This window comes from Flavobacterium shii (assembly GCF_025847235.1).
GTDB classification, from domain to species: Bacteria; Bacteroidota; Bacteroidia; order Flavobacteriales; family Flavobacteriaceae; genus Flavobacterium; species Flavobacterium shii.
Genome location: NZ_JAOZEW010000012.1, coordinates 115,344 through 168,796, shown reverse-complemented (window position 1 = coordinate 168,796; position 53,453 = coordinate 115,344). Strand labels below are relative to the sequence as shown.

At 32.8% G+C, this 53,453-nt stretch carries 48 protein-coding genes (1 of these 48 only partly in view); 30 read left to right on the top strand and 18 right to left on the bottom strand.

The annotated features are described in order from the left end of the window. From OIU83_RS12815 to OIU83_RS12765, 11 genes are all read left to right on the top strand, one after another. Window positions 1–1,898 (top strand): T9SS type B sorting domain-containing protein (locus OIU83_RS12815; protein WP_264206650.1); only part of this gene is annotated, 1,898 nt, incomplete at its 5' end. Between the two features lie 63 nt (window positions 1,899–1,961). Continuing rightward, on the top strand, window positions 1,962–2,867 hold the full coding sequence (locus OIU83_RS12810) for a PorP/SprF family type IX secretion system membrane protein (RefSeq protein WP_264206649.1): 906 nt from the start codon (window positions 1,962–1,964) through the stop codon (window positions 2,865–2,867). A gap of 12 nt (window positions 2,868–2,879) precedes the next feature. Then, the gene (locus OIU83_RS12805; protein WP_264206648.1) at window positions 2,880–4,820 is read left to right on the top strand and encodes an OmpA family protein; all 1,941 of its coding nucleotides are present in this window, start codon (window positions 2,880–2,882) and stop codon (window positions 4,818–4,820) included. A gap of 258 nt (window positions 4,821–5,078) precedes the next feature. Beyond that, entirely contained in the window at window positions 5,079–5,504 is a 426-nt protein-coding gene (locus OIU83_RS12800; protein WP_264206647.1) for a CBS domain-containing protein, read from the top strand. A gap of 158 nt (window positions 5,505–5,662) precedes the next feature. Then, entirely contained in the window at window positions 5,663–7,954 is a 2,292-nt protein-coding gene (locus tag OIU83_RS12795) for an NADP-dependent malic enzyme (RefSeq protein ID WP_264206646.1), read from the top strand. Between the two features lie 78 nt (window positions 7,955–8,032). Further along, window positions 8,033–8,614, top strand: a complete 582-nt coding sequence (ruvA, locus tag OIU83_RS12790) for a Holliday junction branch migration protein RuvA (protein WP_264206645.1) — start codon at window positions 8,033–8,035, stop codon at window positions 8,612–8,614. A 25-nt stretch (window positions 8,615–8,639) separates the two neighbouring features. After that, window positions 8,640–15,791 (top strand): T9SS outer membrane translocon Sov/SprA, encoded by a 7,152-nt coding sequence (sov, locus tag OIU83_RS12785; protein ID WP_264206644.1) that lies wholly within the window; start codon window positions 8,640–8,642, stop codon window positions 15,789–15,791. Window positions 15,792–15,878: 87 nt separating this feature from the next. Beyond that, a complete protein-coding gene (gene gcvH, locus OIU83_RS12780; protein ID WP_264206643.1) occupies window positions 15,879–16,259 on the top strand; it encodes a glycine cleavage system protein GcvH in 381 nt (126 codons plus the stop codon). Further along, entirely contained in the window at window positions 16,252–16,638 is a 387-nt protein-coding gene (locus OIU83_RS12775) for a VanZ family protein (RefSeq protein ID WP_264206642.1), read from the top strand. Before gcvH ends, OIU83_RS12775 begins: the two co-directional genes overlap by 8 nt. A 158-nt stretch (window positions 16,639–16,796) precedes the next feature. Then, window positions 16,797–17,540, top strand: a complete 744-nt coding sequence (gene deoC / locus OIU83_RS12770; RefSeq protein WP_264206641.1) for a deoxyribose-phosphate aldolase — start codon at window positions 16,797–16,799, stop codon at window positions 17,538–17,540. A gap of 19 nt (window positions 17,541–17,559) precedes the next feature. Beyond that, entirely contained in the window at window positions 17,560–19,683 is a 2,124-nt protein-coding gene (locus OIU83_RS12765) for a gliding motility protein RemB (protein WP_264206654.1), read from the top strand. Here OIU83_RS12765 and OIU83_RS12760 read toward each other — a convergent pair. Continuing rightward, the gene (locus OIU83_RS12760) at window positions 19,661–19,804 is read right to left on the bottom strand and encodes a hypothetical protein (RefSeq protein WP_264206640.1); all 144 of its coding nucleotides are present in this window, start codon (window positions 19,802–19,804) and stop codon (window positions 19,661–19,663) included. The genes OIU83_RS12765 and OIU83_RS12760 overlap by 23 nt on opposite strands. A 36-nt stretch (window positions 19,805–19,840) precedes the next feature. On the opposite strand from OIU83_RS12760, the gene cyoE reads away from it, so the two are divergent. From cyoE to OIU83_RS12720, 8 genes are all read left to right on the top strand, one after another. Beyond that, entirely contained in the window at window positions 19,841–20,743 is a 903-nt protein-coding gene (gene cyoE, locus OIU83_RS12755; protein WP_264206639.1) for a heme o synthase, read from the top strand. A gap of 2 nt (window positions 20,744–20,745) precedes the next feature. Then, window positions 20,746–21,333, top strand: coding sequence for a cytochrome c oxidase subunit 3 (locus OIU83_RS12750; protein WP_264206638.1), 588 nt, complete (start codon window positions 20,746–20,748; stop codon window positions 21,331–21,333). 42 nt (window positions 21,334–21,375) lie between these two features. Beyond that, on the top strand, window positions 21,376–22,356 hold the full coding sequence (locus tag OIU83_RS12745; protein WP_264206637.1) for a cytochrome c oxidase subunit 3: 981 nt from the start codon (window positions 21,376–21,378) through the stop codon (window positions 22,354–22,356). 18 nt (window positions 22,357–22,374) lie between these two features. Beyond that, entirely contained in the window at window positions 22,375–22,725 is a 351-nt protein-coding gene (locus OIU83_RS12740) for a cytochrome C oxidase subunit IV family protein (RefSeq protein WP_264206636.1), read from the top strand. Window positions 22,726–22,801: 76 nt separating this feature from the next. After that, complete coding sequence (locus OIU83_RS12735; RefSeq protein ID WP_264206635.1) at window positions 22,802–23,443, top strand: hypothetical protein; 642 nt, start codon at window positions 22,802–22,804, stop codon at window positions 23,441–23,443. 11 nt (window positions 23,444–23,454) lie between these two features. Further along, a complete protein-coding gene (locus tag OIU83_RS12730) occupies window positions 23,455–24,144 on the top strand; it encodes an SCO family protein (protein ID WP_264206634.1) in 690 nt (229 codons plus the stop codon). A gap of 1 nt (window position 24,145) precedes the next feature. Then, window positions 24,146–24,685, top strand: coding sequence for a DUF420 domain-containing protein (locus tag OIU83_RS12725; RefSeq protein ID WP_264206633.1), 540 nt, complete (start codon window positions 24,146–24,148; stop codon window positions 24,683–24,685). Then, window positions 24,678–24,968, top strand: coding sequence for a hypothetical protein (locus OIU83_RS12720; protein ID WP_264206632.1), 291 nt, complete (start codon window positions 24,678–24,680; stop codon window positions 24,966–24,968). Before OIU83_RS12725 ends, OIU83_RS12720 begins: the two co-directional genes overlap by 8 nt. Window positions 24,969–24,977: 9 nt before the next feature. On the opposite strand, the gene OIU83_RS12715 is transcribed toward OIU83_RS12720, so the two are convergent. After that, a complete protein-coding gene (locus OIU83_RS12715) occupies window positions 24,978–26,387 on the bottom strand; it encodes a DUF4403 family protein (RefSeq protein WP_264206631.1) in 1,410 nt (469 codons plus the stop codon). Between the two features lie 169 nt (window positions 26,388–26,556). Here OIU83_RS12715 and OIU83_RS12710 point away from each other — a divergent pair, with 169 nt between their 5' ends. The 7 genes from OIU83_RS12710 to tsaB all read left to right on the top strand — a co-directional run bounded on the left by OIU83_RS12710 (window position 26,557) and on the right by tsaB (window position 34,486). Then, on the top strand, window positions 26,557–27,258 hold the full coding sequence (locus OIU83_RS12710; protein ID WP_264206630.1) for an ABC transporter ATP-binding protein: 702 nt from the start codon (window positions 26,557–26,559) through the stop codon (window positions 27,256–27,258). After that, window positions 27,251–28,495 carry an ABC transporter permease gene (locus OIU83_RS12705; protein ID WP_264206629.1) on the top strand — a complete coding sequence of 415 codons (1,245 nt, stop codon included), beginning with the start codon at window positions 27,251–27,253 and terminating at the stop codon, window positions 28,493–28,495. The genes OIU83_RS12710 and OIU83_RS12705 overlap by 8 nt, the downstream gene beginning before the upstream one ends. 2 nt (window positions 28,496–28,497) lie before the next feature. Continuing rightward, window positions 28,498–29,769: an ABC transporter permease gene (locus tag OIU83_RS12700; RefSeq protein ID WP_264206628.1), complete on the top strand. Its 1,272-nt coding sequence runs from the start codon at window positions 28,498–28,500 to the stop codon at window positions 29,767–29,769. 40 nt (window positions 29,770–29,809) lie between these two features. Then, window positions 29,810–30,925 carry an efflux RND transporter periplasmic adaptor subunit gene (locus OIU83_RS12695; protein WP_264206627.1) on the top strand — a complete coding sequence of 372 codons (1,116 nt, stop codon included), beginning with the start codon at window positions 29,810–29,812 and terminating at the stop codon, window positions 30,923–30,925. 83 nt (window positions 30,926–31,008) lie between these two features. Further along, entirely contained in the window at window positions 31,009–32,445 is a 1,437-nt protein-coding gene (locus OIU83_RS12690) for a TolC family protein (protein WP_264206626.1), read from the top strand. Between the two features lie 6 nt (window positions 32,446–32,451). After that, window positions 32,452–33,738 carry an efflux RND transporter periplasmic adaptor subunit gene (locus OIU83_RS12685; RefSeq protein ID WP_264206625.1) on the top strand — a complete coding sequence of 429 codons (1,287 nt, stop codon included), beginning with the start codon at window positions 32,452–32,454 and terminating at the stop codon, window positions 33,736–33,738. 73 nt (window positions 33,739–33,811) lie between these two features. Beyond that, window positions 33,812–34,486 carry a tRNA (adenosine(37)-N6)-threonylcarbamoyltransferase complex dimerization subunit type 1 TsaB gene (gene tsaB, locus OIU83_RS12680; protein ID WP_264206624.1) on the top strand — a complete coding sequence of 225 codons (675 nt, stop codon included), beginning with the start codon at window positions 33,812–33,814 and terminating at the stop codon, window positions 34,484–34,486. 8 nt (window positions 34,487–34,494) lie between these two features. On the opposite strand, the gene OIU83_RS12675 is transcribed toward tsaB, so the two are convergent. The 3 genes from OIU83_RS12675 to OIU83_RS12665 all read right to left on the bottom strand — a co-directional run bounded on the left by OIU83_RS12675 (window position 34,495) and on the right by OIU83_RS12665 (window position 36,908). Then, complete coding sequence (locus OIU83_RS12675; RefSeq protein ID WP_264206623.1) at window positions 34,495–35,307, bottom strand: mechanosensitive ion channel family protein; 813 nt, start codon at window positions 35,305–35,307, stop codon at window positions 34,495–34,497. Between the two features lie 97 nt (window positions 35,308–35,404). Beyond that, window positions 35,405–35,842: an apolipoprotein A1/A4/E family protein gene (locus tag OIU83_RS12670; protein ID WP_264206622.1), complete on the bottom strand. Its 438-nt coding sequence runs from the start codon at window positions 35,840–35,842 to the stop codon at window positions 35,405–35,407. 166 nt (window positions 35,843–36,008) lie between these two features. Beyond that, window positions 36,009–36,908 carry a NifU family protein gene (locus OIU83_RS12665; RefSeq protein WP_264206621.1) on the bottom strand — a complete coding sequence of 300 codons (900 nt, stop codon included), beginning with the start codon at window positions 36,906–36,908 and terminating at the stop codon, window positions 36,009–36,011. A gap of 163 nt (window positions 36,909–37,071) precedes the next feature. On the opposite strand from OIU83_RS12665, the gene OIU83_RS12660 reads away from it, so the two are divergent. Both OIU83_RS12660 and OIU83_RS12655 read left to right on the top strand, forming a co-directional pair. Continuing rightward, entirely contained in the window at window positions 37,072–38,058 is a 987-nt protein-coding gene (locus OIU83_RS12660) for a PorP/SprF family type IX secretion system membrane protein (RefSeq protein WP_264206620.1), read from the top strand. Window positions 38,059–38,088: 30 nt separating this feature from the next. Then, the gene (locus tag OIU83_RS12655; RefSeq protein WP_264206619.1) at window positions 38,089–38,610 is read left to right on the top strand and encodes a gamma carbonic anhydrase family protein; all 522 of its coding nucleotides are present in this window, start codon (window positions 38,089–38,091) and stop codon (window positions 38,608–38,610) included. On the opposite strand, the gene OIU83_RS12650 is transcribed toward OIU83_RS12655, so the two are convergent. The 5 genes from OIU83_RS12650 to OIU83_RS12630 all read right to left on the bottom strand — a co-directional run bounded on the left by OIU83_RS12650 (window position 38,611) and on the right by OIU83_RS12630 (window position 42,785). Further along, window positions 38,611–39,324 carry a LytR/AlgR family response regulator transcription factor gene (locus OIU83_RS12650; protein WP_264206618.1) on the bottom strand — a complete coding sequence of 238 codons (714 nt, stop codon included), beginning with the start codon at window positions 39,322–39,324 and terminating at the stop codon, window positions 38,611–38,613. A 130-nt stretch (window positions 39,325–39,454) separates the two neighbouring features. Further along, window positions 39,455–40,585, bottom strand: a complete 1,131-nt coding sequence (locus OIU83_RS12645; RefSeq protein ID WP_264206617.1) for a sensor histidine kinase — start codon at window positions 40,583–40,585, stop codon at window positions 39,455–39,457. After that, window positions 40,586–40,945, bottom strand: a complete 360-nt coding sequence (locus OIU83_RS12640; protein ID WP_264206616.1) for a DUF4907 domain-containing protein — start codon at window positions 40,943–40,945, stop codon at window positions 40,586–40,588. It lies immediately after the preceding gene. Continuing rightward, window positions 40,929–41,924, bottom strand: coding sequence for a Kelch repeat-containing protein (locus OIU83_RS12635; protein ID WP_264206615.1), 996 nt, complete (start codon window positions 41,922–41,924; stop codon window positions 40,929–40,931). The genes OIU83_RS12640 and OIU83_RS12635 overlap by 17 nt, the downstream gene beginning before the upstream one ends. A gap of 15 nt (window positions 41,925–41,939) precedes the next feature. Continuing rightward, entirely contained in the window at window positions 41,940–42,785 is an 846-nt protein-coding gene (locus tag OIU83_RS12630; protein ID WP_264206614.1) for a DUF6268 family outer membrane beta-barrel protein, read from the bottom strand. A 229-nt stretch (window positions 42,786–43,014) separates the two neighbouring features. Between OIU83_RS12630 and OIU83_RS12625 the strand changes: the two genes are divergently transcribed. After that, window positions 43,015–44,340 (top strand): DUF4270 domain-containing protein, encoded by a 1,326-nt coding sequence (locus OIU83_RS12625; protein WP_264206613.1) that lies wholly within the window; start codon window positions 43,015–43,017, stop codon window positions 44,338–44,340. Then, on the top strand, window positions 44,341–45,576 hold the full coding sequence (locus OIU83_RS12620; protein ID WP_264206612.1) for an aromatic hydrocarbon degradation protein: 1,236 nt from the start codon (window positions 44,341–44,343) through the stop codon (window positions 45,574–45,576). 3 nt (window positions 45,577–45,579) lie between these two features. Here OIU83_RS12620 and murI read toward each other — a convergent pair whose 3' ends face one another. The 8 genes from murI to OIU83_RS12580 all read right to left on the bottom strand — a co-directional run. Beyond that, the gene (gene murI, locus OIU83_RS12615) at window positions 45,580–46,356 is read right to left on the bottom strand and encodes a glutamate racemase (protein WP_264206611.1); all 777 of its coding nucleotides are present in this window, start codon (window positions 46,354–46,356) and stop codon (window positions 45,580–45,582) included. 148 nt (window positions 46,357–46,504) lie between these two features. Further along, window positions 46,505–47,002: an OmpH family outer membrane protein gene (locus OIU83_RS12610; RefSeq protein ID WP_264206610.1), complete on the bottom strand. Its 498-nt coding sequence runs from the start codon at window positions 47,000–47,002 to the stop codon at window positions 46,505–46,507. Between the two features lie 19 nt (window positions 47,003–47,021). Continuing rightward, window positions 47,022–48,044, bottom strand: a complete 1,023-nt coding sequence (locus tag OIU83_RS12605) for an OmpH family outer membrane protein (RefSeq protein ID WP_264206609.1) — start codon at window positions 48,042–48,044, stop codon at window positions 47,022–47,024. Between the two features lie 36 nt (window positions 48,045–48,080). Next, on the bottom strand, window positions 48,081–50,825 hold the full coding sequence (locus tag OIU83_RS12600; protein ID WP_264206608.1) for a BamA/OMP85 family outer membrane protein: 2,745 nt from the start codon (window positions 50,823–50,825) through the stop codon (window positions 48,081–48,083). Continuing rightward, the gene (locus tag OIU83_RS12595) at window positions 50,758–51,495 is read right to left on the bottom strand and encodes an isoprenyl transferase (RefSeq protein WP_264206653.1); all 738 of its coding nucleotides are present in this window, start codon (window positions 51,493–51,495) and stop codon (window positions 50,758–50,760) included. The genes OIU83_RS12600 and OIU83_RS12595 overlap by 68 nt, the downstream gene beginning before the upstream one ends. A gap of 4 nt (window positions 51,496–51,499) precedes the next feature. Next, on the bottom strand, window positions 51,500–52,183 hold the full coding sequence (porG, locus tag OIU83_RS12590) for a type IX secretion system protein PorG (protein ID WP_264206607.1): 684 nt from the start codon (window positions 52,181–52,183) through the stop codon (window positions 51,500–51,502). A gap of 172 nt (window positions 52,184–52,355) precedes the next feature. Beyond that, the gene (locus tag OIU83_RS12585; protein ID WP_264206606.1) at window positions 52,356–53,240 is read right to left on the bottom strand and encodes an NAD kinase; all 885 of its coding nucleotides are present in this window, start codon (window positions 53,238–53,240) and stop codon (window positions 52,356–52,358) included. Between the two features lie 77 nt (window positions 53,241–53,317). Then, window positions 53,318–53,453, bottom strand: partial view of a CBS domain-containing protein gene (locus OIU83_RS12580; protein ID WP_264206605.1) — the 3' end only. 524 nt of this gene lie beyond the right edge of the window; the window shows 136 of its 660 coding nt (coding positions 525–660); the start codon falls outside the window, past its right edge; it ends in the stop codon at window positions 53,318–53,320.

The window sequence follows — 53,453 nt, the reverse complement described above, 5'->3', positions numbered from 1 at the left end:
GAGGAAGTGGAACAGCAGCGCCAAAAACTACTCCAGCAACTCCGGTTGTAACAGTAACTCAACCAACATGTGCGCTTCCTCTAGGAAGTATTGAACTGAGCGGTTTACCATCAGGAAATTGGACGATAAATCCTGGAAATATTACAGGAAATACACCGACTAAAACTATAACGGGATTAATGCCAGGAAACACTTATAGTTTTACCGTAACGAATGATACAGGATGTACTTCGGTATCATCTACGAATGTTACCATGTGGAATGTTATTTGTGCAAATACAGAAACTACCACTTCTATCAATGGATACACAGGAGGGAAAACAGAAGCATTGACTGCGAATGATAAATTAAGCGGAATTGATGTAGTAATTGGAAATAATTCAGGAGAAGTAATATTAACTCCGGTAAATGTGCCGGCAGGATTAACATTAAACCCTGATGGAACTGTAACAGTAGCACCAAATACTCCTGCAGGGAATTATAATGTAGAATATCGTATTTGTGAAGCCGCAAATCAAGCAAATTGTGCCCAAGTAATAAGTATAGTTCCAGTTATAGCGCCTTCATTAACTATCGATGTTAATAGCTATTGTTCAAATGATGTTCCTTATGTTTCTTATAATGTAAAAGCAGATAATTTCACACCAACAGGGTTACTTACAGTGAGTTGGGTTGATAATACAAACAAAGTTATTACGACGCTAACTAACTTACCTCTTAGCGGTAAATTATTATGGCCAGGAACAACAATAGATGTTAATGGAAATGGTCTTAATTGGCCAGGTTGGCTTTTTGTAAATGGGCAATGGGTAGAAACCAAAGATGGATCTGCATCGATTAAATCTGGAGTTAAAATAATATTCTCATTAGATGCTGATGTATCGAAGAATGTTGACTATCCAACAGGATGTAGAATAAAACCTAGGTTTAATATCGAGGCTGATGATGATGATGTTGTTTTTGCTGATGGCATTAACGGATCGTTAGAGGTGATTAATGTTTTAGAAAATGACAAATTAAATGGAGCTATAATTAAAAATCCAGCAGATGTTATTTTGAAAGGCTTAACAGTTCCATCGGGAATTACATTAAATGCAGATGGTACAGTAGATGTAGCACCAAATACACGTGGAGGGAATTATGTTCTTACTTATCAAATTTGTGAAGCTGCAAATACATCTAATTGTATTACAGCAAAAGTTACAATTTTTGTAGAAGTTCCTTCGATTACCATTATCAAGACAGCCGTGCTTAATGATGAAAATAAAGATAGTTATGCTAATGTAGGAGAGACAATAACATATAGTTTTAAAATCACCAATACAGGAAATACACCTCTTTTAAATGTTATGGTTTCAGATCCTTTGCCGAATCTTATCCTAACAGGAACGCCAATATCTTTAAATGTAAATGAAACGGATGAAAACTCGTTTGAAGGAACGTATGTAATCACTCAAAAAGACATTAATGCAGGGAAGATAAGTAATCTTGCAACCGTATTTGGTACAAGTACAAATGGAATTAAAGTTGATGATCAATCAGAAAATATAAGTAAACTGGATGACAATCCAACCGTTTCTCCAATCGAAGACTGCGTTATAAAAATCTTCAATGCGATGTCACCAAACGGAGACAATAAAAATGAACGCTTCTATATTCAAGGATTAGAATGTTACCCGGACAATACAGTTGAAATCTACAACCGTTGGGGAGTTTTGGTATTCGAACGCGAACATTACAATAACGAAGAACGCGCTTTTAGAGGACTATCCGAAGGCCGTACAACAGTTAAGCAATCTGATGGTCTACCGGTAGGAACGTATTATTATGTTCTAAAATACAAAGGCAGCCAGTCCAAAGCGCATCAGGAAGCAGGATACTTATACATCAGCAAATAATAGTTAAAACAAATTGAAATGGCTTAACCCTAAAAAGCTAAGCCATTATAAAAAGAAAAATAAATGAGAAAATTAGTTTTAGTTTTTATGTTTTTTCCCGCAGTGGGATTTGCACAACAAGATGCGCAGTTCACACAATACATGTACAATACCATCAATATAAACCCTGCTTATGCCGGATCCAGAGGAGCCATGAGCATCTTCGGATTATACCGTACCCAATGGGTAGGACTCGATGGAGCACCCGAAACCAGTAGTTTCTCCCTAAATACACCACTTAATAACAGCAATCTGGGATTAGGAGTTTCATTGGTAAACGATAAAATAGGACCAACAAACGAGAACACCTTTTCAGCCGATTTATCCTATAGCGTTCCAACATCTGAGACCTTTAAGTTATCTTTTGGAATCAAGGCAACAGCCAATTTGTTTAATCTGGATGTAAATAAACTGAATCCCGAACACCAAGGCGATCCACAATTTCAAGACCTGAACAGTAAGTTCTCACCCAATATTGGAGCTGGAGTCTATTGGCATTCCGATAAAGCCTACATCGGATTATCAGTTCCTAATTTTATCGAAACCAACAGATACAGCAATAATGACGTAGCGATATTCAAAGACAAAATAAACTACTATTTAATAGCTGGATATGTATTTGATTTAGATCCCTACATCAAATTCAAACCAGCGGTACTTACCAAAATGGTCGAAGGATCCCCATTACAAGTCGACCTATCGGCAAACTTCATGTTCAATGACAAATTTGTAGCCGGAGTAGCCTACAGATGGAGTGCAGCACTAAGCGCCATGGTAGGATTTCAGGTAAGTGATGGATTATACATAGGATATGGATACGATCGCGAAACAACTCGATTGAACAATTACAATTCCGGTTCACATGAGATTTTCCTGCGATTCGAATTCTTCAATAATTATAGTCGAATAACCTCACCAAGATTCTTCTAAAACCCTCGAAAGATGAAAATTAAACATATAGTTTCCACCGTTTTTTTAATGCTAATTGCATTAAGAGGAAATGCGCAAAGTGCAAGCCAGAACAAAGCCGATAAAGACTATACCAAATATGCTTATATCGATGCCATTGCAACCTATGAAAGAGTAGCCGAAAAAGGATACAAAGACCAAAAAATGTTCCAAAGACTAGGCAACGCCTACTACTTTAATGGCGAACTAACCAAAGCCGCCAAATGGTATGATGCGCTATTTGAAATGAATCCAGAGCAAGAGTCCGAATATTATTATCGCTATGCACAAACCCTAAAAGCTACAGGAAATTATGTCAAAGCAGATAAAACCCTCGAAGCCTTCAATAAAAAAATAAACACCGATAAGAGAGGGATATTATTTGAAAACAATAAAAATTACCTTGAGCAAATAAAAGCCAATTCAGGACGATATGAAATAGCAGATGCTGGAATCAACTCCACCCAAACAGATTACGGAAGCGCCTATTACGACAACAAAATTGTCTTTGCATCTGCAAGAGATACAGGAGGTGTAGCCAAAAAAACATTCAAATGGACCAATAAATCCTTCACCAACCTATACACAGCGGAGATAAAAGCTGATGGAACACTAGGACAGCCAGAAAGATTTGAAAAGAACATCAATTCCAAATTCAATGAATCGACCCCTGTTTTCACAAAAGATGGGAAAACAATGTACTTTACAAGAAATAACTACCTAGAAGGAAAAAGAGGAAGAGACGATCAAAAAATTACCTTGCTAAAACTCTATAAAGCAGAATACATAAAAGACAAATGGAGTAATGTAACCGAATTACCATTTAATAGCAACCAATACAGCACCGCACATCCAGCACTAAGCACCGATGAAAAGAAACTGTATTTTGCATCCGATATGCCAGGAACCGTTGGACAATCGGATTTGTATAGCGTAACAATAAACAGCGACGGAACCTTTGGAAAACCAGAAAATCTAGGAGCAGCAATAAATACCGAAGGAAGAGAAACTTTTCCATTTATATCAGCAGATAACGAACTGTATTTTGCCAGCGACGGACGACCAGGATTAGGCGGACTAGATGTATTTGTTACCAGAATCAACAGCGATGGTACATTTACAGAAGTACAAAACGTAGGAGCACCCATAAACAGCAAACAAGACGACTTTGCATTTATCATCGATAGTAAAGCCCGAAACGGATTCTTCAGCTCCAACAGAGAAGGAGGAAACGGAAACGACGATATCTACAAGTTTATCGAAACAAGAAAACTAAATTGTGAGCAACTATTAAAGGGTATAATAGTTGATTTAGAAACCAATAAAATACTGGACAACGCCAAAGTAACCTTGCTCAATGAACAATTTAAAACAATAGGCGAAGTAACAACTACAGCAGACGGAGCATACAGCTTCAAGGTAGATTGCAACAAAACCTACCATATAAGAGCGGCCAAAGATGATTATGAAACTAAGGAAATTCCAGTTACAATAAAGGGGCAAACTGGCAAAACTACTCAGGAAATTTCATTGGAAAAACGAATCAAACCAATAGGAGTAGGCACAGATTTGGCCAAAACACTTAATATCCCGATTATTTATTTTGATTTGGATAGATCCATCATCCGCAAAGATGCCGCTTTCGAACTAGAGAAAATTTTAGCAGTAATGCAACAATATCCAACGATGAAAATCGATGTACGTTCGCATACCGATAGCCGACAAACAGTCAAATATAACATCGCTTTATCCGACAGGAGAGCCAAGTCGACTATACGATGGTTAATAAAAAACGGCATCGCTGCAAATAGATTAGTAGGAAAAGGATATGGGGAGAGTCAACTGGTAAACAAATGTTCCGATGGTGTACCATGTACCGAAGCGGAACATCAGTTAAACCGCAGAAGTGAATTTATTATAGTTTCAATGGATTAATATTCAGTACATTCAAATAAATTAAATACCATGCACACAGAAATGCCCTTTCTAAAATTTTAGAAAGGGCATTTTTTATGAGATATTGATGGCTTTTTATTTTGAATGATATTAAATAAAGGTATTGCAAAAATGAAAGATGTTCTTTATTTTAAGGGTTTTTATGACAAATCAAATGATTGTTTGCGTTAAAAATAAAATATTATGTTATTTGTAACTTGTTTTTTTCTAAATTTATAGTTCTTAAAAATATCAGATATGACTGTAAATCAAATATTAAGCACGAAAGGAAAAGAAGTTTATTCGGTACTTTCATCGACCACAGTTTACGAAGCCTTAAAAGTAATGGGCGATAAAAACATTGGTGCCATCTTAGTTATAGATGGGGCAGAATTAAAAGGTATATTATCTGAAAGAGATTATGCACGAAAAATTGTTTTGAAAGATAAATCTTCAAAAGAGACTTATGTTCATGAAATCATGGAAAGCAATGTAATTACGGTAAGTTTATCGGATAATTTGGACTCATGTATGGAATTAATGAGTAGTAAAAGAATCAGACACTTGCCTGTTTTAGATAATGACACTGTAGTAGGAATTATTTCTATTAGTGATGTTGTAAAATCAATAATAGAAATTCAAAAAGATACGATCCATCATTTAAACTCTTATATATCACAGTAAAATGATACTGTAAATGAATAGTGAAAAATAGCCTGATTAATTTCAGGTTATTTTTTTTTGATTAAAATCAAAATGATTTTTAAATAAAAGAAGAGTAAAAAGCTTCCTTTTTAAACCAAGACTTATATCTTTGTAAGCTAGAATAAAATCTAAAAACAATGAATAAAGATAGTAAAAGAAGCGAGGCATTATTGTACCATTCAAAGCCTACTCCAGGTAAAATTCAAGTAGTTCCAACCAAAAAATATGCAACCCAAAGAGATTTGTCTTTGGCGTATTCACCAGGTGTTGCGGAGCCGTGTTTAGAAATTGCAAGAGATGTAAACGAAGTATATAAATACACTGCAAAAGGTAATCTTGTTGCTGTAATCACTAATGGAACCGCGGTTTTAGGTTTAGGAGATATTGGTCCTGAAGCATCAAAACCGGTAATGGAAGGGAAAGGATTATTGTTTAAAATATTTTCTGATATTGATGTTTTTGACATTGAAATTGGAACAAAAGATATTGAAGAGTTCATCCAAACAGTAAAGAATATAGCTCCAACATTTGGAGGTATTAATTTAGAAGATATTAAGGCACCAGAGTCTTTCGAAATAGAAAGAAGATTGGTAGAAGAACTTAATATTCCGGTAATGCATGATGATCAACACGGAACTGCAATTATTTCTTCTGCAGCTTTAATAAACGCATTAGAGTTAGCAGACAAAAAAGCCGAAGATGTAAAAATGGTAGTTTCAGGAGCAGGATCTGCTGCTTTGGCTTGTGCCGATTTATATGTTTTATTAGGTGTGAAAATAGAGAACATATTAATGTATAACAGTAAAGGGCTTTTGACAAAAAATAACCCTGCATTGTCTGTTTTACAACAAAAATATGCTAAAGATATTGAGCCAATTGGTCTTGAAGAAGCTTTAAAAGGAGCAGATATCTTCCTAGGATTATCATCTGGAGATATTATGACAGCCGATATGTTACTTGGAATGGCTGATAATCCTATCGTTTTTGCAATGGCAAATCCAGATCCGGAGATCAATTATAACTTAGCCGTTTCAACTCGTAAAGATGTTATTATGGCTACTGGTCGTTCGGATTATCCAAACCAGGTTAACAACGTATTAGGTTTTCCTTATATTTTTAGAGGTGCTTTGGATGTAAGAGCTACCAAAATTAATGAGGCAATGAAAATGGCAGCTGTTAGAGCACTAGCTTCATTGGCAAAAGAATCAGTTCCAGAGCAAGTGAATGTTGCTTATGGAGCTACTAAATTAGGATTCGGAAGAGAATATATAATTCCAAAACCATTTGACCCGAGATTAATTACTGTAGTTGCACCGGCAGTAGCCAAAGCAGCAATGGATTCGGGAGTTGCTTTAAATCCTATAACGGATTGGGAAAAGTATGAAGAAGAACTTTTGGATCGTTTAGGAAATGATAATAAAATGGTTCGTTTGATTACAAACAGAGCAAAAATGGATCCGAAAAGAATCGTTTTTGCCGAAGCAGATCATTTAAATGTATTAAAAGCGGCTCAGATTGTGTATGAAGAAGGTATTGGTTTTCCAATTTTACTTGGAAATAAAGAAATCATTCTAGAGCTTAAAGCTGAATTAGGTTTTGATGCAGATATTGAGATTATTGATCCTAAAACTAAAGATCAGGAAGAAAGAAGAAATCAATTTGCTTCGTCTTATTGGTCAGCAAGAGAAAGACGTGGGATTTCTTTACTAGACGCTCAAAAGTTAATGCGTGAAAGAAACTATTTTGCTGCAATGATGGTTAATGAAGGAGAAGCAGATGCATTAGTAACCGGACATTCGAGAAGTTATCCATCGGTTGTAAAACCAATGTTGCAACTTATAGAAAAAGCACCAGGAGCATCACTTGTAGCTACAGCAAATATGATGATGACAAATCGTGGACCAATGTTCTTATCGGATACTGCGATTAACATAAACCCATCTGCAGATGATTTAGCAAAAATTGCTGTAATGACTGCAAAAACTGCAAAAATGTTTGGTGTAGAACCAGTAATTGCAATGGTTTCTTATTCTAATTTTGGTTCTTCTACAAATCCGGGAGCTTCTAAAGTAAGAGAAGCAGTAGCTTATTTACATAAAAATCACCCTGAGTTAATTATTGATGGAGAAATTCAAGCCGATTTTGCTTTGAATCCGGAAATGCTTCAGGAGAAATTTCCTTTTTCTAAATTAGCAGGAAAGAAAGTAAATACACTTATTTTTCCTAATTTAGAATCGGCAAACATTACTTATAAATTATTGAAAGAGTTGAATAAAGTAGATTCAATAGGTCCAATTATGTTAGGAATGGGGAAACCAGTTCATATTTTTCAATTAGGAGCAAGTGTAGAAGAAATGGTAAATATGGCAGCTATCGCTGTTATTGATGCTCAGGAAAAAGAAATTAAAAAGAATAATTCGGCAAAATAAGGATGTGTAAATAATATAGTTTAAATTGTCGTCTTTTTACTTCAAATTTTACTATATTTGGCGCTTTAACATTATATTATGATTGCACATTTGCAAGGGAAATTAGTAGAAAAAACACCTACCGAAGTTGTTATCGATTGTGGCGGTGTTGGATATCATGTAAATATATCCTTGCATACCTATTCATTAATACCCAAAAGTGATTTTATAAAATTGTATACGCATCTTCAAATAAAAGAAGATGCGCATACATTATTTGGTTTTATAGAAAAATCTGAAAGAGAAATTTTCAGAATGTTATTATCAGTTTCAGGTATAGGAGCTAATATTGCCAGAACAATGTTATCTTCATTAGAGCCTAAACAAATTATTACTGCAATAGCATCAGGAGATGTTGGTGTAATTCAATCAATAAAGGGTATTGGAAACAAAACTGCACAACGTGTAATCCTTGATTTGAAAGAAAAAATTGTTAAATTGTACGATTTAGATGAAGTTTCCATGATTCAGAACAATACAAATCGAGATGAAGCGTTATCTGCTTTAGAAGTTTTGGGATTTGTTAGGAAAGCATCTGAAAAAGTGGTTGAAAAGATTGTAAAAGAAGACCCGGAAGCATCAGTAGAATCAATAATTAAGAAAGCTTTAAAAAGTTTATAATAACGTACATAACAAACACTAATATATGCATAAAATTTGTATTTTTTTGCTGGTTTTATTTTGTGGGTATGTATCTAAAGCACAGGTAAAACAGGAGGCTCAAGATACGACTAAAGCAGGATACTCTGTTGGTAAAATACAAATAAAAGATCCTCAAAGCATACTTTCCGCTTATACTTATGATCCCGTTACAGATCGTTATATCTACACTAATACAGTAAGCGGTTTTTCAATTAACTATCCCATTATTTTAACTCCCAAAGAGTATGAAGATTTAATATTAAAAGAGTCCAGAAGAGATTATTTTAGAAAAAAATCAGATGCTATTGATGGTAAAAAAGAAGGAAGTGAATTAGCCAAGAAAGACTTACTACCAAGATATTATATTAAATCAGGACTTTTCGAATCAATTTTCGGAAGTAATACTATTGACGTAAAACCAACTGGTTCTGTCGAGATAGATTTAGGTGCCCGATATACAAAACAAGACAATCCATCTTTCTCTCCTAGAAACAGATCAAATCTTTCTTTTGATTTTGATCAGCGTATAAGTATGAGCCTACAAGGAAAAGTAGGAACACGATTAAACGTAAATGCAAATTATGATACACAATCTACATTTGCTTTTCAAAATTTAATAAAGTTAGAATATACCCCATCAGAAGACGATATCATTCAAAAAATTGAAGTTGGTAACGTAAGTATGCCGCTTAATAGTTCTTTAATAAGAGGAGCTCAAAGTTTATTTGGAGTAAAAGCACAGTTACAGTTTGGGAAAACTACAATTACAGGTGTTTTTTCCGAACAGAAATCTCAGACCAAAAGTGTAGTAGCCGAAGGTGGAGGAACAGTCCAGAATTTTGACTTATATGCTTTGAACTATGATAATGACAGGCACTTCTTTTTATCTCAATATTTTAGAAATAAATATGATTCTTCTTTAAAGAATTATCCTTTTATAGATAGCCGTGTTCAAATAACAAGGTTAGAAGTTTGGGTTACCAATAAACAAAATCGTGTTAGTACAACAAATAATAATCTAAGAAATATTATTGCACTTCAGGATTTAGGGGAGGGGCAATTTTCGGGGGTTCCAGATAGTCAAATTGTAGTTTTAAATCCTTCGGCAGGTATGTTTCTTAATCCGGCTAATTCGCCTGCGGACAATAGTAATAATAAGTATGACCCAAAATTAATTTCAACAGGGACAGGTTATTTAAATAGTCAGATTCGTGAAATTGTTACTGCAAATCAAGGATTTACTGGTGTTACAGTAAGTGAAGGGCAAGATTATTCGAAATTAGAAAACGCAAGAAAATTAAATGCAAACGAGTATACTTTTAATGCTCAATTAGGATATGTGTCATTACAACAACGGTTGGCAAATGATGAAGTTTTGGCAGTTGCATATCAATATACAATTGGAGACAAAGTGTATCAGGTTGGAGAATTTGGAAATGACGGTGTAGATCCTACTATTGTTACGGGTGATAGTCCATCGAATCAAGCAATTATTACTCAGAGTTTGATTTTGAAAATGCTTAAAAGCAATTTGACTAATGTTAAAAATCCAGTTTGGAATTTGATGATGAAAAATATATATCAAATTCCTGGAGCATATCAAATAAAGCAAGAAGATTTTAGATTCAATATCTTATATACAGACCCGTCTCCCATAAATTACATCACACCGGTAAATGATGCTAATCCATTTCCTCCAAATCCAACACCAGATAATAAAGTAGCCGAAACGCCTTTATTAAAAGTGTTTAATTTGGATAAATTAAACTATAATAATGATCCGCAAACGGGAGGTGATGGTTTTTTTGACTTCTTACCGGGATTAACAATCGATGCTCAAAATGGTAGAATTATATTTACCACCAAAGAGCCTTTTGGGCAATTATTATTTTCTAAATTATCAAATAGTACAAGCGAGGATTATCTTAATACAAGTACTTATAATGCAAATCAAAGTAAGTATGTATTCCGTAATATGTATGCCAATACACAAGCAGGAGCTTTACAGGATAGTGATAAAAATAAATTCTTATTAAGAGGTAAATACAAATCTACAGGTGGAGATGGAATCCCTATTGGAGCTTTTAATGTTCCACAAGGTTCTGTTAAAGTTACTGCGGGAGGACGTATTTTGGTCGAAGGGATTGATTATAGTGTAAATTATCAATTAGGAAGAGTTCAGATTTTAGACCCTTCGCTTCAGGCTTCAAATACTCCTATTGAAATTTCATTAGAAAATAATTCTATTTTCGGACAACAAACCCGAAGATTTATGGGAGTAGATGTGCAGCATAAAATTTCTGAGAATTTTACTGTTGGTGGTACTTTTTTACAAATGACAGAGAAACCATTTACACAAAAATCTAGTTACGGACAGGAATCTGTAAATAATGTGATTTATGGTTTTAATACAAATTTTTCTTCCGAAGTTCCTTTCTTTACCCGATTGGTAAATAAATTACCATTTATGGATACCGATGTTCCTTCTAATATTTCGGTAAGAGCCGAAGTAGCTTTCTTGAAACCAGGAACTCCAAAAGCAGATAATTTTGAAGGAGAATCAACTATTTATGTAGATGATTTTGAAGGATCGCAATCAACAATCGATATGCGATCTGCATATGCCTGGAGTTTGGCATCAACACCAGATGATAATGCTTCAAGTAAATATAATTTTAATGCAAAAGCAAATGATCTAAGTTATGGCTTTAAAAGAGCAAAACTGGCATGGTATACAATAGATCCAATTTTTTATTCTTCTAAGCCATCTGGAATAACGAATGATGATTTGTCATTAAATTCAACAAGAAGAATTTATAGTGAAGAGTTATATCCATTAACAGATATTGCACAAGGACAATCGCAGGTTGTAAATACATTAGATTTAACGTATTATCCGTCTGATCGTGGACCTTATAATAATAATTTGAATTATGCTGCAAACCCAAAAGAGAATTTTGGAGGGATAATGCGAGCGCTGAGTTCAACCGATTTTGAACAAGGAAACGTAGAGTATATTCAGTTTTGGGTATTGGACCCCTATATTGGAGCAGGAGAAACAGATCAATCTAATACAGGTAAAATTTATTTTAACTTAGGGGAGATTTCAGAAGATATTTTAAAAGATGGAAGAAAACAGTATGAAAATGGTTTAGGACCAGGTCAGATTCTTGTGAATCCACAGCCTATGTGGGGAGATGTTCCGGCATCACAATCTTTAATTTATGCATTCGATAATAATACCGCCAACCGAGCAAATCAGGATGTTGGTTTGGATGGGTTGCCAAATTCAAAAGAGGGAGCGATATATAATAATTTTGCTTCTGAGGCAGATCCCGCTGCGGATGATTACAGGTATTATTTAAATGCCACAGGTGGAGTATTGGACCGTTATAAAAATTATAATGGAGTCGAAGGGAATTCTGCTGTAGATATAAATGATGCTAACAGAGCTTCAACAACACTTCCGGATGTTGAGGATATCAATAGGGATAACACCATGAATACCATCAATGCATATTATGAATATAGCGTTGATGTTAGACCAAATATGGCAGTGGGGCAAAATTTTATTACCGATATAAAAAATACTCAGGTAACAATGGCAAATGGTTCAGTTACCGATGCCAGATGGATTCAGTTTAAAATTCCAGTTGCACAACCTCAAAATACTATTGGGAATATATCCGATTTTAGATCAATCCGTTTCATGAGAATGTTTATGACAGGATTTGGTAATAATGTTACCGTTCGTTTTGGAGCATTGGATTTAGTAAGAGGAGAATGGAGAAGATATACAAGTACATTGGATCCAACGGATGTTAATGTAGAAGATGATAATACAACTTTTGATGTTTCGGCAGTAAATATTGAAGAGAACAGCACCAGGTGTCCTGTAAATTATGTATCTCCTCCTGGAGTTGCACGTGAGCAATTGTATAATAATAATACAATTATCAATCAAAATGAGCAAGCATTGGCATTACGAGTTTCCGGAGATGGTTTGCAACCAAAAGACTCTAGAGCTGTATTTAAAAATGTAAGTGTTGATATGCGTCAATACAATAGGTTAAAAATGTTTTTACATGCAGAATCATTGCCAAATGAGACTGTGTTGCAAAACGGTCAAATGGTAGGTTTTATCCGTTTTGGAAATGACTTTACCCAGAATTTCTATCAAATTGAAATTCCTTTAAAAGTAACAATTCCAACATCTACAACAGGAACAAATTGCTCTCCTTTAAGTGCCGAAGTAGTTTGGCCAGAAGATAATAATATTGATTTGGCATTGTCATTATTGACACAAATGAAGATTCAGGCAATGAGCATCGATCCTAATACACTTCCGCTTGACGGGATTTATTATCCGGATGATGATGTGACCAAGTCGGGTGGTGATGGAGATAGTAAATTGAGACTGGGGATTAAAGGAAATCCTAATTTTGGATTGGTTCGAAATTTAATGGTTGGTGTAAAAAATAGCGAAACACATCAGGACATTAAAGGAGAAGTTTGGTTTAACGAATTGCGTTTGGCTGAGATGGATAATAAAGGTGGTATGGCAGCTGTGTTGAATCTGGATACTAATTTTGCCGATTTTGCTACTGTATCTGCCACAGGTAGAAAAAGTACCATCGGATTTGGTTCATTAGAGCAAGGTCCAAATGAAAGAAGCCGTGAAGATATTCAGCAATATAATATTGTTACTAACATGAATTTAGGGAAGTTAATGCCTCATAAATGGGGAATTAATTTACCATTTAATTATGCTGTCGGGGAAGAAACGATAACGCCAGAGTATGATCCGTTTAATCAGGATATTAAACTGCAACAGTTATTGGATGTTACTACTGATGCTGATGCAAAAGCTAATATTAAAAATCGCGCTATTGATTATACAAAGCGTAGAAGTATTAACTTTATTGGAGTTAGAAAAGACAGAGCAGCAGACCAGAAACAACATGTATATGATCCTGAAAATTTCACTTTTTCACAATCCTATAACGAAGTAGAACGTCATGATTATGAAATTGAAAGTTACGTAGATCAACAATCTAGTACAACTGTAAATTATGCTTATAGTTTTCAGCCAAAAACAGTTGAGCCATTTAAGAAAAGTAAATTTTTTAAGAAAAGTGATTATTGGAAATTATTAAGTGATTTTAATTTTAATTATTTACCTTCTAATATATCGTTTAATACAAATATTATAAGACAATATAATCGTCAACAATTTAGACAAGTAGATGTTGAAGGTATTGGATTGGATCCAATGTATAGACGAAATTTTGCGTTCAATTATCAATATGGATTTAATTTTAATCTGACTAAATCGTTGAAATTAAACTATACGGCTTCGTCTAATAATATCGTTAAAAATTATATGAATGCTGATAATGAGCCAATAGAGAGTTTTACTATATGGGATAGTTATTGGGATATTGGTACGCCAAATCAGCATATGCAACAATTGGTATTGAATTATGAAATACCATTATATAAAATTCCGGTATTAGGATTTTTAAAAGCTAATTATTCTTATACAGGAGATTATAGTTGGCAACGTACATCTGAGGCTTTGTCTAAATATGAAGATGCTAGCGGGAATACATATGATTTAGGAAATACAGTTCAAAATGCAAATTCAAATACTTTGACTGCAACAATGAATATGAACACACTTTATAAGTATTTAGGACTTAATAAAGGTGGTGCTAAAGCCCTTCCTAAAGCAAAACCAACAATTCCTAAGCCAGGTGAGAAAGTAGTAAATACAAATCAGCCATTGGTGATAAATAGTGCATTCCATGATGGTTTAATGGGAATGGTGACTAGTATAAAAAACATTCAGGTTAATTATACTGTTAATAGCGGAACTGTTTTGCCTGGATATACACCAAGTGTTGGGTTTTTGGGTTCATCGCGTCCTTCTTTAGGATTTATCTTTGGTAGTCAGGATGATGTTCGTTATGAAGCTGCAAAAAGTGGTTGGTTGACTAATTATCAGGAATTTAATCAGAGTTATTCGCAAGTAACCAATAAAATGTTTAAGGCAACAGCTAATATTGACCTATTGCCGGATTTGAAAATAGATTTGAGTGCAGATCGTGCTTATTCTTCCAATTACTCCGAGCAATATGATGTTGATGAAACGGGACTATATCATTCAAGGTCTCCTTATAGTTATGGTATTTTCTCTATTTCTACTATTTTGATAAAGACATCTTTTTCAACAAGTGATGAGAATTCATCATCGGCATTTGATGATTTTAGATCAAATCGTCTCATAGTTGCTAATCGATTGGCGACACAACAAGGAATTGACATTACTAATCCAGGTAATCTTGATACAGATGGATTTCCTAAAGGATATGGTAAAAATAATCAGGCAGTATTGCTTCCGGCATTCCTTGCCGCATATTCAGGAGGTGATGCGTCAAATGCGTCTTTAGGGCTTTTTAGAAGTTTTCCTCTTCCAAACTGGAGTATAAAATATAATGGATTGATGCGTTACAAATATTTCAAAGACAAGTTTAAGCGTTTTTCATTGCAGCATAATTATAGAGCATCCTATACGATTAATCAATATCGTTCGAATTTTGAATATGATAAAAACCCCGGAGGTTTAGACCCGAGTGGTAACTTTTTTAATGCAACAATCATGTCCAATGTCAATTTAGTGGAACAATTTAGTCCATTAATCCGAATGGATTTTGAATTGAAAAGTTCATTAAAAGTGCTTACGGAAATTAAAAAAGACAGAGCTTTATCAATGAGTTTTGATAATAATTTATTGACCGAAGTTAAAGGAATGGAATATATAGTGGGATTAGGATATCGTATTAAAGATGTGATTTTCTCATCTACACTTGCGGATAGCCCTACAGGAATTATAAAAAGTGATATCAATATAAAAGGAGATTTGTCATATAGAAATAATCAGACTTTGGTGCGTTATTTAGATTATGATAACAATCAACTTGCTGCGGGACAAAATATCTGGTCGGTGAAAATTACGGCTGATTACTCATTTAGTAAAAATCTGACAGCAATTTTCTATTATGATCATTCTTTCTCCAAAGCAGTTATTTCGACTTCGTATCCTTTGACAAATATTCGATCAGGATTTACAATTAGGTATAATTTCGGAAATTAAATTTTCGATTCTAAACAGAATTTGATTAGAAGATTATTACATTTGCCCTATTAAAATTAAATTATCAATTATCAATAAGTATTTATTATGAATATACCAGCAAATTTAAAGTACACAAAAGATCACGAATGGGTTAGTATCGAAGGCGATGTTGCAACAGTAGGAATTACACATTTCGCTCAAAAGGAATTAGGAGATATCGTATATGTTGAAGTGGAAACTTTAGATCAAACACTTGATAAGGATGAGGTTTTTGGAACAGTTGAAGCTGTAAAAACAGTTTCAGATTTATTTTTGCCTTTATCTGGCGAAATTATTGCTTTTAATGACAGTTTGGAAAGTTCTCCAGAAACTGTAAATTCAGATCCTTACGGTGCTGGATGGATGATTAAAATTAGAATTTCAAACACTGCAGAATTAGATTCGTTATTATCTGATGAAGCTTATAAAGGATTAATAGGTGCTTAAACAAATATTTTTTTTATGCTCGGCTTTATTGTGGACTGGGATTATTGTTTTTCTTTGTTTAACTGAGTCAAGTAATATTCCTGCTGTAAATATTCCAAACATAGATAAATTAGTTCATTTTTGTTTTTATTTTGGCTTCACACTTTTATGGTTTTTGTTTTTGAAAAAACAATTTAAAAGTAAAAACAATTACAAACCGTTGCTTGTTTCATTTGTTTTTTCAGTTTTTTTTGGAATTACAATAGAGATTTTACAAAGTGAATATACTTTGACAAGAAGTGCCGACATGATGGATTTTTTAGCAAATTCAATAGGAGCAACATCAGCAATAATTGCTGTGCTTTTATTTAAGAGATTAATCTCTAAAATAGTAAATTAAAAAATCCCACTTCGGTGGGATTTTTTGTTTTTTAGAACTACGGGACAAAGACTATTTTGATGCTTGGTTAAAAGTGGATGTTAATTCTAAGCATATCTCAATATAAAATGTATTTTTGCCTACTACAGGATTTAATACAATCATTTTATTATATACCCATGAATATTAGACAATATTTAGATTCGACATATTTAAAAACTGCGGATCAAGCCGGATTAAGTGAAGCTGAAAACACACATATAGTCGAAAAAGCAATTGAAGAGGCAATAGCCGAACAATTTAAATTGATAATGATTCGTCCCGATAAAGTTAGTTTGGCTAAAAAAAGGATTTCGGATGCTAAGTCTAATCTTTTGATAGGAACAGTAATTGATTTCCCGGAAGGAAAGTCTTCTTTGGAAGAAAAACTTGCCGAGGCAAAATTGGCTATAAATAATGGAGCAGATGACTTGGATTTCGTGTGTAACTATAAGGCTTTTAAAAATGGGGAAATTGATTTAGTAAAAAATGAAATTCTGGAATGTACGCGACTGGGATTGTCAAATAATAAAGTTGTAAAATGGATTATCGAAGTGGCTGCGCTCAATGATAAAGAAATTATACAGTTGTCGGCATTGATTAAAAATATAATTATTCAAAACTTTGAAGAGGAAGATTATAGTTCTGTATTTGTAAAATCATCTACGGGTTTTTATAAAACAGAAAATAATTTACCAAATGGGGCTACGATCTCTACAATAATTATGATGCTGGAAAATGCTTCGCCACTTCCTGTAAAAGCAGCTGGAGGGGTGCGGTCATATGATGAAGCAATTAAGATGGTTGAGTTAGGAGTTAAGCGCATAGGTACTTCGAACGCTAAAGCAATTGCGAATGGAGAAACTTCGGAAAATCAATATTAAATTTACAACCAAAACCATTATGAATAAGGGTTTCTTAACTTTTCTTATAACATTTTACTCATTGCTTGCAGTTTCTCAGGAAACAAATAAATTAACAATTCAACCAGGTTTTACTTCTGAAGAATTTCCAATTTTTCCAAATTGTGAAAATTTAAAAACAAAGGCATTGGAGAGTTGTTTTTATAATGAAACGCAGAATTTTATATATCAAAATTTTAAAATCCCATCAAATCTTAAGCAAAATAATTATAGAGGAGATGTAAAAGTGCTTTTTGAAGTTGATGGAAACGGAGCGTTCAAAGTTATTTATGTTAATGCTAATAATGATGAATTAGTACAAGAGACCAAGCGTGTTTTTGCATTGTTTCCCAAAGTTAAGCCTTCTACATATGATGGGAAACCAACTTATTCTAAATATACTATCGTAATTAATATACCGTTAAAAACCGCTAATCAGATTTCTGAAGAAGCAATAGCGGCGTCTAAAATTATACAACCAGATAAAAAGCCCTTGACAGAGTTAGATAGTATAGTTTATAAAAAGTACACAAATCCTGAGTTTGAAAGTCATTTGAATATTCCTTTTTCTCATAGTTATTATGCGCAATTTGATGGAGCATTAAATAGAGTGGGTACTAATAATCATACAGCTTCAAAACCATATACATATGCAGAGGTTTCGAAATATTATAATCTTAAAGCAGTAAATGAATCGCTTAAAAAGAATGTTTCGAGTTGGTGGGGGCGCAAGCTTTGGAACGAGAGTTTGGTCGAAATCGAAGGCGAAGATTATTGGTTTACATTAAATGCTATTATGGACTTGCAAGTAGGGAAAGATACAAAAAGCGATGTTTCTTATACTTATGTAAATACTCGTGCTCTAAATTTTAGAGGGGGATTGGGTAAAGAGCTTAATTTTACAGCAACCGTTTTTGAAAGCCAGGGAAGATTTGCAGATTATTATAATAATTATGCCGAATCTATAAAGCCGTCTGGAGGGAATCCGGCAATAATTCCGGGTATTGGAATTGCAAAGGATTTTAAAACAAATTCCTATGATTTTCCTTCTGCAGAAGCAAATTTAACATATACACCAAGTAAATTTTTTAATCTTCAATTAGGATACGGAAGAAACTTTATAGGAGATGGATACAGGTCTTTATTAGAGAGTGATGGGGCGAGCCCATATCCGTATTTTAAAATAAATACTACTTTTTGGAAAATTAAATATACCAATACTTATATGTGGCTCAAAGATGTTAGGCCAGATGTAACGGTTGATAAGACATATGCCAGTAAATTTATGGCAAATCATTATTTGAGTTGGAATGTTTCGAATCGATTGAATTTAGGTTTCTTTGAATCGGTAGTGTGGACAGATAGTAATAATAGAGGTTTTGATATGGCATTTGTTAATCCAATTATATTTTACAGATCAGTAGAGTTTACTTCTTCTTCCAGAAGTGGTAATGCTTTATTGGGGCTAACTGGTAAGTACAAATGGAATAACCAGATTAATTTATATGGTCAGTTTCTTTTGGATGAATTCTCGTTTGGAGAAGTTAAAAAAGGAGATAATAGTTGGAAAAATAAATTTGGTTATCAGTTAGGTGCGAAATATTATAATGCTTTTCATGTGCCTAATTTATTAATGCAATTGGAATATAATCATGTACGTCCTTATGTGTATTCTCATAGTGCTGCCATTACAAATTATGGTTCTAATAATCAAAGTATGGGGCATCAATGGGGAGGGAATTTTAGAGAATTTATCGCAATTGCCCGTTATCATAAAGGAAGATATTTTGCTGATGCAAAAATTACAATGGGAACCAGAGGTTTGGACTTTGACACTGCGGAAGATTCATTTAATTATGGCTCAAATATTTATAAAAGCTATGATGCTAACAGGCCTTATGATAGTGAAGTAAAAGTAGGGCAGGGGAATAAGACCTCAGTTTTTATTACAGACCTTCAAGCAGGATATTTGGTTAATCCAGCTACGAATTTAAAATTTTTCGGAAGTTTAGTTTATAGAAATTTTGATCCGACTAAAAATACACCGACTACTTTTAAACAAAGTACAACATGGTTTACTTTAGGATTGAGAGCAGATGTCTTTAATTGGTATTTTGATTATTAGAATATTTAGTAAGATTTTTTGCAGATGATTCCATTTTATGGTGATTTTGAGGGGTGTTTGGTGGTTTCATTTGAAAAAATGTAATTTTAGCATCCTGAATTCTGCAATCTAATTTGTACATTTGCACCAGTTTTAGAAAAACAAAAATAATAACGCATTGAACGCAACACAAAATACACTTTCGCTTAAATCTATTTTTAATGATTTCAAAGAAATCACAAAAGCAGGACTCGCTGTAAGTGTTTTGTTCTCGTCAATAGCCGGTTATTTGCTTGGTTTTGATAGTGAACACCCGTTTCAATGGTCAGTACTTTTGGTTTTGGCAATCGGAGGATATTGTATGGTAGGAGCTTCAAATGCTTTTAACCAAGTTATTGAGAAAGACCTTGATGCTTTAATGGACAGGACAAAGAATCGTCCGGTGCCTTCAGGTCGTATGTCACCCAGAGTGGCTTTAATTGTAGCATGTCTGCTTACAATTATTGGATTAGCTTTACTTTATACAATCAATCCAAAAACAGCAATGTTTGGTGCGATTTCTATATTCTTATATACAAGTGTTTATACGCCTTTAAAAACAGTGACGTCATTGTCGGTTTTTGTAGGTGCTTTTCCTGGAGCTATTCCATTTATGTTGGGATGGGTTGCTGCAACAGGAGATTTTGGTATTGAGGCAGGGACATTGTTTTTAATTCAGTTTTTTTGGCAATTCCCACATTTCTGGGCAATTGGATGGTTCTTGTATGAGGATTATGAAAAAGCAGGTTTTTTTATGTTGCCAACAGGGAAAAAAGATAAAGGAACTGCGTTACAAATTATTTTGTACACAATATGGCTTACTGTAGCTTCGCTTTTACCGGCATTAGGTTACACAGGTAAATTGTATATTACGCCAATAGCAGCAGCTCTAGTGTTCTTATTGGGTCTTTGGATGTTGTTTTATGCAGTTCGTTTGTATAAATTAAGAACTGCCAAAGCTGCACGAACATTAATGTTGGTAAGTGTTTCTTATATTACCTTGTTGCAGTTGATTTATATATTTGATAAATTTTTAAGATAGTTATGGAAATGACAATGACAGCAGATGAAAATAAAGCCAGGAGTGCTAAGTCATCTAAATTGATTTTATTGTTCGCAATGGTTAGTATGACCATGATGTTTGCCGGGCTTACGAGTGCTTTTGTAGTGAGTAAGTCAAGAACCGATTGGTTGAAGGACTTTCAGCTGCCTTCGGCATTTTATTATAGTACTTTGGTGATTATGGGATGTAGTGTTACTTTTTATTTAGCTAAAAAAGCTATTCAAAAAGATAATAGAAAAGCAACAACTAGTTTTCTTTTGACTACTTTAGCACTAGGGATTTTATTTGTGATTTTACAATTCGTAGGTTTTGGACAAATCGTTGCAGATGGGTTTTATTTTACTGGAGAAGGGAGTTCAATAACCACTACTTTTTTATATGTAGTGACGGTTACACACCTGTTTCATTTAGCTGGAGGCGTAATTTCTCTTTTAATTATAATTTATAATCATTTTAAACAAAAATACAATTCGACTCAAACTCTTGGAATAGAACTAGGTGCAATGTACTGGCACTTTCTCGATTTCTTGTGGGTTTATTTATTTTTATTTTTATATTTCTTTAAATAAGAAAAAAACGTAAATTTGGGAACTTTTTAACGAATATCTTTTATGGAAGCGACAGTTACTACTGCAAATAATGAAGAAAAAACTTGGGGAGGCGGCAATGAGCCATTAGGAGCAAGTTATGGTAAAATGATGATGTGGTTTTTTATCGTATCGGATGCCTTAACGTTCTCTGGATTTCTAGCAGCTTATGGTTTTTCTAGATTTAAATTTATCGAAACTTGGCCATTGGCTGATGAAGTGTTTACTCACTTCCCTTTTATGCATGGCGTTTCGGCCCCTATGTATTATGTCGCCTTAATGACATTTATTTTGATTTTTTCATCTGTAACAATGGTTTTGGCTGTTGATGCGGGTCATCAATTGAAAAAGAGCAAAGTTGCAATATACATGTTCTTAACTATTATTGGAGGTTTGATTTTCGTTGGATCACAAGCTTGGGAGTGGAAAAACTTCATCAAAGGAGAATACGGTGCTGTTGAAACAAAAGGAGGTAGTTTACTTCAGTTTGTGGATAAAGACGGTAAACGTGTTGCTCTTGCTGATTTTGCTGTGAAATTGCCAGACGGAAGAGAAGCTTTGACAAGAGATAAAGGGAAATGGTTTATGAGCGATGCAGAAACATTGCCTACATATTCTGTAGCCGAAGTTCAGGCTGGTTTTAAAGCACATCCTGAATTATTAGTAAGAACAGAAGTTTTGACTAAAGAAAAACAAAAAACTATCCTTTCTAGAGAAGAATCTGAATTAAGATTGAGTCAAGCGCACTACGTAGTAGAAGGTGCTAATCTAACTAGAAACGAATACGGAAGTAAATTGTTTGCTGATTTCTTCTTCTTTATTACAGGTTTTCACGGATTTCACGTGTTCTCTGGAGTTATCATCAATATTATTATTTTCTTTAATGTATTGTTAGGTACTTACGAAAAAAGAAAAAGCTACGAGATGGTAGAGAAAGTTGGTTTATACTGGCACTTTGTCGATTTAGTTTGGGTATTTGTATTCACAGTTTTCTACTTAGTTTAATTTTAGATTTATATCATTATGTCACACGAATATGTATCACATACAAAAAGAATCTGGTTTGTTTTTGCACTATTATCAGTTGTAACAACGGTAGAGGTTATCTTGGGTATTTATAAGCCAGGAATATTAGAGTTTAATCATTTTGTAGGTTTAAATTTGTTGAACTGGATATTTTACATCCTAACAATATTTAAAGCTTATTATATAGTATGGGCATTTATGCACATGGAAGGTGAGAAAAGCAGCCTTAGATGGTCTGTAGTTTCTCCTGTTGTTTTCCTAGTTTTATATTTATTGTTTATTCTTTTAACTGAAGGACATTATATTTATGGGGTTTTTAAAGATTCTACTATTAAATGGAATTTTTAACAACATATTAATTCAAAAAAAGGGTACGCATTGCGTACCTTTTTTTATTTTTGTACTTTAATTTTTCCCTTCTGTAATGAAAAAAAAAATAGTCCTTTTTATCCTCTTTGTTTTGCCAATCGTTGCATATCTTTTTTTTGCATCTGGTGTGAACAGTTTCACTAAGCTTCCAGTTATAACTCCTAAAATTGCCGACTTTGGAAACTGGCACTCCTTAAAAGGAGAAAAGGTTAGTTTAGATAATAAAATAACAATATTAGGTTTCTCGGGAACCGAAATTTTGAAGAACCGTGGTAATTATTTTAATCTAAACGAAAAAATTTACCAACGTTATCATGATTTCAAGGATTTACAATTTGTTGTAATTTGTCCATTGGGAACCGAAGAGGAGACTCGTAAAGTTGTAGAAGCATTGGCGGCATTTACTGATGTATCACAATGGCATTTTATTTTTGCATCACCAGCAGAAATTAGCGCATATTATGATCAATTACATTTAGTTGGAAAACTGGATAAAGACTTAGGGACTCCTAATGTTTTTATTGTTGATAAAGAGCGTAATTTAAGAGGGCGAAAAGATAAAGCCGACTATAAAGAAGGGTATAATACTTTTCATCCTGCAGATTTAAGTAATGAAATGCTTGATGACTTTAAAATTATTCTTTATGAATATCGTGCAGCTCTTAAAAAGAATCATAATGCAACCAAAGAACTTTAATTTTTAGTACCATGTTTAAAAACAAATCATATATTGGAATTTCATTTATAATATTAATTTTTGGTATTTATGCTATTCCTAAAATCATTGACAGAGTAAAAAACGACACAGTTGTAAAAGGAAGTCGATTAGATAATGTTAGCGCTAAAAATGCTAAGGATGATGGGAAATTAATAAAAATTGGTCCAGCTCCTAAGTTTGATTTAACGAATCAGGATAATGTTAAGATTACGAATGAAACTTATAAAGGAAAGGTTTATGTTTTGGAATTTTTCTTCACAACTTGTCCTTCGATTTGTCCAAAAATGAATCAGAGTATGTTGGAAATAGAGAAGAAGTTTTTTGGAAATCCTAATTTCGGAATTGTATCTATAACAATAGATCCTGCTCATGACACACCACAGGTTTTAAAAGATCATGCTAAATTATTAGGTGTTAAATCGTCCAACTGGAATTTTCTAACTGGAGATAGAGAGACCATTTTTGATTTGTCTAATAAAGGATTTAATTTATATGCAGGTGCAAATAGTAAGGTAAGTGGAGGTTTTGAACATTCTGGCTTGTTTGCTTTGATAGATAAAAATGGAGATATTCGTTGTCGTAAGGATGATTTTGGCAACCCAATTCTTTACTATGATGGATTAGACAAAAAAGGAGTTAGAGACATTCAGCAAGACATAAATATATTATTAGAAGAATAAGATGGAGGATAATTCATTAGAAAAAAAATACAATAAGTACATCGTACTAGTTTCAATAGTAATTCCAGTTGTAGTTGCTATTTTGTTTGGAGTTAAGCTTAAAGATTTTGGTTATAATGTTCAGCCGCTTTCTTTCTTACCGCCTATTTATGCAACAATAAATGGTATTACAGCTTTGGTTTTAATAGTTGCTGTAATGGCTATTAAAAAAGGAAATCGAAAGCTTCATGAGCGATTGATGACTACGGCAATTGCGCTTTCATTAGCTTTCTTAGTAATGTATATTGCGTATCATATGACATCAGATTCTACTAAGTTTGGGGGAGAAGGAGTTATTAGATATGTATATTTCTTTATTTTAATAACCCATATTTTGTTATCTATTGCGATTGTTCCATTGGTTTTAATAACTTATGTTCGTGCAATTGCTAAAACATTTGACAAGCATAGAAAAATTGCAAGAATTACATATCCACTTTGGTTATACGTAGCTATTACTGGAGTGATTGTTTATTTAATGATTTCCCCTTATTATGTATAGAATAGAATATAGAATAAAGAATAAAGAAAATAAAATGAGTAGAACAGGAAAATCTTTTTTGGCAAAACATCTCTATTTTCTTTTCTTTATTTTCTTTTCTCTGGGTGCAAATGCACAATGCGCAATGTGTCGTGCAGCTCTTGGTGGGGATGAAAATACGAAACAAGCGCAAGCAGTAAATGATGGAATTGTTTACCTTATGGTAGTTCCATATTTACTGGTTGCTGTAATTGGTTATTTAATCTATAGAATGTACCAGTCAAAAAAGAAGAAAGTAAGCTAGAGTTTAATTCTATTTTAATCCGTTTACCGAAACATTCACAGTTCCATTAACTTTTATAAAAGCAATAATGGCTTGATTTGTCAATTCTACTTTTTGGAATTGTATGTCCTCTATTTTTCCATTTACAAAAACTCCTGGTAAAGGGGAGTAGTTTTTTAGATAATTAAGCATGCTTTGTTTGCCTTCTTCTAGGTTTGGTTGGATTGAGTAACGGCAGCTTTCTTCCATTTTCTTTAATATGAAACCTTGCATAAGCCAGCTCGCAGTTCGGGTTAGCTTGCTTTTTGTATCAAGGACATAATCTAATTGATCAAAGTAAAGCTCCTTTGTTTGTTGATTGTATTTAGGGAAACCATTTAAGTATAGCGTTCCGTTTACGGCTCCTAATACATCTAAGGCTATAATCATCTTTCCGTTTTTATGCCAGATTTCAACATTCTTAACCGTAATTTTTTTACTTCCTGTTCCAAATTCTTGTCCAGCAAAATTTCTAGTCATGATTTTGGATGCATCTTTATAGCTTGAAACTGCTGCAATATTAGCAGTGATTTGTTTTGGTATTTTTGTAACAGGCTTTAATACTATTTTTGAAGGACTAAATTTTGATTCTGGTTGCTTACCAATTATTGTTTCCATATTGCATTTCATGCCCATTTCTAATAAAAAACTATCATTTTTAAGTTTTGCATCAGTTGAATAGATTTCGATAGGTACAATTCTTAGCCAACTATCATATTCTTCGTTCATTTGAAAGGGCGTGCATATTTTTTCTAGAGCTGCCAAAACATTTGGCTTAAAATCCATTGATTTCTCTATTGCATCATCAATACTTTTTTCTATTTTTGACTTGAAAATAGAAATTGCCGGATTTATTAGATAAGTAACTGGCATATTCTTTCCAAAAATACTCATGGTTGGGCTCTCATTCCAATCCAATGATTTTAATTCGGTTTTAGTGTTCAATTTCCAGTTAGTTAATCCTACTGTGCTAACTAATGTAATCACTCCATTTAAATTAAATTCTCTGATGTCGTATAATTCTACGCCTAATTGTTTAGTACCGATTCTGTATTTTACAAGCGCTTTAAGAGGTAAAATAGTTTTTATCTTCTTATCGGGATTAGCTGGGTCATTCTCAATTTTTATAGGAGCTAATTTCCATATTTTAATTTCGATATCATCGTCTTCAATGTTATTGTCTTCATAGATTAAACCATTGAGTAAGGTGTTGGTTTGATTTTCAATGTCTTTTAGCTTTACAGTAATAGGCAAATTAATAAATGATGGTGTGTTGTCATATATTAACGGACTGGCATCATCTGGTTCAGGTTTTAATGTTGCCAATTTTTGGGAAGAAGAGCAGCTGGTTATAAAAACAATAGTCAGTGAGAGTGCTAAGACCGAAAGTAATTTCTTCATTGTGTATTTTTTAAGATGCAAAATTAAGAAAACAAATATATTTTAAGATTAAACTGTAACATTTTGATAAAGATTTAGTCTTATTGATGTGAGAGGTTGAAACTATTAACGTTTCGTTATCATAAATTGCTTGACAGAATAAGTATTATTGTTTTAAAATTAACAAACCATGATTGAAATTAAAGACTTGCATAAATCCTACAAAATGGGGAAATCTGAATTACATGTGTTGAAAGGAATTAATTTCAATATTAAAGAAGGAGAGTTGGTTGCTATAATGGGTTCATCTGGTTCGGGAAAATCAACATTGCTTAATATTTTAGGAATATTAGATGAAGCCGATTCTGGGGAATATATTTTGGATAATGTTCCAATTAAAAATTTGAATGAAACGATAGCGTCTCGATATAGAAATAAGTTTTTAGGTTTTGTTTTCCAGTCATTTAATTTGATTAATTATAAAACTGCTTTGGATAATGTTGCAATGCCATTGTATTATCAAGGGATAAAAAGAAAAGAGCGTTATGAGATTGCCTTGGCTTATTTAAAAAAAGTTGGTTTGGATTCCCATTCACACCATTTACCAAGTGAGCTTTCGGGCGGACAAAAACAACGTGTTGCAATTGCAAGAGCATTAGCTTCAAATCCAAAAGTATTATTGGCGGATGAGCCAACAGGTGCTTTGGATACAAAAACATCATATGAAGTAATGGAGCTAATTCAGGGAATTAATGACGAAGGAAAAACAATTTTGATTGTAACACACGAACCGGATATTGCGGCAATGTGTAAGAGAAATGTAGTCTTGAAAGACGGGCTTATCATCGATGATAAATATGTAGAACAAGTTAGAGCGTCGTCTTATGTTTAATATTGAGCGTTGGCAGGAAATATTTGAGGCGATTTCCAAAAATAGATTAAGAACCTTTCTTACAGGTATTTCTGTAGCATCGGGGATTTTTATATTGGTTATCCTTCTCGGAGCAGGTAAAGGTCTTCAAAACGGAATCGAAAAACAATTCGAACGTGATGCAGATGGAATTATAGAAGTTTGGTCTGGTACTACTACAAAACAATACAAAGGGCTAAATCCAGGGAGACAAATACAGTTTAGAAACAGTGATTATGAGCAGTCGGTTCAAAAATTTGAAGATAAATTAGATAAAAAAGCGGCGACTTATAATTATTGGAATGGACTTATTTCTTATGGAAAAGAATCTGGAAATTATCAATATAGAGGTGTTTATCCAGATTATGGAGCGGTAGAAAATATAACCATTATTGAAGGAAGGTTTATAAATAGCAGGGATATAGCCTATAATGAAAAAGTTGCCGCTATTGGAGTAAAATTAAAGTTGGAATTGTTTAAAGATAAGAAAGCCTTGGGGCAAGAAATAGCCATAAACAATATCAATTTTAAGGTTGTTGGTGTTTTTACAGATCCAGGAGGAGAAAGAGAAGAGTCGAGAGCTTATTTGCCTATAACAACTACTCAAAGAGCTTTTGGAGCAGGAGATAAAATCAGTAATTTGTTTTTTACGCTAAAGAAAACTTCGAATTATGATGAAGCTTTAGCTCAATCACAAAAATTCACAGAAGATTTAAAGCAACTTTTAAAAAGTAAAAACATCGTAGCACCTGATGATGATAGTGGTGTTGGTGTCTACAATTCAGTAGAAAACGCAAAAAAATTCTATGATTTAAATCTATATATTCGATTGTTTTTTTGGTGGGTAGGTATTTGTACAATTATCGCAGGAGTTGTTGGGGTAAGTAATATTATGCTAATTATTGTTAAAGAAAGAACGAAAGAAATCGGTATTAGAAAAGCGCTCGGAGCTTCACCTATTTCAATTATTGGAATGATATTACACGAGTCTATCTTTATTACTACAATTGCTGGATTTGTAGGCTTATTAGCTAGCTTGTTATTGCTGGAATTGGTAGGCCCTATGGTTCAGAGCGAATATTTTGTAAACCCACAAGTTGATTTTAGTGTGGCGTTAACTACCTTGATTTTGCTCGTGTTTGCGGGAGCAATGGCTGGTTTTTTTCCAGCATATAGAGCAGCAAAAATAAAACCTATTGTAGCACTTAGAGACGAATAATTATGTTTGATAGAGATAATTGGAACGAGATTTTAGAGGCCTTAACATCAAATGTGTTTAGGACGGTGCTTACGGCATTTGGGGTTTTTTGGGGAATATTTATTCTTGTAATATTACTTGCAGCAGGTAATGGTTTAGAAAATGGAGTAAAGAAAGGGTTTGACGGTATAGCTACAAATACAATGTTTATGTGGACAAGAACTACTTCAAAACCATATAAAGGATTGCCAAAAACGAGACGTTATGATTTTAAAAATAGTGATGTCATTGCTTTAAAAGAAGCCTTGCCAGACTTATTGTATGTATCTCCCCGAAATGAATTAGGGAACTCTAATAGTGGTACAAATAATGTTGTTCGAGGTACTAAAACTTCTGCGTTTACTGTTTACGGAGATTATCCAGAGCTTATTAAGCAGCAACCAATGGATATTATTAAAGGACGTTTTGTAAACCAGCAGGATATTGTTCAGAATAGAAAAGTTGCAGTTATTGGAAAAGGAGTTATTACTGACTTATATGGAAAAGCAGAAGATCCTATAGGAACTTATATTAAAGTTAATGGGGTGAACTTTATGGTTGTAGGGGTTTATTACTCTAAAAATCAAAATAATGGAAATGCCGAGGCTGAACAGAAGAATATATTTGTACCATTTACTACTTTTCAACAAGCATTTAATTATGGAGATAAAGTAGGGTGGATGGCAATTACTGCAAATGATAATATTTCGATTACAGAGCTAAAACCAAAAATATTAGATTTAATGAAGTCTAGGCATTCTATTAACCCAGAAGATAATAATGCTGTTGGTAATTTCGATTTGTCCGAAGAGTTCAGTAAAGTGCAAAGTTTATTCACAATCTTGAAATTTATTGCTTATTTCGTTGGGTCACTGGTTTTGATTTCGGGTGTTATCGGAATCTCGAATATCATGCTTATTGTGGTAAAAGAGAGAACCAAAGAAATAGGGATTCGTAGGGCATTGGGGGCAACACCCGGAGCAATTCGAAGACAAATACTTTCGGAGTCTATATTTTTAACAATCATATCCGGGATGCTGGGTATAGCTGTAGCGACGGGACTTATAGCAATACTTAATAAGGTGTTGGCTTCGATGCCTGCCGACAGTAATACCATGTTTGCTAATCCAACCGTAGATTTAGGGGTCGTTTTTGTGGCATTATTAATATTAGTGGGATCTGGTTTGCTGGCAGGATTTATTCCGGCGCAAACTGCAATAAATGTAAAGCCCGTAGATGCTTTGCGAGCAGAATAAATTATCAATCAATAAAATAATCGATTAAACAAAAAACAAAATGAAAAAAGGAGTAACCATAACCATTTTAATTTTTATAGCAGTAGTTTTCTTTGGTGCTTTGTATTATTTGTATGCAAAAAATCAAGAGTCACCAATTGTTTTTCAAACAGAGAAACCTGAAATAAAAACGATAGTTAAAAATACAATTGCGACAGGTAATATTCAGCCTGATGAAGAGGTACTTATTAAACCAAATATTTCAGGTATTATCGAGGCTGTTTATATTAAAGCAGGGGAGACTATTAAGGCTGGTGATATGATTGCTAAGATTAAAGTGGTTGCAAATGTTTCGAATGTAAGCAATACTCAGAATCAAGTTCAAACGGCTAAAATTGCTTTGGATAATCAGGAAAAATTATACCAAAGACAAAAAACATTGTTTGATAAAGGGGTTATTTCTGCAAATGATTTTGATGCAGCGCAATTAGCTTATAAACAAGCAAAACAAAGTTATTTATCTTCAAAACAAAGTTTTGATATTGTAAAAACTGGAACTACATCTGGATTAGGAAGTTATGCTAATACTTTAATTCGTTCAACTGTAAATGGGATGGTATTGGATGTTCCTGTGAAAGTAGGAAATCAGGTTATCGAAAGTAATAACTTTAATGAAGGAACTACAATTGCAAGTGTTGCCGATGTTGGGAAAATGATTTTTGTTGGTAAAATTGATGAATCTGAAGTTGGAAAAATCAAAGAAAAAATGCCAATTGAAATTACAGTTGGAGCTATAGAAAATAAAAAATTTGATGCAATTTTACGTTATATTGCACCAAAAGGAGTAGTGGAAAATGGAGCAATACAGTTTCAAATAAAAGCATCACTTGAAAATAGAGACAATACATTTATTAGAGCTGGTTTAAGTGCAAATGCTTCAATTATTTTAGACAAAGCAGAAAAAGCTTTGGCTATAAAAGAATCATTAGTTCAATTTGATAAAAAAACTCAAAAACCATACGTTGAAGTAGAAACTGCACCTCAAAAATTCCAAAGAAAAGATCTTGTTTTAGGAGTTAGTGATGGGATTTATGTTCAGGTAAAAAGCGGTATTAAAGCTACAGACAAAATAAAAATTTGGAATCAAGGCTTGATAAAGGAAGATGAAAAAAAATAATTAGCCGTTAAAAAAAAGAAATTTTAGTATTTAAAGAATGTTAAATTTGTATAGTATCTTTGCTATGCTTTGATTCAAAGTTTATGAAAAATAATAAATATATTTATCTTGTTTTTGTCTTATTATTTGGCGCGTCAATACAGGCGCAAACTAAAAAATGGACTCTTGAAGAGTGTGTAAAGTATGCCTTAGATAATAATATTTCGATCAAACAATCGGAATTAGATACCCAAAGTGCTGCTATCGATAAAAAGGGAGCGATTGGGAATTATTTACCAAGTGTAAATGCAAATGCATCTCACTCATGGAACGTGGGCTTAAATCAAAATATTACAACAGGTTTACTTGAAAATCAAACTACACAATATTCTTCTGTTGGAGCATCTGTCGGAGTTGATATTTATAAAGGTTTAAGAAATCAGAATACATTAAGGAAAGCCAATTTATCTATTGTAGCATCAAAGTATCAGTTAAAAAAGATGCAAGAAGATATTTCACTTAATGTGGCAAATGCCTTTTTACAAGTACTTTTTAATAAAGAAAATTTAAAGGTACAACAAGAGCAACTTGCAATTAGTGAAAAACAACATATTCGCTCAGACGAATTAGTGAAAGCAGGTACAATACCAAGAGGGGATTTATTAGATATAAAAGCTACAGTTGCAACGGGTAAACAAAATGTAATTATAGCAGAAAACACATTATTGATTTCTAAATTAAGTTTAGCACAATTATTGCAGCTTAAAGAGTTTGAAGATTTTGATGTTATTGATGATACAAATATCAATGACGGTAATTCTATTTTAAGTCAATCTCCAGTTACCATTTATGAAAAAGCTAAAGAAGAAAGAACAGATCTGAAAATTGCTAAAACAAATTTAGAAATTGCAGAGAAAAGTGTATCTATTGCCAAAGGTGCTTATCAGCCAACTTTGAGTGCTTTCTATAATTTTAATACCAGAGCCAGTTATTCAGATATTGTGACAGGAGCGATTCCTGATGCAGATAATCCAACAAAACAAATTGGATTTGTACAAGGAACAAATCAAAATGTTTTGCAAAATAACTTCACACCGGTTTTAGGTAGCGCAGCACCAATTTTAGATCAGTTTAAGGATAACAAAGGACAATCATTTGGATTCCAATTATCAGTTCCTATTTTTAATGGATTCTCAGCAAGAAATAATGTAGAACGTTCAAAAGTAAGTTTAGAAAAATCGAAGATTGAATTAGAACAAAAAAACTTAGATTTGCAGCGTAATGTTTATACAGCATTTACTGATGCTAAAGGAGCATTAAATGCACACGAAGCTGCTGTTGTAGCATTAGAATCCAGACAAGGTGCTTATGACTATGCTAAAGAAAAATTTGCTGTAGGTTTAATGAATGCTTTCGAATTTAATCAATCACAAACATTACTTACTAATGCTCAGTCTGAAGTAATTAGAACTAAGTATGATTATATTTTTAAAGTTAAAATTTTAGAATTCTATTTTGGAATTCCAATTGCTAAAATCTAGATTATTATGTCAAAAAAAACAATTTATTTCTTACTAGGCGGGGCAGTTCTTGTCATTGCAGCATTAATAGGATTTTCGAAAGCAGGTGTAATAGGAAATAAAGATGCAGGTACAGAAGTAGAGGTTGCAAAAGTAATGGCATCAACTATTGTAGAAACAGTTTCTGCAACAGGAAAAATTCAACCAGAAATTGAAGTGAAAATTTCATCAGAAGTTTCAGGAGAGATTATTGCACTAAATGTGAAAGAAGGACAAGTTGTTAAAAAAGGAGATTTATTGGTAAAAATAAATCCCGATTTATATACGTCAAGCTACAATCGTTCAGTTTCTAACCTGTCTGGAACCAAAGCTGGTTTGAGTCAATCCGAGGCTTCTTTTAAAGAAGCAAAAGCTAGTTACGAGAGAAATAAAAAGTTATTTGAAAAAGGAATTATATCTAAATCTGATTGGGATAAAGCAATTGCGTCTTTTGAAGTAGCCCAGGCAACTAGACAAAATGCATATTATACAGTACAAAGCGCTACGGCATCTGTAAAAGAAGCTCAGGATAATTTAAGACGTACTACGATTTATGCTCCGGCAGATGGGACAATTTCGGTGCTGAATGTTGAGCTTGGTGAGCGTGTTTTAGGAACGCAACAAATGGCTGGTACAGAGATTTTAAGAGTTGCCAATTTAAACAATATGGAAGTTGAAGTTGATGTAAACGAAAATGATATTGTAAAAATTAAAGTTGGGGATGAGGCTAATGTAGAGGTAGATGCTTATTTAAAAAAGCAATTTAAAGGTATTGTAACCAGTATTTCTAATTCAGCAAGTAGTACTTTAACATCCGATCAGGTAACTAATTTTAAGGTTAAAGTTAGAATTTTAAAAGATTCTTATAAGGATTTAGTAGAAGGGAAATCAGAATCATATTCTCCTTTTAGACCAGGAATGACTGCTACTGTTGATATTATAACAAACACGAAAAATAATGTATTAGCAGTGCCAATAAGTGCGGTGGTTGTAAAATCTGATACAGCAGCTGTAAAAGAAATTAAAGTTGAAGATCTAAATGATAAAAAAGTAGTACCTAAAAATGAAAAAAAATTCGAATGTGTTTTTGTTAAAGAAGGTGATAAAGCTAAAATTAGAATCATAAAAACAGGAATTCAAGACGATACGAATATCGAAGTTATGTCTGGGCTCAAACCTGGAGATATAGTAATTACAGGACCATACACAACGGTATCGAAAGACTTAAACTCAGGAGACAAGGTTGCTCTTAAATCTGATAAAATAAAAAAATAATCATAAGACAAATGGTCTAATTCTGTTATAGAATTAGATTGTTTTCTTTTTTTCTATAAAATATAAAATTAAATTGGCTTACATTCTTAATATTGAAACGGCTACAAAAAATTGCTCTGTTGCTTTGGCAAAGGGAGGGAAAATTATTTTGTGCAAGGAAATCTCCGAAGAGGGATATTCGCACGCCGAAAGATTACATGTTTTTATTGAAGAATGCGTTAAGGAAGCTGGTGTTTCTTTTCAGGATTTATCTGCAATTGCAGTTAGTCAAGGACCAGGTTCATATACAGGATTACGTATTGGGGTTTCGGCTGCAAAAGGGCTGTGTTTTGCCCTGAGTATTCCGTTGATTGCAATTGATACATTACAAACTTTAGCAGCTCAGGCTAATGTTGCAGATGGTTTAATAGTGCCAATGCTCGATGCTCGACGAATGGAGGTTTATAGTGCTGTGTTTAATTCAAAATTAGAAAAACAAAGAGCTATTTTAGCAGAGATTATTATTGAGGATTCTTTTGCTGAATATGATGAGAAACTCTACTTCATAGGTGATTGTGCAGAGAAATGTAAATCTGTTTTAACGAGATCAAATTTTATTTTTCTCGAAGATATCAAATACCCTTCTGCAAAAGAGATGGGTAGTATTAGTTTTGAGAAATTCAAAATAAACGACACTGTTAATGTCGCTTATTTTGAACCTTATTATTTGAAAGACTTCATGGTTACAACTCCTAAAAAGCAGCCATAAAATTACTTTTATTTTTGAATAGTATAAGGCTGAGTAGCGATCCCTGCTTCATCCAAAGCTATTTTGCAATCTTCTAAAGTTTTAGAAAAGACTGCTCCGTAATTTTCATTTTTAGCCCAAGGACGTACAGCAAACTCTACGGAACTTGTTGTTAAGTTTTTTACGAAAACTTCTGGTGCAGGATTTGTTAGCACATTTGGATTATTTTTTAAAATATTCTCAAGGATATCTTTGGCTTTTTTAATGTCGGCATCATAAGAAATAGCAAATGTTAAGTCGGCTCTTCTTTGTCCTTGCATCGAATAATTGATAATTGTACCATTAGATAAAGCTCCGTTTGGTATAAATACAGTTTGGTTATTTGCAGTAAGTAATTTGGTTACAAATATCTGTATTTCAGATACTGTTGCAATAATACCTTGTGCTTCAATTGTCTCTCCTACCCTAAAAGGTTTAAAGACAATAATAAGCATACCTCCTGCAAAATTAGAAAGTGAACCTTGTAGAGAAAGACCTACTGCAAGTCCCATAGCTCCCAAAATAGCTACAAATGATGATGTCTCAATTCCTAATTTCGAAATAAACGATACAAATAGTAATATTCGTAATGCCCATAATAAAATATCAGAAAGAAATCTAGTTAATGTTGGGTCCAAATTTCGTTTCACCATTAAGCGTCTTATTAATCTATTAATGACACGAATAAAATAAAGCCCAACAAATAAAATAAGAAAGGCAGATATTAGTTTAGGAGAATAATCAACTAGTACTTGGATGAATTGATTTGCATAGCCAGTAAGTTGTTCAGGATTTAGGTTCATTTTTTTAGTATAAAAAAACCTTCTCTAGGAGAAGGTTGGAATTAGTTTACAAAGATAAAAAAATATTTACTTTTTGATGAATAATTTAATGTCTTACTTATGCTTTATCCGATGGTTTATCGGTAGACTCTCCAATAGATTTTGCTTTTTCAGCAGCAGCTTCAATAGCTTCAGTAGTATTTTCTTTAACGGTTCCAGCTGCTTTCTCTACAGCATCAGATGCTTTTCCAGCATATTCACTAACAATGTCTTTAGCCTTATTTGCATAATCTCCTGCGTTATCTAATATAGGTGCTGCAACTTCTTTCACCTTATCTATAGTTTCTCCAGCAAGTGTTTCTGCTTTTTCAAGATAGGGAGCAGATGCTTCTTTGACTTTGTCTATAGTTTCTCCGGCAAATGATTCAGCTTTTTCAAGATATGGAGCTGCAGCTTCTTTTGCTTGTTCTAATGTACTTTCGGCTTGGTTTACTACTTCTGTAGCAGACTCCTTGGCTGTGCCGAATAAATTCTTAAAAAATGTTGATAATCCCATAATAGTTCTTGTTAATTAATTTATAATACAATATTAATCTTTTTTCAAGTATTATGATATTTATTAAGTAATAATTTATTGAAAATAAGTGTTTTATGTTTTTGTTTTAACTTTTAAGGCATAAAAAAAGCGCTCCGTAAGAAGCGCTTTTTTACCTTGTTAAAGCCTAAGCATTTATAGCTTCTACTTTGATATTATCATCATTTAGCATACTTTTTAGCATGTTTTCGATTCCACTTTTAAGAGTGAATGTAGAAGATGGACAACCGCTACAAGCACCTTGTAAAATTACTTTCACCGTTTTGTCAGTGTCATTATAAGAGTCAAAAGCTATGTTTCCACCATCTGCAGCTACAGCTGGTTTTACATATTCTTCCAGAATATTTATGATCTGTTGTGATGTTGTATCAAGTTTATCAAAAGCTTCATCTTTAGTAATGTCATTTTTAGTAGCTACTTCTATCAGACTTTCATCTAAAACAGTTCCTCCGTTTTCAATATATTGTTTTATGAAAGATCTAAGCTCAAGAGTGATTTCTTGCCAGTCATTAATTTCATATTTAGTTACTGAGATATAATTCTCATCAATAAATATTTCTTTTACATAAGGGAATTTAAATAACTCTTTGGCCAATGGAGATGATACAGTTTGATCAATGTTTTTATATTCTATTGCATTTTTTGTCAACATTCGGCTAACAACAAATTTTAGTGCAGCTGGATTTGGAGTTGATTCACCATAAACAGTTATTGGCTGTTTTTTTGGTTTGTTCTCATCTACAGTTACAATTGTTCCGCCTCCGTTTACAAATGTTTCGATTTGTTCCGCCACAGCATCTTTTACATCATCCCATTCGACAATGCTATATCTTTCGATTGCAATAAAATTACCCGATATATATACTGTTTTTACGAATGGTAAATAAAATAATTGTTGAGCTAGAGGGGAGTTTTTGGCTTCATCTATATTTTTAAACTCATAACTCTCATTTTTAGTTATAAAGTCAGGGAATTCAAATTTTAATATAGTAGGGTTTTGAGTTTCTTTTATGGTAAGCTTTGTCATGATTTAGTAATTTTTTACAAATTTACTAAAGTTATTTTCTACTAATAGTTATATTTGATTTTTAATATAAAAATAACGTATTATTTCAATTTTCTTACAGATTATTGTCGTATAATGTTGCTTAAATATCTTTTTAACACCTATTTTAAACAAATACGCTTTAATGTATTATAAAATTAAAATTACAGCTTTTTTATTATTTATATTTTCATACGCATATTCTCAAGAAGGAGTTCCTGTTTATTCGGATTATTTATCAGATAATTATTACTTGATACACCCATCGATGGCAGGTGCGGCTAATTGCACAAAGTTAAGATTAACTGCTCGCAAGCAATGGTTTGGGCAGGATGATGCACCTTCATTGCAAACTTTAAGTTTTAATGGTAGAATAGGAGAGAGAGCAGGAGCAGGAATTATACTTTTTAATGATAAAAATGGATATCATTCTCAAAAAGGAATAAAAGTTACATATGCATATCATATACTTTTTTCGAGAGATGAAATTGATTTAAATCAGCTTTCATTTGGTATCAATGCTGGGGTGATACAAAATCAGTTGGATGAAACTGCATTTATGGAATTCGATCCAATTGTTTTTGGAGATATTCAAAGGGATTCCTACTTTAATGTAGATTTTGGGGCATCATATAACTACCTTAATTTTTATGCACATGCTACAGTTCAGGGAGTCCTTGAAACAAGACGAAAAATATATACAGAATTTGAGAGTGATAATCTTAGAAAATATCTTTTGAGTGCAGGATATGTTTTTGGTGACAAAAGGAAATTATTATGGGAACCTTCAGTACTTTTCCAATTGTTTGATAAAACTCAAGAGAAGTTGATTGATTTTAACTTGAAGGTTTATAAGAATATGGATTTTGGCAGTCTATGGGCCGGATTATCATATAGAAGAAGTTTTGATGGCGCACAATATTATGATGGCTCTGGTATATCTACTCAAAAACTACAATATATAACGCCAATTTTAGGTGTTAATTATAAAAATTTCATGTTTGCTTATACGTATTCTCAAGTTACAGGTAATGTAAAATTTGATAACGGAGCATATCATCAAATTACTTTGGGACTTAATCTATTCTGTAAGCGAGAGCGATATGATTGTGATTGTCCTGCTATAAATTAATTTAATTTCATTTTTTAAAAGAATATACACATGTTGATAAAATCTGTAAACGGAAAAAAGCCTAATATTCCAGCTGATTGTTATGTAGCAGAAAATGCAACAATCGTAGGAGATGTTTCTTTTGGGGATTCCTGTAGCGTTTGGTTTAATGCTGTAATTAGGGGAGATGTTAATTTTATTACAATCGGAAATAAAGTAAACATTCAGGATGGAGCAATTATTCATTGTACGTATCAAAAACACCCAACAATTATAGGTAATAACGTTTCTATTGGACATAATGCAATTGTGCACGGTTGTACAATTCATGACAATGTATTAATAGGTATGGGAGCTATTGTTATGGATAATTGTGTTGTCGAAAGCAATGCTATTGTTGCTGCAGGTGCTGTAGTTACCCAAAATACTGTAGTAACTTCGGGAAGCATTTATGCAGGCGTTCCGGCTAAAAAAGTAAAAGACATTGATCAATCGGATTTTGCAGGCGAAATCGAACGTATTTCTAATAATTATGTAATGTATTCGGGTTGGTTTAAGGATGAACAAAAATAATTATAAATTTATTTTTTCGAAAAAAGTATTTTTATAGCTTTCGCTAATAGGAATTCTTTTATCACCAATCAGCACTTTATTTTTCTGAATCGATTTTACATGTTTAATGTTAATAATATACGATCTGTGAATTCTAGAAAAGCCTTTATTAGAAAGTAAATTCTCAAGTTTTATAAGACTAATTAAGGTTAAAGTATATTTATTATCGGTTGTGTAAATTTTCACATAATCTTTTAATCCTTCGATAAATAAAATATCCGAAAAATTTAATTTAATGTTTTCATATTCGGCTCTTACAAACATAAAATCCTGATTTATTTCGGGAGCCGAGATAGGATTTACACTTGCAGGAATATGTAGTGGATTAAATAATTGTTGTGCCCTTACTACCGATTTTAAAAAACGATGAAATGGAATTGGTTTTACCAGATAATCAACCGCCCCAAGATTAAATCCTTCAACAGCATAATCAGAATAAGCGGTTGTAAAAATAACCAGAGGTTTTTTTTCGATAGCATTTAAAAAATCAATTCCTGAAAAATGAGGCATTTCAATATCTAGAAAAATTAAATCAATACTTGTTTGATTGATGATTGAAATGGCATCAATTGCATTGTTAAAAGTATTTACCAACTCCAAAGAATCGACTTTACTAACAAAATCTTTAAGTAACTCTACCGCAAGAGGTTCATCATCTATAATAACACATTTCATCTGTTATGGTTTTGGTTTGAATTTATGATGCGAAAATATATCCTGATAATTAAAGGCAAGTTAAAATTAGATTTTCAATAGTTAATTTCGTGTTATATTTTCTTTATGTAATAATATTATTAACTCAATTTTAAGCGATGGCCGTTTTTATTTCATCTAATTTTAAATTTAGATGTATTTTATAAAAATGTTTGGTTTCGGTTATCTTAAGTTCGTGTGCTTCTGGATAAAGCAAGTTTAGTCGGCTTTGAATATTGGTTAATCCAATTCCAGAGTTTTCAGGATCTTTTTTATGATTTTCGACTTTGTTATCGATCCAAAAGTCCAGGCTGTTATCTTCGATTGCAATTTTAATTTTTACAAATGCAGCTCCTTTATAATCTGTTCCATACTTAAAAGCATTTTCGACAAATGAAATTAACAATAATGGTTCTATAAATTTATTTTTTGGTTCTCCGTGGACATTGATCGTAATATTCTCGATATTATTCAATCTTAATTTTTGTAATTCAATATAGTTCTGGATGTAATTTATTTCTTTTTCGAGAGTAACTGTTTTGTTATCGGTTTCATATAACATGTAGCGCATTAACTCGGATAATGTTACGATTGCATCTGGAACCAAATCGGATTTTTTATGCGCGAGAGAATAAATACTATTTAATGAGTTGAATAAAAAATGCGGATTTGTCTGTTTTCTTAAATAAATTAATTCGGTAGTTGTTCGGTGTGTTTCCGCAATTAATTTGTTTTGTTCGTTATTGTAAAATTCCGATAATGTTTTGATAATTGCACTTATTGTAACAACCAGAATATAAAAAAAGGAGGGGGCAATTCTAAAAAATAAGGGTTGGGTGGCCATCACGGCTTTAATCCTGAATCCTTTATGTAAAAATATACGATCATCGGGAAATGTTGGTATCCTCCTTGCCGGCATCATGTCTGCTGGCATCATTCTTTTGGTTACCTGAAATTCGGGCATGAAATAACTTGCTCTAATAATCATGAAAGTGATAATAACGGCAACTACGAATGTAAAATAAAGCCAATACTTTTTTTGTAAAAGAAGAGCAGGTACCAAATAAAAAAAGTTCAGATAAAATAATATGATTCCCGTAATCCATTGTATGTAAAAATCCGGAGTTATTTGAAATGGGCTTTCATAAAACTGGATTAATGAGGTTAGGATAAAGAAAGTCCATATCACACTGTGAAATAGTATTTTATTAGAACTGGTATTTTTGGTTATTTCAAGGTTCATTTAGATTTTTATATCTAATAAAATTAAATCTTTTTTTGTTACAGTGGGAGATAAATTGGCATTGAGTTTTTCTACTACTAAATTGCCTATTTTAAGAGCATCTTTTTCAGTCTCAAAACTCTTTGTATTACTGATAACGGGAATTATAGTTTGTCGGATTATAATTTTCTCATCATTAGCGATTGTGTATCCCCAACCAGAAGCAGTTTTTATGGATTCAACATGAAGATTCCCCTTTTTATTACAAGCCACAATTAATGTTATAAATACAATAGTTATGGCTTTGGGAAAAAAAGAAAAACAACTCTTCTGGATTTTTGCCCAGAAGAATTTTTTATAGGTGTTAATTATCATCATCATTTTGTTCTTCAAGGGGTTTAAATTCCCAAGCATCATCATAATAAGTTGAACCAGCTCGTCCTAATAGAACAAAACCTCTATCGTTAATAGCAAAACCTATAGCATCTGTTCTTGCGGCTCCTTCAAGAGATGTTCTTTCTTTCCAGATATCTGTAATTGGGTTGTATTCCCAAATTGATTTTGAGTTCTCTCCACATGCAACGTAACCTAATCCATTCATAGTAAAACTAGATGCATTTGAACGTGCTATTGAATAAGTATCATGATCATCTTCACTATCATCCAAATTTCTTTTTTTTGTCCAAGCTTCTGTTGCGGGATCAAATTCCCAAAAATCAGTTTGATAAGAACCGCTGTTTGTACCTGTGCCTAAATATGCCTTATTGTTTATAATAAAAACAGTTGCATTTCTTCTTTTGTTTCCGCTAAATCCGTTTACCTGGATCCAAGCGTTCGTTTCTTGATTATATTGATAAAAATCTTTTTGGTAATTCCCATCATAACCTGTGCCCAAATACGCTTTTCCTCCAACTTGGAACCCTACTGCCGAATAGCGTGCTGATCCTGCAAAATCTGTTTTTTGCTCCCAAGTATTATTGGTAGGGTTGTATTCGTAAAAATCTTTTAATTTATTAGTACCATCATAACCAAGACCAATGTACCCTTTTCCGTTTAGTTCAAAACCTGATGCCGAGCTTCTTGCAATTCCTGGAAAATTGGCTTTTTGTTCCCAATAATCTCCTGTCGAATTGTAAACCCAAAGGTCTTTTAGGTATTCATCTCCTGTATATCCAGTAGCTACATAAGCATATGCACCTATTACAAAACTCACGGCACTAGATCTTGCCGGGCCATCAAAAGCAGATTTTTTAACCCAGTTCCCCATCAGTTCACTATCGTTATTGTCATTACTACAACCTACAAAAGCTAGACTCGTAATTAATGTTGCGAATAATATTCCTTTTTTTAAACTATTCATAATGTATTATATTTATTAGTGTTTGTATTTTATACCAATGTTAAAAATGTAGCCGTTACCGATATTAAAATCATAGACTTCATTGTCATCATGATTTGATAGTTGGTATTTTTTGTTAAAATCATACCCAGCTTTGAGATTTACAAACCAGTTTTTATCCATATTCCTTTCATACTGCAATGCCGTTGTGATTTTGGATAAACTAACTTTTGTAACTGTATTATTCTCTATGTATTTTGAGTTGTCAAGGTTGTAAAAATCTCCGTTAAATTGGTTTGTAAGGCTAAATGTGTTTCGCTCATTGTTTGAATAAGTAAAGGCTGTATTTGGAAAACCAATGAGCATTGTTGCGTCACTGTTTATTTTGTGATAGAATGAAAATACAGGTATTATTTGTGGTAAACCTAATGCACTTGTTCTTTTTACTCCAATAGTAACACTACTATTTTTATTAAACATCCGACTAACTTCTATTCCTCCCAAAATTGATAAATCAGATATTCCAATATTTTTTTGAAAATTTAACGTTGGTTCCACTTCTAGATTTACCGTTGTTTTTTCGGTTAATTGATGACTAAGTATCAATGTGTTTTTAATTGCATTGTAGGGATTATAGTTGTTTTTAAAATCATAATTCTCTATGTCATATTTCGCCTCAGTATTCTTGTATTGAAGCGTATTTGTGATCTTGTTTTTATCGCTTATATCTTTAAAAACAGAAATCCCAAATCTAGTTTCGTTCAACGTAATTTTATCGGCAGGCTCTGTGCTGATATTTAAATCTACAGCCAAACCATTCTGTGCAGAAATTGTAAATATCGGAACCATAAAAAGTAAGGATATTAAAGTCTTTATTTTCATTATTTTTTTATTGGTTCAAAAGTAGGTATGATATTATTTTTAAAAAAAGAAGATATATATATGACCTATTCTCATAGACTAAATGGCAAATTTCAGTGCTGAATGATTGATTTGTCGCAGCTGAGTGATTGTAGATTATATCATCCTGTTTATAGATAGAAAACCCGAGACTGTATATGTTATGATGTAGTCTAAAAAGTGGTAATTTATATTTGTTCAAAAAATATTTATGTACAAGTTATTGTTACCGTTGTTTCTAGGGATTTTGATGGTTTCCTGTAATTCAGATACCGATACAGGAGAATTTGTTGTTGGTTCAGATTATTTATCAGTTGGGAATAAAGTGATTTTAATTGATACATTGACTGTAGATATGTCTACTATTAACTTTGATTCATTGGTTACGTCTAATCAAAGCAGGATTTTATTAGGAAACTATGAGGATCCTATTTTTGGGAAAGCAAAATCGGATAGTTATTTTCAGTTGTCTACTTCATCGTATGATTTATATAAAGGTGATTCCGACACGAGTTTACCTAACTATGTTTTCGATTCGATAGCAATGATTTTGAGATATGATAACTATTTTTTTGCAGATACGACAAAAGTCCAAACATTAAATGTTCGCCGATTAACACAAAAAGTTAAGCCTAACAAAGAGGACGAGAATTTTTACAATAATTCTGTTTTAACATATGATCCCGAAAGTTTAGGGACGATCTCATATATACCCAGACCAAAAGAAAAGGATTCTATAAACATAAAAATCAGTGATAGTTTTGGTTCAGAACTTTTTCAGAAGTTAAAGAAAAGAGAGGTCGTTAATAATAATGAGTTTTTAGAGTATTTAAAAGGATTTGTTATCACGTCATCTGAAGAAAATTCATCTAGTATGATTGGTTTTAAAGTTGCTACAAGTGTACTTCGATTATACTATTCCAAATATCAGGGAGAAACGGAAACTTCTTTGATAAAAGATTTTTCGATCCAGGATGCGACCAAACAATTCAATAATATTTCGCTAGACAGGACAGGTACTCTTATTCAAAACTTACCTATATCTTCAAGTAAATTGCCTAGCATACAAACCGAAAATAAAGCATTTATTCAATCCGGAACAGGTATTGCATGCAAAGTTGATTTTCCTAATATAAAACAACTTAAATATATTGCCAGTAAAGGTGCAATAGTTGATGCTGAGTTAATTTTAAAACCAGTAGCCAATACCTATTCTAAGGCTTATTCTTTGCCTGATTCATTACGTGTTTATGTTGGAGATAATTTAAATAGAATTAGTGGTACGCTTAATAATTCTTCGGGCGCAGCTATGTATGCAATGCTTAATAAAGCTACAGATGAATTTAATGAAAATGTAGTATATAAGGTTTCAATTGGTGGTTTTTTGCAAAAAGAAATGCTCAAGCAATCAGACTCTAAATTATCACTGATTCTTTCACTGCCAAATATTAATAAAGGAGTTAACAGACTTGTTTTGGGAGATCAAAAAAATATGAAAAATAAAATTGAATTGAAAATTTATTATATTACTTATTAAATGAAAAATAAAATAGCGCTCTTAAGTTTATTTGTTTTAATGTCCGTAACTTCTTTTTCGCAAAGTATTTCAAGTTCGCCTTATTCACTTTATGGGTTAGGAAGTTTGTATGATGCCGATTTTGGTTCACTCTCGTCTATTGGTTCTTCGGGAATTGCTTTGCCCTCTAGTCAATTTATCAACAACCTTAATCCTGCTTCTTTGGGATTTATGTCTCAAAACCACTTTTTGTTTGATGTAGGAGGTAAAGCGATAGCTTCGACATATCAAAATAACTCAAAATCTGAAAGTCGTAATAATGTTCAGTTTTCTCATATTGCTTTTGCATTTCCTATTACTCAGAAATCTGCTTTTAGTGTTGCTTTAAGGCCATACTCCAGTGCAGCGTTTAAGATAGCAAATCTAAAACTTCCTATAGAAAATAGTAATAATACCTATAACTTAGATGTAACTGGTTCAGGAGGGTTGAATAATTTTGATTTCTCATATGCTTATAAAATCAATAAGAGGTTATCTTTAGGGCTTTCTGCGGCATTACTTTTTGGTAATACTACTGATGATAGGTACTATACAATTTCGAGTTCAGTAACAAATATTTATAAAAAAACAGATTATAATGGCTTTCGCCCGACGCTTGGAGTTCAATACCAAATAGATTCAACACTTACAATAGGTTCAACGTTTAAGTCACCTTCGAGAGTAAAGGCTTCCAAAGTTCAAACAGTAACAATTGCGGGTAATTCAGGGACAATTGTCACCGATTCTAATGTAGCTTCAGATGTCGATGATTATTATTTACCTACAGAAATTGGGGTAGGGATAAGTAAGGTATTTAAGAATAATATAAATATGACTTTTGATTACGAAAAAAGTCTTTGGAACGATACTAAACAGTCGGAACTATATGGTGATTTTGTTAATCAGGATCGTTTTGCACTGGGCTTTTCTTATAGGAGTAAAAAGAACGTTCGTAAGTATGCCGATCGAATTCAGTATGCAACCGGAATAAGTTATGATACAGGTTATCTGGAAGTTGATAGCCAAAGAATAAATAATATGTCTTTTTCTGTAGGAGTATCTCTTCCATTAGAAAATACTTTTTCGGCTTTAAACATCTCTTATTCATACGGACAAAAAGGAAGGATTGGTGATGGGCTCATAAAAGAGAATTACCACAAATTGACACTTAATTTATCGTTGGATGGAATTTGGTTTGTTAAAAGAAAAATTGATTAATTGCTAAAAATCTTTTTCGACAACATTATACTTATTTTGTAATATATCCGATAGAACTTTTGTACTGCTATTAGCATAAAAAACAGGTTCGGTTATTGAGCCGTCGTTAAAACCAACCTTATCACGTAATACATTTTTGGTTTGTTTTGCGACTGCTTCTCCAGAGTCTATGATACGTATGTGTTTTGGAAGAATTTTTTCTATTTGAGGAATCAAATATGGGTAATGACTACATCCTAAGACTAAATAATCAATATTCGCTTCAATCATTGGTGTAAGATATGATTCTAGAAGACGTGTCATTTCAGGAGAGTTTAAGTCTCCGTTTTCAATTAACTGTACCAAGCCATAACCAACTTGTTCAATGATTTTTGTGTCCTGATACATTTCGGTTGCTTTATTAAAAAGTTCACTGTTTAGAGTGCCTTTAGTTGCAAGTATACCTATAGTTTGGGTTTTCGAATTTGTTGCAGCAGGTTTAATTGCAGGTTCAATTCCTATAAATGGAATGGTATATTGTTCCCTTAATTCTTTAATTGCATTTGTAGTTGCTGTGTTGCAGGCAATTACAATTAACTTGCAGTTCATGTTTAGCAAGAATTCTACATTTTTTTTGCTTAAAGCTATTATCTCTTCTTTTGTTCTTTGACCATAAGGAGCATTTTTGCTGTCGGCAAGATAAATAGTATTTTCGTTTGGTAATAATTGATGGATTTCATTCCAAATCGAAGTTCCGCCAATGCCAGAATCGAAAACGCCTATAGGATTATTGTTTGTCATGAAAACAAAGTTAAGTATTTTTTAGAATCGAAAGGATGTCTTTATTCGAGATTTTTTAGTTAAAATATAATTATACTTAAAGCAAAAAAAACTGCTCAAACCATTTTATTGGTGAGCAGTTTTTTATTTTCTATAAGGCTATTATTTTCTAGAAACCTAAATCTTTTTTTACATCAGCAGTAACGTTTGGACCGTCAGCTAATAAAAGAGTAGAACCATCTAAAACATATTGGTATCCTTTAGCTTTTCCAACTTTTTGGATAGAAGCTCTTACTTTTTCCATTAAAGGTTTTACGATATCAGATTCTTTTTGTTGTAATTCTTTTTGAGCATTATCTCTAAAGTCTACAATTCTTTTTTGCATATCTTGAACTTCTTTTGAACGATCTCCGTTAACTGCATCAGTTACTGTAGCCGATTCAGCTTCGTATTTTTTTAATTTTGCTTGGTACTCTTCTACCATTTTTTTGTAATCAGCATCATAAGTACCGCTTAATTTTTCAAGTTGTTTTTGTGCATCTATCATAGCAGGCATTTTAGACATAATTTCGCTTACATCAACGTGTGCTACTTTAGCTTGAGCATTCATGTGGTTTGCTCCTAAAACTAGTATTGCAGCAATTAGTAAAGTTTTGATTTGTTTCATCATCATTTTAAAATATTAATTAATTATTGGTCGTATTTTCTTGTTTTTCTTTGTCTTCTTTTGCCTTTTGCTCTCTTGCTTTTTTGGCTGCTTCTCTCTCTTCTAGAATTTTGTTTCTTCTTTCTTCTAAAGCCTTTTTGCGCTCATCGTACAATTTCTGTCTTTCTTCGACTTGTTTAGTTCTAGCTTCCTCTTGTTTGGCTCTGGCATCCTCTGCAGTAGTTTTGGCAGTCTCAGTCGATGTTGGACTTGCTGTATCTGTTTTTACTGTTTCAGAAACCGTGCCATTTTTTTTAGCTTCCCTTGCATCTCGCAATGCTTTTTTATTATCTTCATAAGCTTTTATCTTAGCTTCTTGTTCTAGCTTTCTGTCTTCCAGGATTTTGTCTCTGGCTGCTTTCCTTTCTTCTAAGATTTTTTGTCTTTCCTGCAAAGCTGGATTTTCATCAATAGCAGTTTCTTTGTTCTCTTTAGCCTCTTCTATAGCGAGTTGTTTTTTCGTAAGCTGTTCTCTTTTGTCGCTTCTCGTGATAACTCTTAAAACCTGATCGCTAACATCATATCTCTTTGCTGCAAAAAGCATCGTTAAATCAGATGATCTGTCAAAAATAAAATCATATTTTTTTGCTTCAGCAATATCTTGCACAGCAGTAAAAACTTGATCTTGTATTGGTTTTGCCAATGCCGATTTTTGTCGGATTAAATCTCCGTTAACCCCAAATCGTTGCTGTTGATAATCTAATGTCTCACTTTCAAGAAATTTAATTTCTGTTTCTCTTTCATCAATAAGTTCATTCGTCAATAATGCTTTTTCGGCTTTTAAAGCTTCTTTAAGTTTATTGATTTCTAATTTCTTAGTTTCAATTTCTTGTTTCCACTTTTCGGCTTTCTGCTCTAATTGTGTTTGAGCTTCTTTATAATCTGGAACATTTTGTAAAATATACTCCATGTCTATGTAACCTATTTTTGTCGACTTGGTTTGAGCCTGACTTGTATTTACTACAATCAGAGCCAAAATTATAAATAAAAATTGTTTTCTCATAACATTAATTTTATTTGAAATTTTTAACCAATACGATTAAAATTGTTGTCCAATAATAAAATGTGTATGCATACCACTTGGTTTTGTTTGCCCTGGTAAAGCATCGAATCCGTAACCAAAATCAATTCCTAATAATCCAAATGCTGGCATAAATACACGTAAACCAACACCTGCAGAACGACTCAAATCAAATGGATTGTAGTCTTTAAAACTAGGATATGATGAACCTGCTTCTAGGAATGTAAGTGCATAAATAGAAGCTGATGATTTTAATGTTATTGGATAACGTAATTCCATAGAGAACTTATTGTATATCGTTGCTCCAATTTGTTCGCCATTACTATTTATTGGTGTTAATGAGTTGTTTTCATAACCTCTTAACTGTATTGTTTCTCTACCATCCATAGAATAATTGGCCATTCCATCACCTCCTAAGTAAAATCTTTCAAAAGGAACTACACCTCTTGCCTGGTTGTATGCTCCTAAGAAACCAAATTCGGTTAGAGTTCGGAGTACTAATTTACCATAAATTTTGGTGTACCAATCTGCTTTGAACTTAATTTTGTAATATTCTAGCCAATTAAATTTCTTTTGATCCACTTTTGCAGGGTCTGCAGCAGCATCTTGATAGTTGTCTACTCTACTCGGGTATGGATTAGATGAAGTAGGAACTGCAGCTAAATAATCGCCTTGTTTTACAACTATTCCATTAGCATCTACATAGTCACTACCAGTATAGGTGTATTTGTAATCTTTTTGATTTCCTAAATCACCATAATTTATACCATTTAATAAAGAGTATGGTGGAGTAACTTTTGCCGAAATACTAAACTCAGAACCGTATGTTGGGAATATTGGGTTGACCCCTTTATTACTCCTTGTTAATCCGATGGTATATGCTAAGTTTCTAGAAGTTCCATTACCAAAAGTAAATAGACCTGTGTTGTAATTATGTAAATCGTAATGTTGGTAACTCACAGATTGTGATAAAACAAAGAAGTCATCCGGAACTGATAATCTTTTCGCTTTACCTACAGATAAAGTTAAGATGTTAAAACTTTTACTTTTATCAACTTTTTGAGTGATATAGTTGTTTAGGTATTGTGTGCTGTATGATATCGAAGTACTAAATTGAACTGGTTTTTTACCTCCAAACCAAGGTTCAGAAAACGATACACTATAGGTTTGGAAATAAGTACTTCCTTGTAAACGTAATGCTACTTTTTGTCCATCACCCATAGGTAAAGGTTTGTAAGCATCTTTATTAAATAGGTTTCTTGCAGAGAAGTTATTGAACGATAGTCCTAACGTCCCGATGAAACCACCACCCCCATAACCTCCTTGTAGTTCTATCTGGCTAGATCCTTTTTCAACAAGATGATATTCTATATCTACTGTTCCTGCAGCAGCATCTACATTCTTGAATTTAGGGTCAATTGCTTCAGGATCAAAAAATCCTAATTGTCCAATTTCACGAATGGTTCTAACTAATAAATCTTTACTATATTTTTCACCTGGTTTTGTTCTTAACTCGCGGTAAATTACTTTGTCATTTGTCTTGTCGTTACCTACAACCGAAATTTTGTTGAAATATGCAATCGGTCCTTCTGTAACTCTAATTTCAAAATCAATAGTATCATTTACTGTTTTTACTTCAACGGCATTAATATTCGAGAACAAATAACCATTGTTTTGATATAAGTTGGTGATATCTTCTGCATCAGGTTTTGATTTATCTGCAATCCTTTTCTCTAGAAGTACTCCATTATATGTTTCTCCTTTTTTGATACCTAAATAACGATTCAGTAATTGATCTGAATAAACTGTATTTCCTAAGAATTTGATATTACCAAAGTAGTATTTGTTTCCTTCCTCAACATCAACTTTTATAGCTAATGTATTTTTCTTTTTGTTGTATGTTATAGAATCAGATAATATTCTTGCGTCTCTATAACCTTTCTCTTTATAGGTAGCGATAACTTTGTCTAAATCGGCTTTGTATTTTTCTTTGATGAATTTAGAGGCTTTAAAAATACGAATTGGATTTTTTTGTTTCGTATCTTTCATTGCGCTACGTAAAGTTGCGTCGGTCAATTGCTTATTGCCTTCAAATTCAATTTTGCTAATTTTCACCTTGTCGCCTTTGTCGACCCTCACAAGCATATTTACTTGGTTAGTACTAGTGGTGTCTGCAGTGGTGGTAATGGTTACCTTGGTATTGTAAAAGCCTTCTTTTTTGTATTTATTTTCAATATAGTTCTTCGTAGTTGTAATTAAATTCTCATTTACAATTTTATTTTTTGTCAAGCTGTTGTCTTTAATTAATGCATCAACTTTACCTTTCTTGACACCAACAAATTTTACTTCGTTTAATTTAGGGAGTTCTACAATGTCTAAATCCAAGTAAATACTATCGTTTTCGATTCTATTTACATAGAACGAAATTTCATCAAAAAGACCTAGCTTTCCCAACTTTTTTATTGCTCCACTTATTTCTTCCCCAGGTACAGTTATTTCTTGTCCTTTTTGTAAACCAGAAAAGGTAACAACTGTTTGTTCATTGAAACTTATTTTACCAATTACAGATACATCCGCAAGAATATATTTTTTCCCTTGGTCAAAAGGAACTCTTTCTTGCGCTTTAATTTGAGAAAAACTACCCAAAATAAATAAGGTAAGTACTATTTTTATTCTTTTTTGTAACACTAAAAAATCATTTAATTTGTTCACTTGTTTTTCCAAATCTGCGTTCTCTTTTTTGATAACTAATGATAGCCTCATATAAATCCTGTTCTTTAAAGTCTGGCCACAAGACATTAGTAAAATATAGTTCTGCATAGGCAATTTGCCATAACAAAAAATTACTTATTCTATGTTCTCCACTGGTTCGTATTAGTAAATCTACATCTGGTAAATTTTGCGTGTAAAGATGCTCATTTATAATTGAATCGTCAATAGTGTCTATTGAAATTATATTATTTTTAACTTTATTACTGATGATTTTAATAGCGTTCACAAGTTCTTCTCTAGAACCATAACTCAAAGCTAATGTCAGTGTAAGGCGTGTATTGTTTTTTGTTTTATCAATAACATCTAATAACTCTCTTTGAGCTGATTGAGGTAATTTTTCAATATTACCAATTGCGTTGAGTTTGATGTTATTGCTTTGTAATGTACCAAGCTCTTTTTTTAATGAATTTATAAGTATCTTCATTAGGGCCTCAACTTCTAGTTTTGGTCTGTTCCAGTTTTCAGTAGAAAAGGCATATAATGTTAAATACTCGATCCCTATCTTAGCACAAGATTCAATTGTTGCTTTTACTGATTTAGTTCCATTTTCATGACCAAAAGCTCTCAGGAAACCTTGTTGTTTTGCCCAGCGTCCATTTCCATCCATGATGATGGCCAAATGGCGAGGCAAGTTTTTTTTATCTAGTGTGTCTAAATTCATTTTTTTAATATGGGCAATAGCAAGGTTTGTTTCCAAAGGTATACGTTAAAGTTACTCCCGAGAAAACATACCAGTCATTATTATTCAGGTTTCCAAAATGCAATGATTTTAAATTTTCATTACTTGGGTTACTACCATCAAGATTATCTGTAAATGTATATCGTGCTCCAACCTCTAATCCTAAGATAAAATTAGTGGTTAAGTTTGTTTTTATACCTAATATCATCGGAATAGCAAATGAGCCTGTGTTTTTCTCTTTATGCGTCTCTCCGGATGAAATATATAATTCATCGTATCTAAAATAATTTAATCCTGAGAATACATAAGGAGTGACTTTTCTTTTGGACTCATGTAAGTTGAAATCAAAAAAATTGAACTCAAGTCCGGCAGATAGTTCTCTAACAGTATTATCAAAGCGATATTTTCTAAATTTTCGACCACCTTCTTTTGAATCTAAATCATTGGCAGTGATTGTTGATTGTGTGTACGAAAAGCGATAGGCGTGTCTTGGACTTTTATTCCACTTGTATAAGATTCCCAAGGCGAGCTTATTTGGTGAGATGTAATTTGTGCTCCCTACATCTCCTACATAGTTACTACCTCCTAAAAAAACACCAACCTCATGTATCTGAGCGTTCATGCTTATAAAGGAAAAGAAACATAACAATAAATTAAAAATTTTGTTCATTTAATTAAAAATTGCGTGCAAATATAATAATTATCAATACGAATCAATGCTCATTAAGTTAAATCTGTCTTTTTTTGAATTAAAGGCGATATATCTAGACAATTACTGAATATTCGATACATGCAAAACGGGAAAAACACTACAAATAGTATAGTGCTTGTTTAAAAAGAACTTAATTTCGTTTGTCTTCACCCCAAAGTAGTTTATTACGTAAGGTTTTTAAGAAGGTTTCCCCAGGGATTTCGACCATATTTATTTTAAAATTTGTTTTCTTAATAGTCAAAATAGATTCGTTTTTTATCGAAGCTATTCTGGAATCCAGGGAAACAAGGTAGTGATCTTCTCTTCCGGATACTCGTAGTTTAATCTCGGTAGTATCAGGTATTATAAGCGGTCTGGCTGTTAAATTATGGGGGGCAATTGGCGTAATTACCAAGCTGTTTACGTCTGGAGTTAATATTGGGCCTCCGCAACTTAATGAGTATCCCGTTGAACCAGTTGGGGTAGATATGATTAATCCATCTGCCCAATAAGAATTTAAGTATTCACCGTTTAAATAAGTGTCTACAGTTATCATCGAAGTAGTGTCTTTTCGGCTAACGGTTACTTCGTTCATTGCAAAATTAAGTTCTTCTATAGCCTCGTTTCTTGGTTCAGTTGTTAAACTTAATAAGGTTCTTTCGGATACAGTGTATTTTTTGTCGATTACAAATTGCATAAATGCAGCTATGTTTTCTTTTTGAACTGTTGCAAGAAAACCCAGTCTTCCGGCATTGATTCCTAGGATGGGTACACCAGAATTACGAATTAAGGTAGCAGCTCTTAAAATAGTTCCATCGCCGCCTATGCTTATTAGCATTTCAAAGCTACTGTCTAATTCTGTGTGAGATGAAAATGTTTTATATTCCTTTTCGATTATCTTTTTTTCATGAAGCATCTTCAGAAAATTGGCTTCAATGATCATTTCGACATTATTCGAATTAAAAAAAACAAATATGTCCTTAATAATTGGGTCTGTACTATTTAGATAGTATTGTCCGTAAATAGCTACTTTCATTCTTTTTAGTTAGATAGTGTGTCAATAGGATAATGCGAAAATGTTCTAATTAACACATTATCGAATTCTCTAATTTTTTATATATTAAGGTACTTGTCTAAATAATCAGAGCGTTCCTTTAAATTATTAATATATGTGTCTTCTTGGTGTTCGGATATAATCTCGTAATTGTATCTTCGAAATGTTTGAATAATTTCATTCATTGCGCCCAAA

Excerpts from the sequence above, each read along its gene's own strand:
- OIU83_RS12695 (WP_264206627.1), top strand. The coding sequence starts at position 29,810 with ATGAAAAAAGGAGTAACCATAACCATTTTAATTTTTATAGCAGTAGTT.
- OIU83_RS12710 (WP_264206630.1), top strand. The coding sequence starts at position 26,557 with ATGATTGAAATTAAAGACTTGCATAAATCCTACAAAATGGGGAAATCT.
- OIU83_RS12635 (WP_264206615.1), bottom strand. The coding sequence starts at position 41,924 with ATGAATAGTTTAAAAAAAGGAATATTATTCGCAACATTAATTACGAGT.
- OIU83_RS12650 (WP_264206618.1), bottom strand. The coding sequence starts at position 39,324 with ATGAAATGTGTTATTATAGATGATGAACCTCTTGCGGTAGAGTTACTT.
- OIU83_RS12745 (WP_264206637.1), top strand. The coding sequence starts at position 21,376 with ATGGAAGCGACAGTTACTACTGCAAATAATGAAGAAAAAACTTGGGGA.
- OIU83_RS12605 (WP_264206609.1), bottom strand. The coding sequence starts at position 48,044 with ATGAGAAAACAATTTTTATTTATAATTTTGGCTCTGATTGTAGTAAAT.
- OIU83_RS12735 (WP_264206635.1), top strand. The coding sequence starts at position 22,802 with ATGAAAAAAAAAATAGTCCTTTTTATCCTCTTTGTTTTGCCAATCGTT.
- OIU83_RS12760 (WP_264206640.1), bottom strand. The coding sequence starts at position 19,804 with ATGTACAAATTAGATTGCAGAATTCAGGATGCTAAAATTACATTTTTT.
- OIU83_RS12795 (WP_264206646.1), top strand. The coding sequence starts at position 5,663 with ATGAATAAAGATAGTAAAAGAAGCGAGGCATTATTGTACCATTCAAAG.
- OIU83_RS12810 (WP_264206649.1), top strand. The coding sequence starts at position 1,962 with ATGAGAAAATTAGTTTTAGTTTTTATGTTTTTTCCCGCAGTGGGATTT.
- OIU83_RS12655 (WP_264206619.1), top strand. The coding sequence starts at position 38,089 with ATGTTGATAAAATCTGTAAACGGAAAAAAGCCTAATATTCCAGCTGAT.
- OIU83_RS12715 (WP_264206631.1), bottom strand. The coding sequence starts at position 26,387 with ATGAAGAAATTACTTTCGGTCTTAGCACTCTCACTGACTATTGTTTTT.
- OIU83_RS12730 (WP_264206634.1), top strand. The coding sequence starts at position 23,455 with ATGTTTAAAAACAAATCATATATTGGAATTTCATTTATAATATTAATT.
- OIU83_RS12625 (WP_264206613.1), top strand. The coding sequence starts at position 43,015 with ATGTACAAGTTATTGTTACCGTTGTTTCTAGGGATTTTGATGGTTTCC.
- OIU83_RS12685 (WP_264206625.1), top strand. The coding sequence starts at position 32,452 with ATGTCAAAAAAAACAATTTATTTCTTACTAGGCGGGGCAGTTCTTGTC.
- sov (WP_264206644.1), top strand. The coding sequence starts at position 8,640 with ATGCATAAAATTTGTATTTTTTTGCTGGTTTTATTTTGTGGGTATGTA.
- OIU83_RS12640 (WP_264206616.1), bottom strand. The coding sequence starts at position 40,945 with ATGATGATGATAATTAACACCTATAAAAAATTCTTCTGGGCAAAAATC.
- murI (WP_264206611.1), bottom strand. The coding sequence starts at position 46,356 with ATGACAAACAATAATCCTATAGGCGTTTTCGATTCTGGCATTGGCGGA.
- OIU83_RS12610 (WP_264206610.1), bottom strand. The coding sequence starts at position 47,002 with ATGAAACAAATCAAAACTTTACTAATTGCTGCAATACTAGTTTTAGGA.
- OIU83_RS12665 (WP_264206621.1), bottom strand. The coding sequence starts at position 36,908 with ATGACAAAGCTTACCATAAAAGAAACTCAAAACCCTACTATATTAAAA.
- OIU83_RS12740 (WP_264206636.1), top strand. The coding sequence starts at position 22,375 with ATGTCACACGAATATGTATCACATACAAAAAGAATCTGGTTTGTTTTT.
- OIU83_RS12585 (WP_264206606.1), bottom strand. The coding sequence starts at position 53,240 with ATGAAAGTAGCTATTTACGGACAATACTATCTAAATAGTACAGACCCA.
- ruvA (WP_264206645.1), top strand. The coding sequence starts at position 8,033 with ATGATTGCACATTTGCAAGGGAAATTAGTAGAAAAAACACCTACCGAA.
- OIU83_RS12805 (WP_264206648.1), top strand. The coding sequence starts at position 2,880 with ATGAAAATTAAACATATAGTTTCCACCGTTTTTTTAATGCTAATTGCA.
- OIU83_RS12725 (WP_264206633.1), top strand. The coding sequence starts at position 24,146 with ATGGAGGATAATTCATTAGAAAAAAAATACAATAAGTACATCGTACTA.
- OIU83_RS12595 (WP_264206653.1), bottom strand. The coding sequence starts at position 51,495 with ATGAATTTAGACACACTAGATAAAAAAAACTTGCCTCGCCATTTGGCC.
- deoC (WP_264206641.1), top strand. The coding sequence starts at position 16,797 with ATGAATATTAGACAATATTTAGATTCGACATATTTAAAAACTGCGGAT.
- OIU83_RS12670 (WP_264206622.1), bottom strand. The coding sequence starts at position 35,842 with ATGGGATTATCAACATTTTTTAAGAATTTATTCGGCACAGCCAAGGAG.
- OIU83_RS12720 (WP_264206632.1), top strand. The coding sequence starts at position 24,678 with ATGTATAGAATAGAATATAGAATAAAGAATAAAGAAAATAAAATGAGT.
- OIU83_RS12800 (WP_264206647.1), top strand. The coding sequence starts at position 5,079 with ATGACTGTAAATCAAATATTAAGCACGAAAGGAAAAGAAGTTTATTCG.
- OIU83_RS12675 (WP_264206623.1), bottom strand. The coding sequence starts at position 35,307 with ATGAACCTAAATCCTGAACAACTTACTGGCTATGCAAATCAATTCATC.
- gcvH (WP_264206643.1), top strand. The coding sequence starts at position 15,879 with ATGAATATACCAGCAAATTTAAAGTACACAAAAGATCACGAATGGGTT.
- OIU83_RS12620 (WP_264206612.1), top strand. The coding sequence starts at position 44,341 with ATGAAAAATAAAATAGCGCTCTTAAGTTTATTTGTTTTAATGTCCGTA.
- OIU83_RS12705 (WP_264206629.1), top strand. The coding sequence starts at position 27,251 with ATGTTTAATATTGAGCGTTGGCAGGAAATATTTGAGGCGATTTCCAAA.
- OIU83_RS12700 (WP_264206628.1), top strand. The coding sequence starts at position 28,498 with ATGTTTGATAGAGATAATTGGAACGAGATTTTAGAGGCCTTAACATCA.
- OIU83_RS12660 (WP_264206620.1), top strand. The coding sequence starts at position 37,072 with ATGTATTATAAAATTAAAATTACAGCTTTTTTATTATTTATATTTTCA.
- OIU83_RS12630 (WP_264206614.1), bottom strand. The coding sequence starts at position 42,785 with ATGAAAATAAAGACTTTAATATCCTTACTTTTTATGGTTCCGATATTT.
- OIU83_RS12600 (WP_264206608.1), bottom strand. The coding sequence starts at position 50,825 with ATGAGGCTATCATTAGTTATCAAAAAAGAGAACGCAGATTTGGAAAAA.
- OIU83_RS12690 (WP_264206626.1), top strand. The coding sequence starts at position 31,009 with ATGAAAAATAATAAATATATTTATCTTGTTTTTGTCTTATTATTTGGC.
- porG (WP_264206607.1), bottom strand. The coding sequence starts at position 52,183 with ATGAACAAAATTTTTAATTTATTGTTATGTTTCTTTTCCTTTATAAGC.
- OIU83_RS12765 (WP_264206654.1), top strand. The coding sequence starts at position 17,560 with ATGAATAAGGGTTTCTTAACTTTTCTTATAACATTTTACTCATTGCTT.
- OIU83_RS12645 (WP_264206617.1), bottom strand. The coding sequence starts at position 40,585 with ATGAACCTTGAAATAACCAAAAATACCAGTTCTAATAAAATACTATTT.
- OIU83_RS12750 (WP_264206638.1), top strand. The coding sequence starts at position 20,746 with ATGGAAATGACAATGACAGCAGATGAAAATAAAGCCAGGAGTGCTAAG.